The following is a 57,671-nucleotide window of genomic DNA, read 5'->3' as shown; positions in this document are numbered from 1 at the left end:
GGTCTGGCGATGTACGTACTTTATTTAATCCTGCCGTGAAATTAACGCCTTGTCCAAAAGATAAGGTTTTAAAAGGAATTAAACCTTGATCGTGATACGACGCAATAATCGCATCAAAATTCTTATAGTTATTTGAACCGAAAAAACTATCGGCAGCATAAGGTCCGTAAACCAATTTACCGCTTTCTTTAATTTTTTGAAGTGTTGGCCTTAAAACGGTATCGTCCTCACTTCCAATAACCCCATTATCGCCAGTATGCGGGTTAATACCTAAGATTGCTATTTTGGGTTTTTGAATTTTAAAATCCTTTTGAAGCGATTCGTAAACCGTTGCAATTTTCTTTTCAATTAACTCTGGTGTAATACGCGTGGCAACATCTTTTACCGGCACATGATCGGTAAATAATCCCACCCTCAAGGTATCGTTAACCATAAACATTAAACTATCTCCTTTTAGTTCCTGAGCTAGATAATCGGTGTGACCTGGGAATTTAAAATCCTCCGATTGAATATTAGACTTATTAATAGGTGCTGTAACTAAAACATCAATGGTTTCTTCCTTTAATGCGGTCGTTGCTGCTTCCAAAGATTTTATTGCGAATGCCCCAATTTTAGTATCTTCTTTACCAAACTCAATTTTAACAGGCTCGTTCCAACAGTTCAATACATTTACTTTTCCAGGAACCACTTGCCCCATATCCTTTATACTATGGAAATTAATTTCAGATTTAAAATGGGTCTTAAAAAAAGACATCACTTTAATTGAAGCAAAGATTACAGGGGTACAAAAATCTAAAATTCTTGCATCTTCAAATGTTTTTAAAACAATTTCTCCACCGATGCCATTTAAATCACCTATTGAAATTCCTACTACTATATTTTCTGTCTGCTTCATTAAAAAATGCTAACTATTGTTCGTAATTTTGATGTTGCAAATTTAACTAAATAAACGCATAATAATATGTTTACGGGAATTATTGAAACGATTGGTACGGTTTCTAATTTAAAAAATGAATTAGACAATCTACATATTACTATAAAAAGCCAAATTACTTCAGAATTAAAAATAGACCAAAGTGTTGCCCATAACGGCGTATGCTTGACGGTAGTTAATATTAATAACGATGAATACACCGTCACAGCTATAAAAGAAACCTTAGAAAAGACCAGTTTAGGCACTTTAAAAATTAATGATCATGTCAATTTAGAGCGTGCCATGAAACTTGGCGACCGATTAGACGGGCATATTGTACAAGGTCATGTAGACCAAACAGGGGTTTGTACAGAAGTTAAAGAACAAAATGGCAGTTGGGTTTTTACATTTGAATACGATTCCTCTTTAAATAATATCACCATTGAAAAAGGTTCAATTACTGTAAATGGCACCAGCTTAACCGTTGTAAACTCTAAAAAAGATTGTTTTAGCGTGGCTATTATACCGTATACTTACGAGCATACAAACTTTAATACCTTTAAAAAAGGGACAGTTATAAACTTAGAATTTGATGTTTTAGGGAAATATGTAGCACGTCTTACTACTTTAAACCAATAAGGCTACTCATTGTCTTTGCTAAATAGTGTTTTTTTAGCACCATAAGCTAATGCTACACAAACACCTGCTAATATACCGCCATCAATAGGAAGACCTGGTGGTGGTGGTGGTGGATCCGGTTCACCTGGAGCCACAGGTGAAGGCAACTGAGTTACCCCATCAACGATTGCCATAGCAGAAAAGCTTATTAAAACAAATAAGCTTAAGAAAATGAATTTTTTCATTTGGTTCGTCATACGCAACAAATTTATAAAAAAAACTGATTAATCAATATTAACATAAAATTATTTTTACTAAAACAGAAATTCTTAGAAAAGAGCTCAATAAAAATTATCTTATTCTTTTCCAGCTAATTTCACTATAAATATAACAATTAAAGAATCATTTTCACAAAAAAAGCCTCACATCTCTGTAAGGCTTTGCAATTTCTAAAAGTGGTCCCACATGGGCTCGAACCATGGACTTTCTGATTATGAGGCACTGTCATATATGTAACACTTCTTACCCTTTTTCACTATTTATTTGATTTTAACATAGTTACATATTTTGAACTTTGCAGATTTTAATAGATTCTAACATTTACTAAGTAAATTGTTTTACCTATGTTTTACCTGAATTAAAATTGAACTTATATTTTGAACCTGCAATCACCAAACAGAAACCTTCATTGTAATTAGAAATCAGTCTAATCTCTCCTTTTTTTGATGGTAACTTGACTCCATTGGTTAATGTTCCTAAATCAATTTTAAAATAATAATCTACTCTAGCTAAAATATCAGCGTTGTAGTACAAATTAATATCTACTAAACCATCAAGTTCAAAAACATCTAATAATTTCGTACTACACTTATATACATCATAAGCATACTCTTCAATTAAAACTACGTCTAATTCTTCTAAATCAAATTCATGGAGTTCATATTGTTCACCTATAGCAAAAAAGAATTTAAATTGCTTCATGGTTTCAGGTATAAAAAAGCCACCTATAATTTAGGTGGCTTGCATTATTATACTATAAATATTATTAAAAATCTTCAAGGTAGTATGTTCCTGAATAGTACCAATCAATTGCAGTAAAACTCATTTTTTCCCCATTAACTTCTACATACCCCGTTATTCTTTCTTGGCTTCCATGCACTATTACTTCAAAATGATTGGTGTAATCAGGTAAATCAATTGAAACTTGATTAACATCTTCGTATTCTCTTACCTCATTAGCTTCAAAAAAGGCTTCATCATCAAGAGGAGTTATTTTCAGTTTAGATGCTTCCCCCTCTGTAAATACAATTTTAACTGATTTAATATCTTCACTGTTATCATCAGTTGAGCAACTAGAGACTATACTTACTAATAGTAATAAAATGTAAATAGGTTTTTTCATAAATAAATAAATTAGGTTTAAAAAGTTAATTGAGTTTTTCTAAGTTTAATACTTCCAATAAATCCCAATAAACCTTATTGAAAGTATGTGCAAATTCTATTGTGAATTGGAAATCCTTTCTGTCAATAAAGAGGCGCCTTTCCTCATCTTCTAAAAAAGTAATGTTTAAATGAGTTTCATTGTCCATTTCATCTTCTTCTCCAAAATAATCAATTAGAAAGATAAAGTATGTATTTACTCCTAAATGCTCATTTTTAACAAGCCAATTCCTTAATTTTTGATTATCTTCTTTAACACTCTTATAAATAGCCATTTCATTCCTAAAATACTCTTCATATTCATGCTTGACTGTAACATCGTTTAGGGTATTATAGATATGCAAAAATTTTTCATTTGGTGTTCTTGCTCCTATATAATCTGGTAATCTAATTGACTTACCATCTACGAAGTACATAAATCGTTTTGACTCCTCCTTCTGTATCTTGTTATAGTCATCTTGATGTTTTAACAGCCACCATTTAATTTTAGCCAGAGTACAAACACCATCAGCAGAAAGAGACTCAAGTTCTTGTATTATCTTTTGAATGTAGTACAATAAATTATAATTTGTTCAATAAATAAACTGCTAAAGCAACTACTGCTATTCCTGATAACTGAGAAATTAAGGCAATCCAAAATTCATCTGAACTCATAAGAGGTACTAAAATTGCAAGTATAATTAATACAAGCCCAATAGTTCCATATCCTATATAATCCTCTCTTTTCATATTAATTTAATTGTATAAATAAGAAAAACCAAAAACACCAATATTATTAATATACAATTGAATGTCATTATTGGGTATTGAATTTCTGTTGATGGTGCTAAGTTCTTATTTTTAGCTAATAAAGTAGCTATAAAAACACTTAAAGCAATAGTGATTATTGGTTTCAAATAACTCCCATTAACAAAACTAATTATTAAGAAAGCTATTGTTAAATATATACCCAACTGATATATTAATTTACCTAAAACAAAAGCAATATTAAATTCTGAATTTAACCTACTAAAAGACATGTTCCTTAATGAGTATAATCTTGAAGTTAAAAACACTAATAGAGTGTTACAGATAAGTGGAAGTAAAAAGTCAACCGATGTTATAAATTCTCTCATGATTAATTAAAATGGATTCAAATATATTGATTTATCATTTATGATAACCAAACAGTTATCATAAAGCACAATTTTGTTTGTCAAGTTTTCATTTAAATGACAGACAAAAAAAAGGTTCAAATTGCTATAGGTAAACGCATTAAGATGTTGAGGGAAAACAAAAATATTTCTCAACAAGATATTGCTGGTCTATGTAATATTGAAAAGTCAAACTTTAGTCGTTTAGAAGCTGGTAATACTAACCCAACAATTTACACATTAAGCATTATCGCTAAACACTTAAACATTCCTTTAAGTGAATTAGTTGATATCAAAAATTAAAAAAAGCTATTAATTAATATCTTAACTATTTTAAAGCATAAAATTTAGCAAGTTTAAGGCAGATATTTAGCTCACTCACATTAACAATTCATCTGAAAAACTAAAATAGCCCCCCTTAGCAATTATCAAATGGTCAATTACCACAATATCTAAATAGCTACCTGCTTCCTTTAATTTTGATGTTAACCTTTTATCTGCTTCACTAGGTTTTAAGTTTCCACTTGGGTGGTTATGTGCCATGATAATACTAGAAGCATTACATTTTAAAGCTACGCTAAATAGCAATTTAGCATCTACAACTGTTCCAGAAACTCCTCCCTTAGATAAAGGGTAAACACCTAATACTTGATGATTTCTATTTAATAAAAGAACTTTAAATTCCTCTTGTAACTCTATAATTTTCTTAGACCAACAGGATAAGAGCAATTTGTATGAATCTTTACTATTTTTAATTTTAATCTTTTCTGTATTTCCAGACGAATAGGAAACTCTAATTTCTTTTATTGTATTCATAATTAAAAAAGTTAAATGCCCAAAACTTTAAATTCTGGGCATTGTTAGTTTAACTGGCTAATAAAGGGTGATTCTTTTCCTGAGCAGACTCAGTTAATACAAAGTCATCAATAGTTGAATCACTCATATCCTCTCTTTCTGATGGTGCTTCAGAAATGTATTCATACCTATGAGATAGCTCTATAATTTCACCTGTCTCTTTGATAGTAAATGTGTAAGGTTCACATTCTCTTTTCACAATTTTTCCAGGAATTTGAGACCCTATAAGAGCCTTACAAGTTTCTTCATCAAAAGTTGATGTAATTGAGGTCTTCCTAGCAGTAGCGTAGAAATTTCCAGTTGCATTACTTTTCACTAATTCTACTCCACCTTGAATGGTTAGAGCAAAGAAAGTAGAACCATCATCAGATTCTCTTTCCTTAAAGTTTACAATTCGTAACATGATTTTAAATTTTGAGTTGAACAATAAATTATAAAATGAATTACCTTGAACCATCAAAGGAAGAATACAGCTATCAACTTGATTCATTTCTTGGTGGCGCAAAAAATTTCATTCTATATACAAAAGGGAGGGGCTTACCCATTGCTTAGAGCTAGTGGGGGGATTGTACAAGTTCAGCTAGACTTATTCTATTGATTAGCTTGAAAAAATTTTAAAAACTTTTTTATGGTTTATTATATCTTTAGATTTAGCACCCCAATTTATGTAAATACCACATTTATGGTAAACCATTAAAACAAAAAACATTCTATTTATATATTACAAGGAGAATCCTTCATAAAATATAAATAAAGTATTCTAACGGATTAAAAAATTACAACTACTTGAAAAAGATTAGAAACAACGAAAAAAATTTAAATTTTAACAGGGCAAAAAAACACCATAAAAGAAAGCTTACTTTTAAGAAAAAGAAAAAAAAGAAAAGGAAAAGACAACAAGGTCTTAATAAAGCTCAAAGAAAACAGCAAGACCTTTATGAAACAAAATATAAAGACTATGTAAAAATTAAATCTCCAGATATTTTATCTTTTGTAAAAAATCCTGAAGGAACTAACACTTTAATTCATTTAATCAAAAAACAATATTTAAAGAGAAAAAAAGTATTTGTAATATTAAAACATGTAGAGATTTTAGGATACGATGCATTAGTCGTTTTATTATCCATTTTGATACGGTTCAAAGCTAAAGGTATTCCATTTAATGGAGATATGCCTGACAACTTTGTAGCAAGAAAAATATTAGTTAATTCTGGCTTTTTGGATTATTTATACCGCAATATAAAAAGTGAGGATAGATATGAGTTACTTAAGGGCGGAACAATATCTACACATGCCTGGAAAAAAGTAGATGCTGAACTAACCCACCAAATTATTTCTGATGCATCACTTTCAATTTGGGGAGAAAAAAGAAGGTTCCAAGGAGTTCAAAGATCCTTAATAGAACTTATGCACAATACTAACAATCATGCTGTTTATGGAAAAGAAGGAGATAAGCATTGGTTCTTATCAGTACAACATTTACCCAAGGAAAACAAGGTGTGCTTTTCTTTTATTGACTTCGGAGTTGGAATTTTTGACAGTTTAAATAACAAAGGAGAGGAAAGTAAATGGTATGGTTGGAGAAGTCCCCTCTCTAAAATATTTACCTTTAACAATAATAAAGAGCTTCTTAAATTAATTTTAAATGGAGATTTACATAAAACAGTGACTGGCAAGTATTATAGAGGGAAAGGGTTACCAGGTATTTACGACGCATTCAAAAGAAATGACTTTAGCAAATTACACATTATTTCTAATGACGTTTTTGCTGATGTAAAGAACAATGATTTTAGAACTTTAACTAATAAATTTAGTGGGACATTTGTATATTGGGAATTAAATAAAAGCAACACTTGTAAAGATGGAATTGATTAAAATAAATTTAGCAAAAGACTTCTCCAAAACCCCTGGTTCAAGATATGAAAAAGAAGGTAAATTCTCTGGAGAATTATTTCGTAAAACTATTCTTGCTCCAGCAATAAAAGAAGCAATTAAAAATAATAATAAAGTAGAAATAAATCTAGATGGGACCGCAGGTTATGGCACGTCTTTTTTAGAAGAAATATTTGGAGGACTGATACGAGAGGATAAAATATCCTATGTCGAATTAAAAAAAAGATTATCAATAATTTCTGAAGAAGAAGATTATTTACTAGAAGACATTGAAGCCGATATGTTAGATGCAAAAAATGACATAAATGACTAATAAACATACACCTACTATAATTCTTTTAGTCTGTTCATCCGCTATAGGGTTTATTCTTTCAAAATATTTCCAAATTCCTCATGTAACTCTTGCTAAAGAGGTGGATGGCGTTAACTTGCTAGCAATTTTGGTTTCTATAGTTATAGCCTATGTTTTCTATAAATATTTTGATAAAGCCAAAGAAAACAGAGTAAGAGAGAAAGAATTAATTATAGCTAGAGTAGAAGAAATCTATCAATATGTAAAGGAGACTTCAAATAAAATAAACGATAAAAAAATAGAATACACACAAGCTACTTCTTCATTAAAGAGATTAGTCATACAAATAAAAAGTATTGAAAAACTCCTTAATATTGCTGATATTCAAATTAATAACGAATGCAGAAAAGAGATTATTGAAATTACAAGAAGTTTAAGAGAGCTTCAAACAGACAGCCCTTCTAAATCAATATATGCTGATGATTTAGAATCAATTGATTTACCGATAAAGGTAAAAGAAGGTATTATATTTTATTCTGAATCTCGATTTAATGAGATAAATAGTGAATATGATAAACTTAAAAATAAAATTTTAGAGTACCAACTAGTTATTAATAGAGCTTAAAAAGCCCTGATTTAAAAAACCAGGGCGCCACTCAACTCAAAAACCAATGGTATTTAGAATCACCATTGAGAGCCTTAGTCAATCCTCTTGAAAAATCAAAAGCATTAACATTTCTATCTAGAAAAGAATCTATATAAGAACTTTTATTTGCAGAAGTGAACAAATTGTATACATTATACAGATTAATATCACCATTAACATCTCTGCAAAAACTCCTATCTTTATAATAGTCTTTTGCAATTATATTCATTTGCCTATCAGCAAAATCCATTTGTGGCAATTCTAATCTTTCTTCTTTACTCAAGAAGTTGTACAACCTTGCTTTTCCAATAAGTTGAGCAAACTGATGCTCAGATAAACTATAACTTGAAAGTTCTTTCATCATTTTTAAATGCTTTTCAGCTTCATAGCCTTCTATAACCTCAATTATCTTACTTTTTAACTCGTCAAAGCTAGTAGCTCTTAACTCAGAAGTAAACCCATCAGTTGAAATACATAAATTACAGCAAACCATATTTTGAAAACCTATGAAGAACTTAAATTTCTCATACGTTTTCTTATTATACAAGTTCTCTTGATTATAAGCTCTAACCCCACCCACCATCAAAGAAAGACTGTTTCCATTTATAGTTTCTCTTATAGAGGGAATTCTAATTACAAAAGCCATCCTTTCAAAATACTGAGTTTTTTCATGTTCTAACAGTTGTTTTACTGGCTTATAAATAGCATCAGCAGTTCTTCCTTTTATTTGGTGCGAAACTCTTATTTCAGGAACTCCTTCTTTTTGATGGTGAAACACGCTTCCAAGACATTCTTGGGTAACTTCAATAAATTCTTGATGAGCTATTGTCCTCTCATTGTCTTTTGAAAAAACAGGAACTATACAACTTTCCTTTAATTCAGATAGACTGATATTTTTTGTGTTTGCCTCTATAAAAGGCTTTTGAATGAACCCCTCTTCTTTTGATGGTAAACTCAAACCTTGAAAAGATTGTACTGCACCATCAAAAGAAGGGGTATTGTTTTTCCTCTCTTTGTTATTACTTACTGATATGAGTTCCATTTTGACTAAAATTTTCTGTTTTAACTAAATTCTCTAATTGTTTTTTCTTACTCTGAAATTGAGCATTCAATGACTGTTGAAATTGAGGAAACTCTTTATAAAGTTTCATCAAATCACTTATGGACAAACACTCATTAATGCGTTTTAAGACATCTTCTTGAGAATTTGGCACACTACACCATTCTAAGACTCTTTTACCTGTAGAGGCGCTTATCATGAACTCTGGTTTGCCATTAAATAGATTTGTTCTGTCTTTACTTGCAGTTGCAAAATGTTTTGAATCAATATCAAATACTAAAGTAAATTCATATTCCACGCCATCTCTTTGCACAGCCTTCAATCCAACCTTCTCTGGAACATACTTTCCATTTTTTTGGTTTAACACATAATCTTGTTTTGTTCTCATTGTTGCAATGAAATGAGCTGGAGATTGAAGAATCTTATCTACGAAAGCTTTTTGTCTTGGAGTAACCTTGTTCCAATTTGTAAAACTATTACCTGGCAACTTACTATGGAAGTCTAACAATTCATCCCAACAATGAGAAATACTATCAACAACAATACACTCCATTCCTGCTTCAAGACAGATATCAATAGCTTGAATATATTTCTCTGGCGTATATGGGGGTTGCATATTAAGAACACAATATTCTCCTAAATGTGCATAGAGGTCTGAACTGCCATTCTCTGTATCTATAACAGCTACTTTTGAAAGCTGATTATTTGTTAGCCCTTTAGCTAATAAAAGTGCTGACATTGTTTTTCCTGCACCAGCACTTCCTTGTAAAGCCATTTTAATTTTGGCTTGTTTTCTTTCTGATTTTCTTAATTTCATAATAAATGAGTTTAAATTGTTTAAATATTGGGTATAAAAAAAGCCTCAATTAAGAGGCTTTTTTTAGGCTGCTGCTAAATATTCTTCAGGTTCATGAAGTAACTTATCAACTGCATTATCTATTATATCATCTTCAAAGTCTTTCAGGTAAGACCTAGTAATCTTGACATCTGCATGCCCCAAAAGTTCACTAATTATATCTGTTGATATCCCTGCATATTTTAAATTGGTGGCAAAACTGTGTCTTGCTGTATACGAAGTAACTTTTATTGGTATTTCAAGTAAATCTCCAATCTCTGACAGCCTTTTATTGTACCTCCTTAAAACTTTATTTTTTCTATTCTCTATTTGTTGTGGTGTCATTTCATTTTGTAACAGAATTGGAAATACAAAATCAGTAGGTCTGTTTTGATTTCTGTAAAACTGTAAAATCTTACTAACTGGTTCAATTATTTTTATAGTAAAATTTCCTTTAGTTTTTGACCTCTTATAATAGATTTTATCATTACTAATATCACTCCATTTCAAGAACATCATATCATAGAAGTTCATCCCCCTTGTATAATAACTGAACATAAAATAGTTTTTAGCATCAACAAAAAGAGGCGAAGATGACACCTCTAATTCTTCTATTTTTTTCACCTCTTTCCTTGTTAATGCTTTTTTTACATTCCCACTTTTAAACTTAGATACTTTATACTTCTTAAAAGGATAGTATTTTTCATCAACAATTCCATTTTCAATAGCTTTGTTAAATAAAGCTCTTAACTCTCTCATTCTAACCCCTAGCCCTCCATCTGTATACCCCCTTTTTCTTAAATAGATTTCAAACTTATTCAAGAAGTAAGGTGTAATTTCCTTGAATTCTAAATCTGATTTTTTATAATACTGTGAAAGTGTTCTTAAGGTATCTTTTCCAACTCTTGCACTACCAGTTCTGCCAGTAAGCATCTTGTCTTCAATTTGTTCTTTCCAGAAATCAAATACCGTTATATTACTTGATGATATTCCTCTAAATTTTTGCTCAAATTCCTTTAAGTTATAATCAACATTATCCATTCTATAATCGTCAATTATTTTTAAAGCTCTATCTTTAAGTTTTAATAACAATCTATTTCTTTGAATATAGTTTTTATGATTCTTTTTAAAACAAATATTTTCATTATCCCATTCATTTAACCCACATTCCAGACCAAGTGAAATAATCTTTACTTTTCTATTATTTATAACTTGAAGAATTACAGGATAAAGTCCCTGTTTGTTTGCTTTTTTTCTTAATAATATTTTGATACTTGACATAGCTTTTGATTTTTAAGTGTTATAAAATCCACACGTATTATAAGTGGATTTTATAACAATTTAATTGTTAATTAGATAGTTGAATTTTTCTACTAATAATCTTCTTATTTCAGCTTTAGTAGAGTTTAGTTTATACTTTTCAATAAGGGCATTAAATTCCTTTCTACGCCTCATTCTATAAGTACCAGATTTATCTTTAATATCCACTTCCCAATAGAAAGGGTTTTTAAATTTTGATAATTTTTGATAGTCTTCTAATTCAATAGACTCCTCTGGAACACTATCTATAATTAGCATTTCATCAAATCTCATCAAGTAAACCCTAAATAATTCTTTAAGTTTTTCCTTGTTTTTTAAATCATCAAGATTGTAAATACCCACCTTGTTAAAACCCCTTCGTCTTGTAAATTTGACTTCAAACCTTAATACATGATATGGTAGTCTATATTGCTTTGCTTTATCATAAACCTTAATTACATAGTTAGTATGATCATATTGCTTTAACACTCCTTTACCACGAAATTTTGGATTATGATTGTAATTATTATAGTTGTGCATCAGAATATTTTTTTCAAGAATTTCTTCTGCTGGTCTGTCAACCTTAATATTTAAACCAAACTCAAGATTGGTCAAACTTGTTTGGGTTAATCTTGGTACTTGTGATAAATACTGAATAGTTTCACATAATTTTTCATACTCAAAATCATTGTGATTTTTATTTTCTTTATTATAAACGAAGTTATATAATTTGTGTAATGAATTTTTTACATAGCCACCTCTTAATGTAACAACAATATCCATTATTCCTATTCTTGTCCTAAATGGGTATCTTATTTCTCCAGAATTACTCTCTAAAACTTTTAATATTTCATTAAAGTTCTCTCCGCAGTCAACATAAGGCTCAAGCTCAGATTTGTCCCTATAAAATACTCTGACAAAATCTATCATAGCTTACGCTTTTTGAGATAGATAATTATCTATACTTGATTCCAGTTCATCAACAGTTTCAACCTTACTGTTAATAATCCATTCTTCAAGTTCACTCCTTCTGAAGTAAATCATTTTGCCTCCAGGCACATAAAAAGGAATATCCTTTTTACTTGTAAGTTTGTAAAGACTGCTCCGTGATTGATTTAAAAATTGAGCAGCTTCTTCAAGTGTAAAAAATTCTTTTTCTAATAAGTTTTGCTTTGTTAATAAAGCTATTATTTCCTTTAATTCATTTTGGATTTTTTCCATAATTATAAAAATTATGGATATGCGCATATCCTTGTTATTGTTGATACAAAGAAATGAGCATTAAAGCCTTATATACATTTACTATACCTTGACTGTAGGGTAATGGTATTTTTAAAGTGAAGAAATTATGGTGTCTATTCTATCCTTTTGGGTAGGAATATTTGAGATTGTTGTCTTAGATTGTTTCAGGTTCTTTAATTCTTGGCCATGGTTATCCCTAAAAGTATATAAGACGTATTTATTTAGATCATGAATAATGCTATTACTTAAATGATTATTTTTTTGAAGTTCCTCTATAAAATAAAATAATGAAATCTTAGAAACAATCTTGTTTTTACCAATAACTAACCAATTAACTCCAATTGTAACTTCTTTCCCAGAAAACGCATTAATAAACTCCTCTTTTGAAGTATCAATTAAAGATGGTGACTCAGTTAATAAATTAAACAATCTTTCTATTTTTGCCTGCTGGTCTTTTTCATTTTCAGCTAACAAAACAAAAGAAGGTGTGAAGTTATAGTGTTTAACTTCTGTAGAATATCTATCTACAGTATCTTTTATTTTAGTTAAATAATCACTTATAAAATAAAACTTTTTAACAGCACTTAATGATTCTATATACCTAATCTTAATTCTTATCAATTCAGCATAAGCCTTAACTTCCTTTTTAACTGAAAATATTTTTTGAAACCCACTCTCCACAAAAAACAATGACTGTTCTACTTCAGGGTCAAGAGTTCTTTTTAGAATATTTTTAAAATTATTCTGAAAATTATCTTCCAAACCATCTACTCCTGCAATATTTTTGAAATAAATAATATGATTTTCAATGTCATTTTTTTCAATTTTAATAAGACCATCTTGAACTAAAAAATTTGTTTTTTGACTATGAAAATCATCAAGGTCTACATATATCTGTTTCGTTAAATACCACTCAATAAATGCTAATGGATTTTCTGTTGTACTTTTCATACCCCAAACTTAATAAATTCTGAAATTGTTTGACCTGTGTTCAACCTTAAAGCACAAAAAAAGCCCTAGCATCTGCTAAGGCTTGATTTTAAAAGTGGTCCCACATGGGCTCGAACCATGGACTTTCTGATTATGAGTCAGATACTCTAACCAACTGAGTTATAGGACCGAAATTGGAGTGCAATATTACTACTTATTTTAATATCTAGCAAGAAAATTATTCCTTTATCTCTTGGCATAACTCAATTAAAACGCCATTGGAGGATTTCGGATGCAAAAAGGTCACCAGTTTATTATCCGCACCATTTTTAGGTGATTCATCAAGCACTGTGAAGCCTTCCTTTTTAAGTCGCTCAATTTCAGATAAAATGTCGTCCACTGCGAATGCTATGTGGTGAACCCCTTCGCCTTTTTTAGCTATAAATTTAGCAATAGTACTTTCGTTAGAAGTGGCTTCAAGCAGTTCTATTTTATTTTCACCAACTTGAAAAAAAGATGTATTTACACCTTCACTGGCGACTGTTTCAATTTTATAATGCAATTTTCCAAAGAGTTTTGCAAACAGGTTATTGGAATCTTCAAGGTTTTTAACCGCAATACCTATATGCTCAATTTTCTTCATAACGTTTAATTTTTTTATTTCCGCGAAAGCGAAAACCTTGTTTTTCATGTTTCAAAATACGAAAATAGCATTCTAAACACAGCATAATCTCGAATTATACGTATTTTTGCAAACTAAACCTCTAATGGGTTATAATTTTTATACTGTGGAAGAAGAAAGTCAAAGACAAAAAAAAATAGGAACGGTTTTACAAAACGATTTAGTAGATGTTTTACAACGTGCCGCTACCGAAGGCGGTATGCGCGGCGTTTTAATATCGGTTTCCAAGGTAAAAGTAACGGTAGATTTATCGGTGGCTAAAGTGTATTTAAGCATTTTTCCTAACGATAAAGCTAAAGAGCTTCTTGAAGGTATAAAATCGAACACCCCATTAATTCGTCATGAATTAGCACAACGTACTAGAAATCAATTGAGGCGCATGCCCCATTTAGAATTCTTTATAGACGATTCATTAGAATACATCGATAAAATTGAAAAATCTTTAAAAGGTGAAGAAAACCCTATTAAAGATCCCACTATCTTAGATCAAAGAAAAAAATCATAATTATTTTATCGCCATTGCAACATTCATTTAGTCATTATTTTTTCATAATATTAACCTCATGAATGTTTCATTATACATTGCAAAACGTTATTTACGTTCAAAAAGCTCCAATAACGCCATAAATTTCATCACTTACATCGCCATTGCTGGTGTTATTGTAGGTGCTGGATCGTTGTTTATTGTACTTTCTGGGTTTGCTGGTTTAAAGGATTTCACACTCGAGTTTACAAGTGTAGTCGATCCGGATCTAAAAGCAGAATCGGCCGTTGGAAAATCCTTCATGCTTTACCCGTTCGATATTGAAAATTTAAACAAAATCGAAGGCATTGCCACATTTTCTAAGACTATAGAAGAGCGCATTATTATTGAATCTCAAGATAAAAATGCACTGGCGGTTATAAAAGGTGTTGATGAAAATTACCAAAATGTAGTAAGCATCGATTCGGTGATCGATCATGGCGACTGGCTGGACCAAAAAAGCAATCAAATTGTTGTAGGTTGGGGCATATCAAACGACCTATCTTTAGGTGTTTTAAATTTCACAAAAAATATAAATCTGTACGTTCCAAAACCTGGAACCGGACAAATAACATCCTCTAAAAACGCTTTTAACACGGTAAAAGTGATAAATGTTGGCGTGTTTTTTATAAACGAAAGTTTAAACGAAACCTATGTATTTTCGTCTATCGACCTCGCAAAAACACTTTTAAACTACGAAACAAACCAAGTTTCGGGCATCGAATTTAAATTAAAAGACGGCGCAAATGTTGAAAAAGCACGCGCAGAAATACAAGCAGCGCTTGGTAATAAAGTGATCTTAAAAAACCGAGCACAACTAAACGATGCGCTTTACAAAATGTTAAACACCGAAAACTTAGTGGTTTATCTTATTTTTACACTCGTTTTAATAATCGCTTTTTTCAATGTAATCGGCTCTCTAATCATGATGATGTTAGACAAAAAGCAAAGTTTATCAACACTATTCAATATAGGGGTAACCCAAAAAGACATTCGTCAAATATTCTTTCTTCAAGGCAGTTTAATGAGTATTATTGGTGGTATTATTGGTATCATCATTGCGTTTATCGTCACCTTATTACAGCAACATTTTAGTTTACTAATGATTACGCCAACCCTGGCCTACCCGATTGCCATTGAACTTGAAAACTTTTTCATTGTATTTTTCACCATATCCATTTTAGGCATTATCGCTTCTAAAATAGCGTCTGTACGCATTACCGAATCGCTTATTAGTAATAAATAATAGGGCAAGTTGCCAAGAAAAATGGCAACCAGGCTTTCGCAACTCGCTCTCTGCGAGGAGCTCAAACAAATTGCTCAATCCTTCTTGCGGACTTCAGTACTTCTTTTGGAACTTTTAGTTTTGACTTGCCGAAACCCCTACCTAAAAACTAAAAAAATGTGTAAGTTTGCTTCATGTTATTCTCCAATATTTTAGGCCAAGAACACATTAAAAAACACCTTACCCAAAGTGTTGATAACGGGCGCATACCGCATGCACAACTCTTTGTTGGTAATGAAGGTTGTGGCACTTTACCCATAGCCCTAGCCTATGCCCAATACATTTTATGTTCAAATACTGGTGGAGAAAATAACAGCGGAAACGAAAGTTGCAACTTAAAATTTAATAACTTTTCTCACCCAGATTTACACTTTGCTTTTCCTGTAACCACTAGCGACAAAGTAAAGAGCAAACCGGTATCTAGTTTTTACCTTGAAGAATGGCGCCAATTGCTTAATGAACAACCTTACGGAAACCTTTTCGATTGGTACAAACTTCTTGGCGTAGACAATAAACAAGGTCAAATAGGCGTCGACGAAGCCGTTGAAATCGTAAAAGCGCTTACGTTAAAATCTTACGAAGGCGGACATAAAGTGATGCTTATCTGGATGGCCGAAAAAATGAATTCTGCCTGTGCCAATAAGCTTTTAAAACTGATTGAAGAGCCCCCAAAAGACACCGTGTTTTTATTAATCGCCGAAGACGAAGAGCAAATTATAAATACGATTCGTTCACGCTGCCAAATATTACATTTTCCGCCGCTATCCGAAAATGTTATTAAAGACGCATTAATAGCCCAATACCAGGTAGAACCCGCTAAGGCCACCAAAATAGCGCATCAATCTAACGGAAACTACAATAAAGCCTGTGACTTGGCTTTTAAAGACTCTGAAGACATTCAATTTGAAACCTGGTTTATTTTCTGGATTCGAAGTGCCTTTAAGGCTAAAGGAAATAAAGCCGCTATTCACGATTTAATCTCTTGGAGTGAAGACATCGCCAAAACAGGACGCGAAACACAAAAGCAGTTTTTAAACTTCTGTTTAGATTTTTTCCGTCAAGCATTACTACTCAATTATAACGCGACAGATTTAGTTTTCTTCGAACCTAAAACAAATAAATTTAAACTAGAAAACTTCGCGCCTTTTGTTCATGGCAACAATATTATGGACATTAGTAACGAACTTCAAGATGCCATTTACCACATAGAACGCAACGGAAATTCCAAAATAATTCTAACCGATTTATCCATTAAGTTAACCCGGTTACTACATGCTAAAAAGGCTTAACACCGTACCATGAAAACCATTTTAAGTTATAGCGCTGAATTACTGATTTTAAGCTTTTTAGTTATCACTTTTTTAATGAGTTTTTACGATAAAGTAAGTGATTTTAAAGGCCAGATTTTATTTTTAAACGAATATTTTTCCAAAACATTTATAGCAAAATATATCCCCGTTATTTTGGTGTTAATTATCATTCTGGAAGCTTTGGCAACCGCCTTTTGCAGCTTTGGCATATACCAAATAATCGCCTATCAAGTTTCCTTTTATGCTTTAATAGGTAGTATCATTTCCTGTTTTATTCTTTTAATATTTTTATTGGGTCAACGTATTGCGAAAGATTTTGACGGCGCAAGAAACATCACCATTTATTTCATCGTTGCTGTTTTTGCAGTGTATTTGTTTCAATAAAGACACAGGCACTATTACGAAATTTAAGAAGCGTATAAGGCTTAATTCTCTTCGGTTATAGTATATACACGTTCATCGGTTTCAGTAACCCTAAAATAGCCGTATGGATAGTTATCAGCATTGGTGGCATTAATACAATTACCACGTAACTCAACTGGCGTCGGTGAAAACGGATTTCCAGAACCTAATTGGCTATTTAGTAACTGCATGTATTTATAATAACGCTCGGAAACATTAAACAAATTAATATCCACTACATCTCCAGGCTTTAACTCATTATCTTTATCATTTTCATCATCCCCACGTTTCTCATAAAAAACACGTATTTCATTACCGTTTAACAATTCATCGGATAGATCTCGAAACTCAGGAAATAAGTCACCCTGGTTTTGAAACCTTATAATATAAAAATTAGTTTCATTATCAGGATCATCAAAAAATACATTTACCTCTATGGCATCGGGCAGAATACCACCATCTTTAGATTGCGTAATTTTTGTAATTTCTGTTGTAGGCAAGAGCATTTCAGTAGCTGTATAGACTTCATTTTCATATAAAACATCCAATTGATACGTTTCATTAAAAACAGCCTCAAAACTGGTTGTTGTATAGGTACCATCATTGTTATTAGCAAAATTAAAAACACGATTATCACTTAACCTAGTCACAGAAACCATAGCGTTTGTAACGGGGTTTGAACTATTCGTATCAAAATACGGCGAAGTCTTGCTTAATTTTATAGTTTGATTATTCCCTAAAGTGCCTTTTTCCCAATCTAAGGAAGCCTCGATAACCAATCTAGGATCGGCTGTAGGTACTTCAACATCTATAACATCTGTACAAGACACCAGTAGGTTTACAACGCAGATAAAACTTAGGTATATATATTTTTTCATGAGGTTTTAAAATTTAAAATTATAAGTTACCGAAGGTACAATCCCGAAAATAGCAGTTCGTGTAGCTTCATTAGCGCCCGTATCAGGATTTTGTCCGAATGAAATAGAGGCCGCATTTTTACGATTATAAGCGTTATAAATACTAAACACCCACTCCCCTTTCCAACGGGCTTCAGGTTTACGATTTGGTTTAAATGTCGCAGCAAAATCTAAGCGGTTATAAGCCGGTAATCTATTAGCATTTCTACTATCGTAAACCGCAATAGAAAGCCCTTCATATTCATACTGACCAACAGGGTAAGTTACTGGACGTCCTGTTTGATAAATAAAATTGGAACTCAAACTCCATTTATTCGTTAACTTATAACTGCCTGTTAACGAAATATCATGTGTTCTATCGAAAGGGGTATTATACCAATCCCCTTTATTAATTCCTGGACCACCGGCGTTTCCACCTGGTGTTTTTTGTTCAGATTTAGAAAGGGTATAAGCTAACCACCCCGTAAATTTTCCTTTGTTTTTTCTGAATAAAAACTCCAAACCATAGGCTCTGGATTCGCCTTGAAGAATCTGAGTTTCAATATTATTATTAGCAATTAAACTGGAACCATCTATATAATCAATACGATTATCAACCGTTTTATAATACGCTTCTGTTTCTATAGAGAATTTTCCATTTTGTAATTCTTTAAAATAGCCTGCAGAATATTGATTAGCCATTTGCGGATCTATAAACGAACCACTAGGGGTCCAAACATCTAGAGGCGTAGCGTTTGCAGTATTTGATAATAAATGCAAATATTGCGAAACCCTGGAATAGCCTAACTTTATTGAGGACGTTTGATTCAACTGATACGCCAGTCCTAACCGCGGTTCAAAATTTGAAAACTTCGCAATACTTTCGCTTTTTTTATAGTCAGACTCTCCGGTTTTTGTGCCTTCTTCATAGATCCCTAAGGTTTCATTATAAACTACTGGTTGGTCGTTCAAATACGTGGCTATAGGTTGCCCGCCTAATCGGTTGAATATACTAAAACGCAACCCTGCTTGGACGTTTAATTTATCTGATAATTTATGCTCTACATTAGCATACAACCCGCCTTCTAAGGCACGCTTTTTATCCAAACTATCTTCATTAATAGCCGAATCACTATCCAGTGGCTTAATGTCACCTGGATTAAAATTATAATTAATCACACTAGCTCCAAAATCGATCGTTGTTTTATTGCTTAAGTAATATTTAAAATCATACTTAACATTCATGTTTTTAATATTAGAAACCCAATCTAACCCAATAAAACCAAGCTGAAGTCGATAATTATAATCTCCATAAATAAATGACAAATTAGAAAATAGCTTATCATTAAAAACATGATTCCATCTTAAATTGAATGTACTATTTCCGTAGGAATTTGAAAAAGCATCATCAAAATTTAAAACATCTCTTCCAAAATACCCCGATAAATACAAGCGGTCATTCTGGCTAATTTCATAAGTCCCTTTAGCATTAAAATCATAAAAATAAGCGGTATTATCTTCGTTGGCTAGCTTTAAAAACAGATGCGCATACGACGAGCGTCCAGCCAGGATAAAAGACCCTTTACTCTTAAACAATGGTCCTTCAACCGAGAGTCTACTAGAAATTAACCCAATACCACCATTTAACTCAAAATCTTTACTATTGCCATCCTTTTGCCTAATATCCAACACCGATGACACTCTACCGCCGTAATTAGATGGGATATTACCCTTATAAAGCTTAACATCTTTAATCACATCGGCATTAAAAACAGAAAAGAAACCAAATAAATGGGATTCATTAAAAATAATAGCCTCATCTAAAAGCACTAAATTTTGATCCACAGCACCACCACGAACATTAAATCCGTTAGAACCTTCTCCATTATTGGTAACTCCAGGCAATAATTGAATCGATTTTACAACATCAACTTCACCCAAAACAGCAGGAATTTGTTTAATCGTAGCACTTTTAATTAAAGCAACACCCATTTGCGGATCTCGGATATTTACTTTTTCGCTTTCTTCAGCTGTAATAACCACTTCATCTAAAGAGGTGGTATCCTCTTCGAGTTCGAAAACCATATTTTGATTAGCATTTAACACGACTTCTTGCTTTATTGTTACATAGCCCAAGTAAGAGACCACAATGTTGTAGGTGCCTTGAGGAGCAGTTAACGAATAAAAACCATAAGCATTTGTAATACCTCCAGTAGAGGTGTTTTCTAGATATACCGAGGCGCCAAAAACCAATTCGCCATTAGAAAAGTCTTTTACAGTACCACTTATAGTATAGTTTTCTTGCGAAAAAAGCAGTAATGTAAATAGCATAAAACATGCAGTTAATTTGAGTTTCATAAAATAGGTTCGCTTTTAAATTAAGTTTATAAAATTGAAATAATTTCTAAAAAATCACGTCAATTAGATGGTAAATAATGCGCTTATCTTTTTTGTATGGTGAAAGTATAAAACCTTACGAAATTTGATTATTAATTACTGTTAATTATGAATTTCAACACCATACATCTATAAGGGTCGACAAACAGCAAATTTTTAAAGTATAAAAAAAGCCAAATGCATAACATTTGGCTTTTTTAATCACAATTTGTGAATTTATTTTTTATTATAATCTGCATTTAACGCCTCTAATACGATTTGGGTTAAATCATTTTCCTCGGCACCATAAAGCACAGCGGCAGAAGCATCGCTAGTACCTAATACAAAAGTATAGCCGTTATTCTTACCATAATCTTTTACAAATCCTTTCACTTTTACAATTACAGAATCAATTTGAGCTTGAAATTCTTGTGTGATCGCCTGTTGCTCTATTTGCATTTGTTGCTGTAACATTTGCTGTTTTTGCTGCAAACCACCCATAATTTCTTGCGCTTTCTGAGGTGTTTTTTTTGCTACAACCTGAGCTTCTTGAACTTCAGTTTGAAAAGCTTGACCAATACTATCGGCGCGTTTTTTAAAAGCATCATCCTTAATTTGAAAGTTAGCCTCTATATCTTTTTTCTCTTGAAATTCATTTATAACAATTCCATTATCAACATAACCAATTTTTTGTTGCTGACAAGAGGTAAATACTACTGCTAATAAAACGATGTAAACGATGTTCTTCATTATATTTTTATTTGTTTGGTTTAAGATTCAAACAAATGTAGGAAAGTAAAGTAAATTCAAATCACGATTTCAATTGATTTTAACATATAGAACAAACCTATTAATAAATTTAAAGCGATAACTAATATTTATTAGAAACAACTTTAAATAAAGCGTTTTAAGAACGATTCAAAATTCGGACAGGTGTTTGTGTGTTTTGAGGAATAAAACCGTGAAAAAACGCATTAAAATAAGTTTTATTCGTTTTTTATAACAAAAATTAACGAAGAAGACTCATTTGAGAACTTTGCCTTGCGATTTGACTTCCATCCTGTAAGGAAGCCTTTAATCAATTTCATCTTGCCGTTTTTATATTTTTCAGATAGTAAACTCACATAATAAGCATCAAAAGTCATCGGTTTTACATCTACAATTTTCAAAAGATGTTTTGATAATAATTTGGACATAGACGTTTTACTAAAATGCCACAGATGTCTTGGCACATCATATGCTGCCCAAAATTCCTGATAATATTCAGCGTCATAACTTTTATGATTAGGTACCGCCACTATTAAAGTTCCGTTAGGTTTTAAAAGCTTCTTATACGTTTCAATTTGATTTTCTAAATCTGGTAGATGCTCCAAAACATGCCAAAGCGTAATAACATCAAAACGATGTTCTTTAAATTTATAGAGTTCATCGGTATCGAAAACACCATCATTGGTCTTCTTATTAGCCAATTCCCTAGCATGCACATTGGGCTCAATACCATATCCATACCAATCACTGCTCTTAGCTAATTTTAAAAAATCGCCTGTACCACAACCAATATCGAGAAGAATTTTACCTTCAGATCCATAGTTATTTATTAGCTCTAGCTTCCTTTTAAGTGTTATTCGCCTAACTAAATGGTATGCAATTTCGAACAAATTTCTATTCGAATCGGTATGAGAAATATAATCTTTACTCTCATAATAATCCGGCAATTTACTCGGGCCTGGCTTTGGTATGGTCTCTAAAAAACCAAATTCTTGGTTTTCTACTAATGTAAATTCTTCCCCAGAAACGGAATGATCTATAACTTTTAAAGGATTTGGTTGTGTCACGTTGTAAAATTTTAAGCTATTAAATGGTCTATTTTAATCGATCTTTCAAGCTCTAAATGTAATATTATAAACTGAACAGATGAAAATAAACATGAAAAACTAATTATAAAACCACAGGTATTACAATAATTAGGTCTTCATTTTTATCAAGAACATTAAAAACAAACACCTTTTAATATGTATAAACATGCAGTAGAATTCGATATAAAACCATTATTAAGATGATGAAAATTATACAAATTGTGAATTTAGACAACGCCAACCCATCAATTGGAGCCTGTGAAAAACCCCAAAAACAGACATTAAATAAACATATTTTCAGTTTAAAACTATGACGATTTACTTAATAAAAAACTACAAAGACAACTTTAACACAAATGGTTTTATAAAAAATCAAACGAATTTAAAAGAATAAAAGGGCGTTTTAAACTAGCTAGAAGCATCAAAATAGAGATAAGATAACGCGTGTTTTTGTCTCTAAACTGAAAAAATCATATTCAAAAAACAAATACAAAAGCAGTCCAAATAGATTACAATTAGAAAAAAACGGAAGTTTTTAAACAGCATTTATGCCAGAGTAAAACACTTGAGGCCCTCAAAAAACGACAACTATTAGAAGAATTTCAAGCAACAAAACATGAATTAATACTCGAAAATCAATTAAAAACTGACCAAAATTGTAGAAACAAAAACGACAAATCTCATGTTTTTCATAATAAATTGCGAAGTATTTGAACTCGAAACAACAGCAACAAGAACAACCTAAAGCACTATTTTAAATAAAAAACGATTAAGAATCCTACTTAAAAAAAGCAGATTCGAAAGTCGAAAAAACTCTTTTTCATACTAAAACCAATCAAAATTATGGTGTGAATTATTGAGCAAAACTCGAATTACGGCGAAGATTTTCGAAGTTTTTAGTATTCCTTTATTTTGTTTCAGGCATAAAAATTGCGCTCAAAAACGAACGCATAAGACTAAAAATTCACCAAAAAAAAAGCCAATTAACAAGAGTAAATCAACTTAAAACCGATAAAAAATAGGGATGCTAATCCTATTTTATCAATTTAAATCTCCCAAAAAACACTTTGGATTTGGGTTAAAATCTTGGATTTTCATCCGATATCAAACCCGATTTACAACAAAATTTACGCTTTAAAAAGGAAAACAACACACATGTTCCACGTGGAACACTTCAAAAAAACAACCTAAAAAACAGATTATCTACCCATATAAACTAACAACACAGAAATGTCATTTGGAGATACACCACTAATTCGTGATGCTTGAGAAACGGTTGCTGGTTGTATTTTTCTAAGTTTTTCACGAGCTTCAAAACTCATGGATTTAATCTGAGAATAATCAAAATTAGCAGGTATTTTTACGTATTCAAGTCTACTTAACTTATCAGCATTAGATTTTTCTTTTGCAATATATCCAGCGTATTTAACTTGAATTTCGGTTTGTTCAATAACCTCACGATCTAAATTATTATCTTGAATATAACGTTCAATACTCTCAACACCCCTAACATCATCCATCTCAATATTTGGACGTGCAAACACCTTGAATATCTTTCCAGATTGTTTCACAGGAGCAGAGTTTTTACGCTCTAAAATAGGATTAATTTCTTCTGGCTTAACACTAGTAGTCTCGAAAAAATTAACGAATTTTTTAGCTGCTTCATGTTTTTCCTCCATACGCTTTAAACGTTTTTCAGAAGCCAAACCAAGCTCAAAACCTTTAGGAGTTAATCTTAAATCTGCATTATCCTGACGCAACAAGGTTCTATATTCTGCACGAGAAGTAAACATGCGATAAGGCTCTTCTGTACCCTTCGTTATTAAATCATCTATCAAAACTCCAATATAAGCCTCATCTCTTTTTAGAGTAAACGCTTCCTTCTCTTGAACTTTTAAACTCGCATTTATACCAGCCATTAACCCTTGAGAAGCCGCTTCTTCGTAACCTGTAGTGCCATTAATTTGACCAGCAAAATACAAACCACGAACCAACTTAGTTTCTAAAGTATGCTTCAATTGCGTAGGCGGAAAATAATCATATTCAATCGCGTATCCTGGTCTAAAGAATTTCACATTTTCAAAACCAACAACAGAACGCAAAGCCTTAAACTGAACATCCTCAGGAAGCGAAGTTGAAAATCCATTAACATAAACCTCACATGTATTCCAGCCTTCAGGTTCTATAAACAATTGATGACGATCTTTATCTGCAAAACGATTAATCTTATCTTCAATAGACGGACAATAACGCGGTCCCAAACTTTTTATTCTACCATTAAACATTGGTGAACGATCAAAACCTTCACGAAGCAAATCATGAACTTCAAGACTCGTATAAGTCATATGACAAGAACGCTGTTTTTCTAATGGTTTTGTAATATCTAAATACGAGAATTTCTCAGGGTTTTCATCACCCGGTTGCTCACTCATTTTAGAATAATCTAAACTTCTACCATCCACACGCGGCGGTGTTCCTGTTTTCATTCTACCAGATTCAAAACCCAAACCAACAAGCTGTTCTGTAATTCCAGTTACAGCGCGTTCCCCTGCTCTACCACCACCAAAGTTTTTATCTCCAATATGAATTAAGCCATTCAAAAAAGTTCCGTTAGTTAACACCACAGATTTTGCCTTAATAGAAATACCTAGTCCGGTTTTAACACCTACCACTTCATCGTTTTCTACAAGTAACCCAGAAACCATATCTTGATAAAAATCAAGATTAGGCGTTCCTTCTAACAACATGCGCCAATCCTCAGCAAATCGCATACGATCACTTTGAACACGCGGACTCCACATAGCGGGCCCCTTAGACTTGTTTAACATCTTAAACTGGATGGCCGAAGTATCTGAAACAATTCCGCTATAACCACCTAAGGCATCTATTTCTCGCACAATTTGTCCTTTAGCAATACCACCCATGGCTGGATTACAGGACATTTGAGCAATGTTCTGAAGATTCATGGTAACCAATAAGGTTTTACTACCCATATTCGCAGCAGCAGCAGCAGCTTCGCTTCCAGCGTGCCCTGCACCAACAACTATAACATCATAAACTTCGTTAAACATAATCTGTAATTTCAATAAGATGTTCCACGTGGAACACTAATAATTTTAGTTTGCAAATATACACTGAATTATAAAAATCAACTACAACAAGCTTAAGTAGTAATTCTCTTTCTCGCGCATCAATGTAGCCTCTTCATCAGTTTTATCTTTATAACCACAATAATGTAAAACACCATGAATGATAACCCGATTTATTTCTTCTTTGAAAGCCACACTATATTCGTTAGCATTATCAATAACACGTTCCACTGAAATAAAAATATCACCTTGAATCATTTTTCCTATACAATAATCAAAACTAATAATATCAGTTAAGGTATCGTGATTCAAAAATTCGACGTTTAATTTATGAAGATATTCATCGTCGCAAAACACATAATTAATTTCTTCTAATTTATGATGCTCTGAAGCGATCATGTCTGTAATCCATTTGGAGATTTTTTCTTCAGACTCAATTTTGAAATCGGTTTCGTAATTAAAATTAATCATGGCTTTCCTTAAAGTATTCTTTAACACGTTCTTTATAAACTGGCTGCAAAGGTAAAGCTTGTCTGTTTAATATTTCTGTAGTTTTAAAATATTGTTTTGCTCGTGGAATTTGATTATTGTTACGAGCATTAAACAAACGCTTACTACTTTCAGATTCACGTTTCTCCTCTTCCCCTTGTTCTAAAGAGGCGTTTTCCATCTTTAACAATTGATGTTTTAAATGCATCATTTTTTGAAGGGTCTGCTTGGTAAATCCTTTATTCAATAACTCCATTTCAATTTGCTCCATTTCCCTTACTAACGCATCACCCTGTCCGCTTAAACCTTCCTTAGCCAATCGCTCCTGTAAAGCATTCCTTAATTCTTGCTGCTGTTTATAAATTTCAAACAACATGGCATCTTGAAAATCAGAAGCACCTTGTCCTACACCGCCATCCTGTTTTCCGTTTTCACCTTGCTTAGAACCTTTTCCATCTTTTCCAGAACCCTTTTGCTCTCCTTCCTGCGCTCCTCCCTTTTTACCGGCTTCCCCTTCTTTGCCATCCTTACCTTCGCCTTCTTGGTTTCCTTCACCATCTTTAGGTTTACCTTCTTCACCAGATTTCATACCCTCCTCCATCATTTTGTTGAGCTCTTCTTGGCCCATAATAATATCTGGTAATTGCATTTCACCTTGACCGCCTTTACCAGCAGACATACTCATACTTTCCTCCATATTATCCAAAACATCACTAAACATATCAGACAAATTATTAGTGGCAGTAATGGTGAATTGCTGATTTGATATGGCCTGAAAAAGATGATTGTCTGCGAACAGCTCCAAAGCTTTATCAATATTATAATAAACTTCTGAAATCTCTTTATTCACCTGTTCAGATAATTTTGGCTGACGCAGAGATAAAGCAAACAAACTATCATCGACATGTTCAAAATACTCACGCAAATTATTTTGCTTCTTCAGATAACTGGCAAATTTATTGTGATTCCCTTCAATATTTTTAAAACGATTCATTAAGGCTTCTTCTTCAAATGAAAACAAAACCAGATTATCAAGAATCTGACGCAACATATCCATATCCTCTTGCATCTGTTCTTGACCTCCAGCTTGCATCGCTCCTTTCATTTTAGAACTCATCTGCTTCATTTTCTCGGCAGCCTTCTTCTGACTCTTTTGAGCATTTTTTATTTGCTCATCCTTTTTCAGGCCCCCGTCATTCTCCTCAGAATCTGGCGTATTAATTTCTTCTAATTGATCAAGAGTATCTGATGCTTTTTGCTGTTCACTTTCAACTTCCTTTTCATCCAATTTATCACGAGGAATATCAATGGGTTTTTTAAGCGCTTTACTTTCCTTCTCTAAGTTTTCAATTTCTTTTTTATAGTCTTCGAATTTTTTGTTTAAAGCATCCTGTGCCTTTTTATTGTTTTCGTCGTTAGACTTTTCAGATAACACCTCTTGCTCCTTAGCCAACTTTTCCAAATCATCCTGAAGCTTCTCTAACTTTTTTTCTACATAAAAACGCTTAGTTAATTCAAGCATTTGTTCCAAACTACGCTTCTTACTTTTATTTTGTTTGGATAATTCTTCGAGTTTATCAATCAGCTCTTCTTTGTTAATTTTCTCTTGAAGACGCTCCAATTCACGAAGCAACTTTTCATCCTTTTTAAGTTGCTCCTCATTATCTTTTAAACGTTCTTTTAAATCTTCTTTAAACTGATCTTCTTTTTTATTTTCCTTCTGAAATTCTTTTAAATTATCTGTGAGCTTTTTATTGAAATTTTTCATCATTTCATCTTGCTGCTTTTGATATTTTAAAAACGATTCTAATTTCTTCTTATCATTAAAATTTAAGTTCTTTTTTTCGCGTTGGGTTTTGGTTAATTCATCAAGTTTTTGTTCTTGAGTATCGAACTTTTCAAAGGACTTATGCAAATTATCAATAGATTCACGCTGCTCTTTTAAACTTTTTTGTTCTTCTTCGGCTAAAGTACGTTTTCTATAGCTAAATATCTGACTTTTAGCTGTTTTAAACTTATTAACATAGTCATTATCAGTAACTTGAAAGTATAAATCATAAGAAATACCAGATTCAATTTGAAGATTATTAGGAAAAGCTGAAACAAATTCTGCAATATTTCCATTTGAAATAGCCATAGGAATAACCATCTTTTCACTTTCCTTATTTGAAGGATAATAAACCATTTGAAGTTTTGAAAACCCGTAGTCGTCACTTACTTGCCCGTAGAAATACAAACTTTGTAAATCAACAGAATCCTTTTCAACTTTCAATCTAATTTCTGGATATTCATCTTTAACAACACCAATATTAAACGCTAGGTTTTCATAATTCCGTAAGGCTTTATTACTCATGCTAAATGCATAGGCATAATTACTAAAAAGATGTTTTGAAATTTCAAAAACACCTTTACTAGACTCATTAAAACGTATGGAATCTTTGGCAATTAATTGCACTTCTTCAGTCGCCTTTGTCTTTAATTTCCATGTCACTTTTGTCCCTTCAGGAACCACAGCGTTACCCGTACTTTTTAAAATTTCATCTGCTTTTTTTGTATAATCTGGATACTCTAAAACCATATTGAAATTAACCAAGGAAGGCGTTTCGATAACATGGAGTTCGTAATACTTGGAATGCACTTTATTGGAAGACAATTGAAATTCGATATTTTCCTTAGGTTGCGAAAAAACATACTCGAACGTTCCTACCCCCTTTTGCTCTAAAAAATAAGTTTCATTATTATAAGTAATTTGAACATTTTCTGGAACAACATCGCCAGCAGTTTTAACCATTAATTTAAACGCTTTACTTTCAATAGCGTTTAAATTAGCGTTTACCACAAAAAACTGAAACGGTGCTGGTGGCTCATAAGCTGTTTTATAATCGACCACACGTTTATAGCTATCACTAAACCAGTTGATATTTCCAGATAAAAATATAATCGTTAAAATTATTAGAGGCACGGCCGCGTATTTTAAATACCCTACATTATCCTTAAAATTAACGGCAAGTTTAAATGGTACTGGTTGCAACTCTAACGATTTTTGGTCAATACTAGCAAGAAGCAATTCCGATTGTGTTTCATCGCGTTGAAGTTGAAGCACATTTAATAATTTATCATTAACTTCAGGAAAATGCTTACCGATAAGTCTTGAAGCCTCATCATAATCTATTCCCTTTTGAAGTTTTAATAATTTGGACAGCGGTAAAAAAATGAACTTGATTAATAAGCCCAACTCTACAGCAATAAACAGCCAAAATAATCCCGTTCTAAAACTTGGGCGAAGCCATAAAACAGATTCAATAAACAGCGTAAACAAAAAATATAGCAAGCCCATAGCGAAAAATAAAATCGCGCCTTTAAGCAATTCATTAGTATAATACCGTCTAATAAATACTCCTAACTTTTGCTGTATGATTTTGAAATTATTCATGTACTGTATGAAACTACTTCGTATATAAACTTTTAACTTACTAAACTACAATTTTATTTTTTACAAGGTTCAAAATTAGCCGTTAATTGTATCTTTGCAGCGCTTACCAATAACGTATTTAGGAAGGCATTTTCAAAAGAAATTTAAAATATCATGACCAAAAAAGTTCGTGTGCGTTTTGCACCTAGCCCAACAGGACCATTACATATTGGTGGTGTAAGAACCGCTTTATTCAATTATTTATTCGCTAAAAAACATGGCGGCGATTTCATTCTACGTATAGAAGACACCGACCAAAACCGTTATGTGGAAGGTGCCGAACAATACATTATAGATGCCTTAAAATGGTGCGGTATGCCATTCGACGAGGGTGTTGGCAAGGAAGGTGAATATGGTCCTTACAGACAAAGTGAACGTAAAGATTTATACAAACAGTATGCCGACGACTTAATTGCGTCTGGAAATGCTTATTACGCTTTTGATACTGCTGAAACTTTAGATTTCCATCGAAAAGACCATGAAGCAAAAGGAAAAACCTTTATTTATAACTGGCATAACCGCTTAAAATTAGACAATTCATTAGCGCTTAGCGCGGAAGAAACACAAGCGAAATTAGATGCCGGTTCAGATTTTGTGATCCGTTTTAAATCACCTCAAGACGAAACTTTACACCTTAAAGACATTATTCGTGGTGATATTAAAATAGACACTAATATTTTAGATGATAAAGTTTTATACAAAAGTGATGGAATGCCAACCTATCACTTAGCAAATATTGTAGACGACCATTTAATGAAAATCACACATGTTATTCGTGGTGAAGAATGGTTACCTTCTCTAGCTTTACACTACCAATTGTATCAAGCGTTTGGTTGGGAAGCTCCAGAATTTGCACATTTACCACTAATTTTAAAACCTACTGGAAAAGGTAAATTAAGTAAGCGTGATGGTGATAAATTAGGATTTCCTGTTTTTCCTTTAGAATGGAAAGACCCGAAAACAAATGATATTTCAAGAGGTTATAAGGAAGATGGGTATTTCCCAGAAGCTATGGTGAATTTCTTAGCCTTTTTAGGATGGAACCCAGGAACAGAACAAGAAATATTTAGTCTTGAAGCACTTATAAATGCCTTCGATTTAGAACGTGTTAATAAATCTGGTGCCCGATTCGATCCAGACAAAACAAAATGGTTTAACCACCATTACATGCAAGAACAACATAACGATATTCTGGCTGAAGCTTTTAAACCGATTGTTGATGATAAAACGGCCTCGGATATTGATTTACAATACATCAGTATGGCCGTAGGGTTAATTAAAGAACGTGCTACTTTTGTGTCCGATTTTTGGGATCTAAGCCACTATTTCTTTACGGCACCAACAACTTACGATCAAAAAGCCTCTAAAAAAGCATTTAAAGAAGAAACAAAAGATATATTATCTAAGGTGATTTCGATTGTAAATACCATCGAAGATTTTACAGTTGAAAACATGCAAACCGAAATTAAGGGTTGGATTACTAGCAACGAAATTGGCTTCGGAAAAGTTATGATGCCCCTACGTTTAGCTTTAGTTGGCGCTTTACAAGGCCCAGATGTTTTCGATATCATGTACATGATTGGTAAAAACGAAAGTATAAAACGTATTGAAAACGTGATAGCTACGCTATAGTTTAGCTCTAATATTATACACATCCCTGAATTTTTTATTTTCTGAAGTTCATCAGAATTAAAAAAAGTTCAGGGATTTTTGTTTTATAGAAGTTAGGTTAAACTCATAAAAAACTAACACTATTAAAAGTTAACTTCCCGTATAATGGAGCGTTTCTTTTTACTAGTAACCCTTCCAATTACACGATTAAACAAATAAACCAGAATTCATACTTCAGTTTAAATTTCAACATCAGCACAATAATAAATAGCCAATAAAAAATAATAAATTTTAAAAAGTAACAATAGCAGATAACGTGATCATGTGTTGATGCCCTTCAAACTTCGATTTACCTCCAGTATTGTCCACATTTTGCTTATTTAATTTATCAAGTATATTAGTAAAACCGTAGATATACCGTCCTTTTATCATAAAATTTCTAATGCCTACTGAAGCTCCAATAACACCATTAACATGAAACTTAGAAAGGTTCGTAATGGCTTCTGCTGTTAAATTAGAATAGTTATTAATATAATAATCTTCCTGACTTTCATCTCGGAATTCTAAATTTCCATTGTGCTGTAACATCGGTCCCAGATCAAGAGTAAGGTAATTTTTTATCAGCTTTACTTGGAGCAAAAAGTCACATTGCACTAATAATAATTTGTAATCGATAAAATTTTCCTCAAGACTCAATAAGCTCGGTCTTCCTAAAATTTCAATTTTATTTTCAGAAAACTGCATGCCATAACTAAAATTATACCATTTGTGCGGTATATCTACCAACGCGCGTAACCCTCCTAAATAACCATGAGAAGCTTTAGTTGTAAAATTATCAGTAAGCATATCAAATTGCGTAAGGCCTCCTGTAATACCAATACCATTTCTAATGATGAAATGGTTGGACTGAGAAAAACTTTTTGTAACAAAACATAGTATTATGGTTACTAATAATAAAAATGACTTATATTTCATACATGATGCGCTTAACGATCAAATATAGTATATTTTACAAATCTAAAACTTCTAACATTTTAAACTCATTTTTATGAATTTCGTTACCATTCCCATTATCGTCCTCGTAGTATTTATCATTATTTCGGGACTTTTTACCGTGAAACAACAAACAGCAGCTATTATAGAACGCTTCGGTAAATTCCAAAGTATTCGTCATTCGGGATTACAATTAAAAATTCCGTTAGTGGATCGTGTTGCAGGCCGATTGAGTTTAAAAATTCAGCAATTAGATGTGATCATAGAAACCAAAACCTTGGATGATGTATTTGTACGACTAAAAGTTTCAGTACAATACAAAGTCATTAAAGAAAAAGTTTATGATGCTTTTTACAAGTTAGATTATCCGCATGATCAAATTACTTCTTACGTTTTTGATGTGGTACGTGCCGAAGTTCCTAAAATGAAATTAGATGATGTTTTCGTTAAAAAGGATGATATTGCTTTGGCTGTAAAAGCAGAATTAAACGATGCGATGCTAGATTACGGCTTCGATATCATTAAAACTTTAGTAACAGATATCGATCCAGATGCACAAGTGAAAGCAGCGATGAACCGTATTAACGCCTCTGATAGAGAAAAAACAGCTGCACAATATGAAGGGGACGCACAACGTATATTAATTGTTGAAAAAGCAAAAGCTGAAGCCGAGAGCAAACGTTTACAAGGGCAAGGTATTGCCGATCAACGTCGTGAAATAGCGCGCGGATTAGAAGAATCGGTGGAAGTATTAAATCGTGTGGGTATTAACAGCCAAGAAGCCTCTGCTTTAATTGTTGTTACGCAGCACTACGATACGCTTCAATCTTTAGGTGAAGAAACCAACAGTAATTTAATTTTACTACCTAATGCGCCACAAGCAGGAAGTAACATGTTAAACGATATGGTTGCCAGTTTTGCTGCAAGTAACCAAATAGGTGAAGCTATGAAAGCGCAGAAAAAGAAACAAGCAGAAGATAATGAGTAAAATGTTTATTCGTTTATAAAAACGTTGAATTGTTTATTTGTTGAATCGTTGAACCGCATCTCTTGAGAAACGATTAAACAAATAAACAGTTAAACATCCTTAAAAGGGTGTCTCTCCTCCCATTCCTGCTTGGGATTCATTAATTTAAAAACCGGTTTTAAAAGCCAATTCCAGTAAGGGTTGGTATGTTTCATATACATTACCATAGCCAAAGGTTTCGCTCCTACAGAACTTTTTATGGCCATAGCAGTTCGTGCGTATACGATATGGGTAAATTGATATTCAATAGCAAAATTCAACATGGCGTAAAGCATGTTTAAATACACCTGATTAGAATATTGATGTTTAGAATCGTAACCTAAGAAGTACGTTTCTAGGTGTTTTCCATTTAAAATTAGGGTATAAAAACCTACCAATTCCTGATCCAAAAAATAACCATAGACTTTAAAATCATCTTTCAGATTTTGTTTTAAACTTAAAAAATGATTCTCTGGAAGTCTAAAACTGTTGAATTTAGCATTATTAGAAACATTTAAATACAATTTATGAAGTGTTTTATTATAGCTTTCAACGGCTTTTAAATCTAATTCAACACATGCTATTTTACCTAATTTCTTTCTAGCACGCTTATAACGGTCTCTGTATTTTTTTTTTAATTCGGAAGTGTAATCGTTTATGTTTCCCCAGTGAGAAGGCACTTTAAAAATCATGTTAGGTTGTACCGAAACTTGATGCAATTTATGTTTCTGAAAAACTGAAGTTTGATTATACAAAATATCATCAGTAAAAAAGTCTTTGAAAATCATTAAACGCACCGTTTTATTATGATTCGCTTTAATACGTATTTTAAGTGCATTTAAAGCTTCCATAACTAAATCTGAATATGATGCATATGAAATCTTTTTTTCGTTAAAGAACATCCCATGTTGGCCGGTATGTGTTAAATTACCCACTACTAGTACATTTCCTTTTAAAACCTTAGATACCATTTTTTGAAAAGCCTCTTTAATACAAGACACTTCCGATTTTCTAAACATATCTTCCAAATACAATTTGACATGCTGAACTACGGCAACACCAATAAGTACCTCATCAAAAAAAACACCTACAAAATACAACTGAATATTCTCTGGAGTGCCCTTTTCTAAAGCGATTAAATACTTCTTTTGAAGAAAAATATCATGACTTGTTAGAGCATCCCAAGATTTTGGAAGCGTTTCACTGCTGTTGTAAATTTTATAGGTTTTCAATAGAAATAAAAAAGACTGAAAATTACAATTCTCAGTCTTTATTTTAGTTAAAAAATTACAAAAATAATGTCATCATTAATATTACTTCCAAACACAAATAATACCTCCCATAATAGCTAAAGTTACAATCCAATATCCACTATTAATAAAAATATACTTGGCGCCTTTACGCTCAAATAAAGCATTGGTTCCTAAAATTGGTAAAACAACAAATATACCAGTAAGCACGCCGTGTAAAGCCCCATGTTTAAAGGTTCTAAAAGCATTGGCATAATCGGAAATAAACACATCATAAGACGGTAAAGCCTTGGTTGGGTCTCCTCCTACCAAGCTTAAAGCTCCGGCTTGATGTATAACAATACCTGGGAGTGCAGAAGATAACATGAATGCAAAAAGTAGGGCCAATCCAAATATTTTGACCATGTTTCCGCCTTTTAATTCGGTTTCAGATAAGCCTGCAGACTTTATCCATGCATTTCCAAATACTTTTGGGTTGTACCAAATAAAACCGACTACTAAAGCTGAAAAAGCAGCAACTAGCATCGCAATTGGGTTAAAATAAGCTTCCATTTAAAAAAGTTTAGTGGTTAGTCTATAAATATAGTTAAAATAGGTAGAGTACGCATTAACAAAATTAAATACCTGCGCTGTCGCTAGTCTGTAACTAGTGATATAAATCAAGAATCTTCAAACCTATAAAACCTGCGCTGTCGCTAGTCTGAGACTAGTGGTAATAGTAAACTTTATATAAAATAATACTCTTGTGGCCACTAGTCTCAGACTAGCGGGAACAAAGAAATACTTTGAACAATTTATGCGCTATCGCTAGTCTGTGACTAGTGATATAAATCAAAAAAATCAAGAATCTTCTAACCTATAAAACCAGGATTATCAAGCTCTAAAACGGTATGATCATCTTGAAAATTTCTTGCACTTGAATATTTCCATTCTTCTGGTTATGCCACAAATCCACTAACAACAGGATTATTATGAATGTAATCTATTTTTTGCTTTATAACTTTGTCACTCCATAGTTCTATTGGATGATTATGATGTTGCCAAAACTGATATTTGCTAACATTAACATTCTTTTTCCCAGCATACTCAAACATCAATAATAACCATTTTTTTCGGCTCTCTTGGGGATTATTAACAATAGCTTCTATAATTTTTTTAGAAGTGAACTTTTTAAAATCTCTTAGTAATTCCATAGGTTCATCCTTCGAAGACCGGAATATAAAGTGAATATGATTAGGCATAAAACAATAGCAATATAATTGGAGACCTTTATATTCTCTACAGTAATTTATACTGTCTACCAATACATTAAAATACGACTGCCTAGTAAAAACATTAATCCAATTTACGGTGGCAAAACTGACAAAATATAAACCTGATTTATTGTGGAATTTATAGTTTCTACTCATGTTTTAAATGTAAGCAAAAACTTTATACTTTATTGCAGTAATACATTATTCCTGCGCTGTCGCTAGTCTGTGACTAGTGATATTAGTAAATTTCATATAAAATAAAACACTTCTTGCGGTCACTAGTCACAGACTACCGTAAACGTGCGTATGAAAACCTGAATCAAATTCAGCTTATATGCGCTCCCGCTATTCTTTGACTAGTGGTATTAAAACTTCATTTAAAATAACACTTATTGCAGCCACTAGTCACAGACTAGCGGAAACGTGCGTATGAAAACCTCAATCAAGTTCAGGCTATATGCGCTCTCGCTAGTCTTTGACTGATGGTATTAAAACTTCATTTAAAATAACACTTATTGCGGCCGCTAGTTACAGACTACCGGAAACGTGCGTATGAAAACCTCAATCAAGTTCAGACTATATGCGCTGTTGCTAGTCTTTGACTGATGGTATTAAAACTTCATTTAAAATAACTCTTATTGCGGCCACTTGTCACAGACTACCAGAAACGTGCGTATGAAAACCTGAATCAAGTTCAGGCTATATGCGCTGTCGCTAGTCTGTGACTAGTGATATTAATAAACTTCATTTAAAATAACACTTCTTACGGCCACTAGTCACAGACTAGCGGAAACGTGTAAACTATAAACCTTCTGCTTCAGTAACTAAAAGTGCATTTTTATCTTCTAAAGCTTTCGATATAAAAGCGTTTACTTCTTCGTTTTTTTCTTGTCCGTTTTCTAATAAAACGCTTAAAACTAGAGCTACAGCAATACGTGTTCCTACTTTTTTAACAGCCGTATTAAATAAAGGCGCCAATTCTTCATAAGACACTTGTTTTGCTAATTCTAAAATTTCAGCTTTCACCTTTTCTTGTTTGGCTTCTGGTAAATTCGTGTATTTTTTTCCTAATTGCTGAATCACATCAATAGCCTTACGTTGCGGCATATTCTGTTTTTTAGGTGCATTATTTTGCTGTGGTTTTGGTTGTGCTTTAGCCCAAGAATCACGTAAACCAACTGTTTTGTTAAACACTAAGTTTTCAGTCGTTGAATCGTCATCCACATTAAAATAACCCAAACGTTGAAATTGAAAACGGTCACCGATTTGAGCGTCTTTTAAACTTGGTTCTACAAAAGCAGTGATAAGCTTTAGGGAATTCGGATTAATAAATGCCATAAAGTCTTTGTCTTGATGACTATCTGGCGCTTCATCATTAAACAAACGATCGTATTCACGCACTTCAGCTTTTACTGCATGATCTATTGAAACCCAGTGCAAGGTCCCTTTAACACGTTTTGCAGTGTCTTCAGAATAGGTACAATGGATTTCGGTCACTTCACCGTCAGCATCTTTAACCACACTTTCAGCTTTAATGATATATGCATTTTTAAGACGCACTTCGCCACCTAATTTTAAACGGAAAAACTTATTACCAGCTTCCTCTTTAAAATCGGCTTTTTCAATATATAGTTCACGAGAAAAAGGTACTTTTCTAAAACCAGCACGGTCGTCTTCTTGATTATTTTCAGCGTCTAACCATTCTACTTTACCTTCAGGATAGTTAGTAATCACCACTTTTATAGGGTCTAAAACCGCCATAACACGTGGCGCTGTTTTATTTAAATCCTCACGAATACAAAACTCTAAAAGCGAAACATCAATCACATTTTCACGTTTGGCAACACCCACGGTTTCCACAAATTTTCTAATAGATCCAGGGGTATACCCTCTTCGGCGTAAGCCAGAAATTGTGGGCATTCTAGGATCATCCCAACCATTAACCACGCCATCTTCTACCAATTTAAGCAACTTACGTTTACTCATAATGGTATAACTGAGGTTTAAACGCGCAAATTCGCGTTGTTTTGGCCTTAATTTAGATTCTACTACAACTTGGTCTAAAAACCAATCGTAAAGCTCTCTATGGGGCTTAAATTCTAAAGAACATAAGGAATGTGAAATTTGCTCTAAATAGTCACTTTCACCATGGGTCCAATCGTACATAGGGTAAACACACCAATCATCACCGGTTCTATGGTGATCTTTCTTTAATACGCGGTAGATAATAGGATCACGCATCAACATATTAGGATGTTGCATGTCTATTTTTGCACGCAAAATATGTTCACCTTCATCGAATTCCCCTTCTTTCATACGTTCGAATAAGTCAAGGTTTTCTTGAACCGTTCTATTTCTAAAAGGCCCATCAATACCAACTTGTGTAGGGGTTCCTTTTTGTTCTGCCATGGCTTCACTAGATTGTGAATCGACATAAGCTTTTCCTTCTTTTATTAAAAGAATAGCCCAATCATAAAGTTGTTGAAAATAGTCTGATGAAAATAATTCTTTATCCCAGGTATAGCCTAACCAAGCCACATCTTTCTTTATGGCATCAACATACTCCTGCTCCTCTTTAGCCGGATTGGTATCATCGAATCTTAAGTTAACCGGTGCATTATATTTTTCACCTAAACCGAAACTAATACCAATAGCTTTGGTATGACCGATATGTAAATAGCCATTTGGTTCTGGTGGAAATCTAAAACGCAAGGCATCCTTAGGCATTCCGTTTGATAAATCTTCCTCTATAATTTGCTCAATAAAATTGAGTGATTTTCTTTCTTCAGACATTTCCTGATCTTTTTCAACTAAATAAGGGTCAAAATTACGGAAATTCAAGTTATTTTTGCCCAATATCTCTAAGCAAGCGTAATAAAATTTTATAAATTAACAATAGTTCATTAGATACTATAAAATTGAACTTTAGTAGCGTGTCAAATCGAGCGCAGTCGAGATTGTATTTATGTTACTGAAACATTCTCGACTACGCTGAACTGACAATAAAATTAAATTTATTTCAGTATCTTAAGACATCCAACGTATGTCAACGAAACGAAATACTATTATGAAAAACTTAGATTATACCTGTCCGAAATGCGCAAACAAAACCTATAGCATCGGACAAATGAGGGCAACAGGCGGGACATTATCTAAAATTTTTGATGTTCAGAATCAAAAATTCACTTCGGTAACCTGCAAAAAATGCACTTATACAGAATTTTACAAAACGAAAACGAGCACATTAAGTAATGTGTTCGATTTATTTACATAACACATGGGAATTATAACTGTTGAGAATATTAGGATTTTTGCCAACCACGGCTGTCTAAAAGAAGAAACAAAAATAGGTAGCGATTATTCTGTTAATTTAAAGGTTGAAGCGAATTTACAAAAGTCTGCAAAAACCGATAAACTTAGTGATACTGTTGATTACGTATTTCTAAACCGCATTATAAAAGAGGAAATGAAGGTCCCTTCACAACTTTTGGAAACGGTAGCTAAACGCATATTAAACCGCATTTTTAAGGAAAATAAATCGATTAAAAAAGCAACCGTTTGGGTAAGTAAATTAAACCCGCCTATTGGTGGTGATGTTGAAAAAGTGACTATAAAAATGAACAAAAAGCGTAAAAAGTAATTTTATATATAGAAAAGTCACAATTTTTTATACATTTGCAGCAGATTTCAAAAACCATTGAAATTGCACATAGAAATGGCGTCGTGGCCGAGTGGCTAGGCAGAGGTCTGCAAAACCTTGTACAGCGGTTCGAATCCGCTCGACGCCTCAAAAAAAAGCTTTCAGTTTATTCTGGAAGCTTTTTTTGTTTTATGGGAGGTTTTTAAGAGTTCTGTGCGGACACCCCTATGGCCCTCTCGAGGGGATAGGAAATCTGCTGCTCTAGTTTCTCCTTGTTTCGCTCATACGCTTTAGGAAATAACCCTTGAATTAGTAACAAAATTCCGAAAGCAAAAATGACAACAGCAATTACTTTTTTTGTTTTAAAAATAAGGCGTGGTGTTAGTTTGGCTTTTAAACGCTTAGCGATGACAATTTTAATAAGATCACTAATAAAATAGGCGCCCAACATGGAAGCTATAAAAATAGCACCACCATGTTCTGAAGTGGTTAAGGAATCACCCAAAACGATAAAACCCAACCAACCTAAAAGCACACCAATATTTATAAAATTGAGTAAAAAACCTTTAATAAATAACTTTCCGTAGTCTTTTTGAATTTCAACTTTGTAATATTCTTTAACAATGGTTCTAAAAGATTTTGATGTTTTTATAAAGGAAATAATACCGTAAACGATGAGTAAAACACCACCAAAAATTAAAAAACTGGGATCGTTTCCTATTTTTCCTCTTAAATTATTAGTACTATAAAAAGCGATTAAAATAAAGATAATATCGGCAAGAATCACTCCTAAATCAAATATTATAGCTGCTCTAAAGCCTTTTGTAGCACTAGTTTCTAGTAACACAAAAAAAACGGGACCAATGGTAAAGGCAAGTATAATCCCAAAAGGAATGGCTGTTAAAATATCATCAAACATAAAACGGTGTCGCTTTATACAAAGTAAAGAAATATTTAAAGCAATAGGAAAATGAAAACACCATAAAAGCAAAAAACCATCCAATTCGGACGGTTTTTGTTTCAAAATATATGTAATCCTTATTGATCCATACGCTTTACACTACCACCTAAAGCCGTATTTTCATTAATAACTTCAGGTTTTCCGTAGATATAAACATTTCCTCCAGCTCTAATTTTAGCATTCACTTCTTGGGTAGCATTAACATGAGCTTCACCAGCTGCTTTTATAGAAACATCGGTGTCTTCAGTAATTAATGCTTCTCCTTTAAAAATACCTCCAGTATAAATATCTACTTTTTGATCCTTAGAAGTGCCTGTAACCGTAATTATACCGCCTGTAACGGCTTTAACTAATGTGTGTTTTACATTAACTGGTACACTAATCGTACCGCCTTCTTGGGCTCTTAAATCAATTTCAAATTGTTCGATAACATCATCAGAGGTAATTTGAGCACCTTCATTAACATCAATCACATCAATATGTTTATAATATAAGATCACCTTAGTATCTATTCCATTGAATAGTTTTTCAATGTTCATTTTTACTTTTAGCTTTCCGTTTTTATTGTTAACAGTAACCTGTCCAGTATTTTTACCTTTGATAACTATTTTATTTTCTTCCGATTTTACAAGTTCTAATTGAATTAAATCGTAAACTTTTAGTTCTGTAAATTCTCCAACGGTTTTTTCTACAGTTTCTTGTGCAAAAATACTTCCAGAAATTATTAATGTTAAAATGAAAAATAGGCGTTTCATATGTTTGTTTGTTTTAGTTATAGGCACAAAATTATCAATAATTATACCACCCTAAATTTACTTTGTGATAATTTTAATTTTCTTGTTCTGGCTTTCCTAACAAGTTAAAATCAAGGTGTTTCTTAACTAAATCGGTATTTTTAACTTTAACAACAACTTCATCACCAAGCTGATAGGTCATACCTGTATTTCTTCCAACCATAGCAAATTGATCTTGATCGAAAGCATAATGATCGTCGGTCATATCACGCACACTTACCATACCTTCACATTTATTTGAAATGATTTCAACATAAATACCCCAGTCGGTTACTCCTGAAATCACCCCAACAAAATTTTCGTTTTTATGGTCTTCCATAAATCGGATTTGCATGTACTTTATAGAATCTCTTTCAGCACGTGTAGCCAAACCTTCCATGTTACTGGAATGGTTACATTTTTCTTCGTAAACGTCTTCATTAGCCGATTTTCCGCCATCTAAATAATGTTGTAATAAACGATGCGCCATCACATCTGGATAACGACGAATGGGTGAAGTAAAGTGACTGTAATAATCAAAAGCCAAACCGTAGTGCCCAATATTATGGGTGGTATATTCGGCTTTACTCATACTTCTTATCGTTAAAGTATCGACTAAATTTTGCTCCTTTTTACCGTTTACTTCCTGCAATAAATGATTCAAAGAAGTGGCGGTTGTTTTACGATCTTTAAAATTAAGTTTATAACCAAATTTTGAAACAATGCCTTGTAAATTAGCAAGTTTACTATCGTCTGGCTCATCGTGAACACGATAAACAAAAGTCTTTTTAGGGTCTTGTTTTCCAACAAATTCCGACACTTTACGGTTTGCTAAAAGCATAAACTCTTCAATCAATTTATTCGCATCCTTACTTGTTTTAAAAAACACACCAACGGGGTTTGCTTCTTCATCTAAATTGAATTTTACTTCTACTTTATCAAAAGAAAGCGCTCCAGATTGCATTCGTTTACCACGCATGATTTTAGCTAATTCATCCATTTTAAGAATGGCATCGGCTAATTTCTGATCGGTTTTATAAGCTTCTCCTGTTAAAGAGACTTCAGCAGGAATGTTGTTGGTTTTCGATTCTAAAACGGCTTGTGCTTCTTCGTAAGCATAACGGGCATCACTGTAAGTTACCGTTCTACCAAACCATTGATTTTTAATTTCAGCTTTATCATTCATTTGAAACACCGCCGAAAAGGTATATTTCTCTTCATGCGGACGTAAAGAACAGGCCTTATTAGAGAGTACTTCTGGTAGCATAGGCACCACACGATCTACAAGATACACCGAAGTGGCACGCTCGTAAGCTTCATCGTCTAAAACCGTACCTTCTTGTAAATAATGCGAAACATCTGCAATGTGAATACCAATTTCGTATAAGCCATTATCTAAAACTTCAAAAGATAAAGCATCATCAAAATCTTTAGCATCTTTAGGATCAATGGTAAAGGTTAAATCCTTTCGCATGTCGCGACGTTTGGTTATTTCTTCTTCAGTAATGGAAGTATCTAACTGATTTGCAAACTGTTCTACTTCATAAGGAAATTCATGAGGTAAACCATATTCAGCTAAAATCGCGTGAATTTCGGTGTTATGCTCGCCTGGTTTCCCTAGTACTTGCACCACTTTTCCGTAAGGTGAATCGGCTTTTTCAGGCCAATCTTCTAATTTTACTAAAACTTTATCACCGTCTTCAGCTTTAAAGGTTTTATTGATAGGAATAAAAATATCTTTGTACATTTTATTACTATCTGCAATTACAAAAGCATATTTTTCATGCAATTGAATCACCCCAACATACTCCAATTTTGAGCGTTTAATAATATTTGTAATTTCACCTTCTAACTTGCCGCGTCTTCTACGTTTGTACACATAGAATTCTACTTCGTCATCATGTAAAGCTTTATTAATATTATTTGAAGCAATAAACACATCATCTTCAAAATCGTCACAAATAATATAACCATTGCCTTTAGCGGCTAAATCGAGCCTACCGGTATGGTATTCTGAGTTAATAACGGCTTTAAATTTACCACGTTCTACTTCTTCAATTTCTTGTTTGCCTTGTAAATCGCGTAATTTTTTTATGATTTGATTTCTACTACTGGCATCGTTTACGCCAAGTTTAGCGGCGATTTGCTTGTAGTTGAAAGACTGGTTTCTTTCTTTTTTTAAAATACTTAAGATCGTATTTGATAGGTTGGAAATCCCTTTATTCTTGGATTTTCCTTTTCTTTTTCTAGTCATTTAATATTGTAATTTATTCCTTTGAGATCTCGATAGTCATCGGGACAAGAGGAATCTATTATTTCAGTTATAAATTCATTCCGATGTAACAGAAAGAATTTATGTTGTTAAAATAGCACTAATTAGGAGAAGAATTGCTATATATTTCCAACAAAGCTACGTTTTTAAAATTAAACGAATATTTCCTTAAGTTTAATTTATATCAAAGTCAATTTTTTAAATCGTAATTCAAAAACTAACGACAACTTCCTTTCTCTTAACAATACTCAAAATTTAGAGTTATCCACACTTATATATATATTATTATTTTTCTTTTAAAATTTAAAAAAACAATGGTGGTTATTATAGGGTGTTAATAACTGGTATAACTTTTTTAAGTTTTATTTTGATGGTATTAAGTTTACGGTTTGTTAATAGGTTCTTAACAATGATATTTCGATTAATTGTCTAATTTTAAGTCTTTTTCATTTTTATATTCACAGTTGTTAACAACCAAAACCCAGACGAGTTTATTCATAAGTTTTTTTAATTTTGTGTTCATAGTGAACAATTTTTAGGCTGATAACATCGCTAAAAAAAATGAATTAAAAATTTGCTTTTTAAGTTCCGGTTTTTGATTGGAAAAATAAATGGATATTCAATATTTTTCTTTTAGAAAGTAATAAACAGTTATTAACAACTCATCCACATTTTAATACACATGGTTTATAATTACTACCTTTGTACAACAATACAATATAAGATATAAACATGACAATCTCAATAGGTAACGACCACGCAGGAACAGAGTATAAATTTGCAATAAAGGAACTCCTTGAATCTAAAGGATATACCGTAAATAACCATGGTACCGATGCTCATGATAGTGTAGATTATGCCGATTTTGTACACCCCGTAGCTAGCGATGTTGAAAATAACACCTCTACTTTTGGTATTTTAATTTGTGGAAGCGCCAATGGTGTAGCCATGGCCGCGAACAAGCATCAAAAAATTCGTGCGGGTTTATGTTGGACTAAAGAAATTGTTCACCTTATAAGAAGTCATAACAACGCAAACATATTATGTATTCCGGCAAGGTTTACAGCTATTCCGCAAGCTTTAGAAATGGTAGATGTCTTTTTAAATACCGAATTTGAAGGCGGAAGACACCAAACAAGAATTGATAAAATTCCGGTGTCTTGCTAAATGAGTCATTCTCATGGGCATCATCACACTCATGATCATCCCGATTTAAAAGGTCGGAACCTCGTTATATCCATACTTTTAAATATTGTTATTACGGTAGCACAAGTTATTGGCGGACTCCTATCTGGTAGTTTGGCCTTACTTAGTGATGCTTTACATAATTTTAGCGATGTTATTTCGCTTATTGTTAGTTATATAGCTACTAAACTGGTTAGAAAAAGAGCCTCTTACCAGCGTACTTTTGGTTATAAACGTGCCGAAATATTAGCTGCTTTTATTAACGCAGCCACATTAATTGTTGTGGCTATTTTGTTGATAATTGAAGCGGTTAAACGTTTTCAACAACCTGAAGAAATAGCATCTGAATTAGTCATCTGGTTATCTTTAGTGGCTATTTTAGGTAATGGTTTTAGTGTGCTTTTACTTAAGAAGGATTCTAAAAGCAATATGAATATGAAAAGCGCCTACATTCACTTACTTACCGATATGATGGCTAGTGTGGCGGTATTGGTTGGCGGACTTCTCATGAAGTATTTTCAATTGTTTTGGGTAGATAGCGTCCTTACTTTAGCTATTGCCGTTTATTTAATTTGGATGGGTTTTGATTTACTTATTAACTCTACCAAAGTGCTCATGCTTTTTACACCAGATTCGGTGCCTATAGAAAAAATTGTAGCTGAAATTAATACTTTTGAAAGTGTTAAAAATGTGCATCATGTGCACGTTTGGCAATTAAACGAAGATGAAGTACATCTAGAAGCCCATATCGATTTTAGTCATGATATTACCTTATCTGAATTTGATACCATTTTACAGAATATCGAGCAACACGTCTTTAAAAAATACCATATCAATCACGTGAATATTCAGCCAGAATATAGTTACGATGATGCTAAAGACGTTATCGTTCAAGATTAAATTCCTGCGAAGGCAGGAATCTCACGATTTAAATACGATAATTTCAAACTTATACATTTTTAGAGAAAGTAAATAACTATTTTCCGTATCAAAATCTCAACCTCGACACCGTTCTGTCTGACATACTACGTACATTTTAACTCAAATAAACCTCCCCATGCTTAAATATAAAATCAAAACTTTTGAAGATTTAACCACTACAGAACTCTATAAACTGCTTAAATTAAGAAGTGAAGTTTTTGTGGTAGAACAAGACTGTGTGTATCAAGATATTGATGGTAAAGACGATAAAGCCCTTCATGTTTTAGGGTATAAAGGGAAAAAACTTGTGGCTTATACGCGAATTTTTGAACCCGGATATTATTTTGAAGCTTCTAGTATTGGGCGCGTTGTGGTGGCTAAAAATGAACGTGAACACAAATACGGTTATGAACTTATGGAAACGTCTATTGAAGCTATTAGAATTCATTTTAAGGAAACGAAGATTAAAATTTCAGCCCAATATCATTTAAAAAAATTCTATAATAATTTAGGTTTTAAAGAAGTAGGCGATACTTATTTGGAAGATGATATTCCACATATTGCGATGTTTAGATCATAAGATATTCAGTATTTATTTTTTAAGTTTATCTTTTAATATAAAAAATAACCAATGCATCATTTATTTAAAATCAGTTTTTTAATAGTATTCTTAAATTTTAGTTATTCAAATGGCCAGTCTAAAAAACAGATTGAAATTAATGATATTTTCCCATGGTGTGTGGTTTCTTTTGATGCTTTAGAGCGTCAACCACAAGACCGTATTAGCATGCTTAAAGCCATGGGGTTTTCTAAATATGGTTATAATTGGCGTGAAGAACATCTGGATTATATTCAAGAGGAATTTGCATTAGCTAAAGAAAATGATATGGATATTGAATCTATATTTCTATGGTTAAATGCAAAAAGAGATAGCATAGGAAAGTTAAGTCCGTTAAACAAAGCCTTGTTAGCAAAACTTAAAGCTGTTGAAAATAAACCAGATATTTGGTTGAGTTTTAGTGATAATTATTTTAAAAATTTGAGTCAAGAAGATGCCTTAAATCGTGCTATAAACTATATTACATTTATAAAAGAAAAAACTGATGCTTTAGGTGTTGATTTGGCTTTGTACAATCACAGTGGTTGGTTTGGCAATACCGATAATCAAGTTGAAATTATAAAAAGATTACCAGATTTTAATTTGAAAATTGTGTATAATTTCCACCATGCTCAGGAAGATTTAGACGACTATAAACACGTATTTAAAAATATAAAACCTTATTTAACTTGTGTGAATTTAAATGGTTTACGTAAAGATGGTCCTAAAATTTTAACCCTTGGTGAAGGTAATTATGAGTACCCTATGATTAAAAACTTGTTAGATTTGGGATATGACGGACCCTGGGGTGTATTAGGACATATAAAAACCGAAGATGTCGAACAGGTTTTAAAAAGAAATATGGCTGGTATACAAATGATAAATGAAAAGTTAATGCAGGAGGAAGATTAAAGGTCGTTAAGATTATTTCACATTATCGTCAACATAAGTAATGACAATTTCCACACGACGGTCAAATTTAGGGTCACCACCTAAAGGAAATTTTCTACGCATACCTAAATGTCTCATGCGTCTTTTACTTACGCCTTTTTTAGCAAAATAGTTATAGACATATTCTGCTCTAGCTTCAGATAAATTACGTTTTTTAGTTTTTCTATTTACCGCATCACGTGAGTTTTGTGTGCAACAAACATGGCCTTGAATGGTAAAATAGATTTCTTTTCTATTAACTAAAGCATTGGCTATTTCTTCAAGTGTTTGTTTAGATCCTGGGTTCATTGCTACCTCACCAGTTTTAAATAAAATGGTATTGAATACTATTTTATCTCCTTTTTTACCTTCATTTATTAATTCAACGGTTGTTTTTTCTTTTTCGATTATTGGTGGTTCAATTTCGGCTATTGGTTCAGGAATTGGTTCAGGGCGTTTAGGTTCTACTATAATTTCAACTTTTCGGTTTAAACCTCGAATTTTTAAAATATCCTCTTCTTTAACAATTCTAAGCAAAATTTTGCCTTTACCATCTACATTTGTAATTAGACTTTCGCTAATTTCATTGTTAGAAAAAATGCTTTTTATCGCATTGGCACGTTGTTGTGAAAGGATTAAATTATACGTATCGGCACCACGGTCATCACAAAACCCGTAGATGGAAATCGATGCTATTTCAGTATCATTTAAATTGGAAATAAAAAGTAGTAAACGGTTCTCTTCGGTACTAGGAACGTCGTATTTATCGGTTTCAAAATAAACCTCATGTGTAAGGGCGCTTTGTGAAAAAGCAGACACAGATTGAAGTATTATTAATATAAACACTAATAATTTAGACATAGTAGGGAGTTCTATCGATATAAATATAATATTTTTAATCGAAAATTAAACTAGAAGTCTGTGTATCTGAATATTTTATAGATGAAGTGAAATTTTAGCAATAAAATATTCATATTGAAATAAATAAGTTGAAGATTTTCTACCTTAAATAACTTTGGTAAGAGGTTGAATTGCTTAATATTTCTGAAGCTTTTTTAATTTCAGTATCATGTATTTTGTAATAATTATATAAGCCTTCACGGTATACGTAGCATTTCACAATATCTTCCGTTAATAATTCTAATAAATAGGCTTTATTTTCATCTATTACGGTGTTTTTAGAGCTTTTTAAATGATTTATAAGCGCATTATACTCTTTTTCAATATTATCATTTAAAGCTTCCTTTTTAGAGGTTTCAAAAGCTTTCTTTAGTGCTTTTTCAGTTTCAGTTTCAAAGGAGAAATCATGCGTTTCTAAATAACTTTTGAAGTTTGAAAAATCTTTATCTGTCAAGGTGAAATTGTTAATATCTTCAATTTTATGATTATAATAATAATCTACAGCATAATTAAAAATTAAATCACTATCCTGAATAGCCTTTGTAATGGTAGGGTTTTTTGTAGCACCAATCGCTACATCTGGAAGTACACCACCTCCATCAAAAACTTTACGACCATTCTTGGTTTTAAACTCATGATAATTTTCTTGTTTTACACGAACGGCTTCGCCCTTTTCATTTCGATTCCAATAATCTAAAGATTGTATACAACGTCCTGAAGGGGTATAATAACGTGAAATCGTGATTTTAACTTGAGTCCCGTAAGTGAGTTGTTTAGGACGTTGTACGAGGCCTTTTCCAAAGCTTCGCGCACCTACAATTACAGCACGATCTAAATCCTGTAAGGCACCCGATACAATTTCACTTGCCGAAGCACTAGCGCCATCTATTAAAACTACTAGAGGTATTTCTGTATCTATAGGCTGATTTTGAGTAATGTATGTACGGTTGTATTTTTTTACCTTCGATTTTGTAGTCACCACAAGCTGTCCTTTTGGTACAAAAAGATTTACAATTTTAATGGCTTCATTAAGTAATCCACCAGGGTTTCCTCTTAAATCTAATATGATTTTTTTGGCCCCTTGCGCTTTTAAATCACGCAAGGCATAATTTGTTTCAAAATATGCTTTATTACTAAAACGACTTAAAACAATGTAACCTGTTTTATCATTAACCATCGAAAAATGTGGTACAGCTTTAATATCTACTTCGGCCCGTTTTATGGTCGCGGTATGTGTTTTTCCTTGGCGTAAATATGTGACTTCCACAGAAGAATCTGAGGTGCCTTTTAATAAATCGCCAGCATGATCTTTATATCCAGCAACTAGCGTATTGCCAATTTTTATGATTTCATCACCTGGTTTTAAACCCGCCTTATCTGCAGGGTAATCCTTGTAAGGTTCAATGATTAATAATTTATCTTTTAAAGTTTTTATACGGGCACCAATACCGGTATAATCGCCAGTATTATTAATTCGAGCAGCTTCAACATCTTGCTCGTTCATAAAGTTTGTGTAAGGATCTAGATCGGCTAACATACTCTTAATAGCCGTATCCATGAGGTCTCCAGGATTGGTTTCATCCACATAGTTCATGTTAAGTTCTTTAAACAATGTGGTGAAAATTTCAATCTGTTTTGCTATTTCAAAAAAATCATTTTTAAACGCCGATGTGGTTAAAAACACAACACCAACTATAACTGGAATTACAATTTTTTTATTGAAGATTTTTTTCATGTAATAGATTATTTTTCTGAAACCTGACTTCTAAATTTTTCAAATAAAAGTGTCATACGTTTTTCCAATTTAACATATTCTGGTTTGTCTTTACCAATGTACAAAATCATAAACGCATAGGGCTGACTTAAATTGTTAAAATATGAGGCTTTGTTTAGTCGGTATACTTCACGCATTAAACGTTTTATGCGGTTTCTATCTACAGCCAATTTAAAATGACGTTTACTAACAGAAACACCTGTTTGTGCAGGAATGTTAGTTTCAAAAGTAGTAGGCAAAAATACGAGTCGCAGCGGATATGCCGAAACCGATTTTCCTTCAGCAAACAATTGCTCAATAAGTTTTTTGCTTTTAAGTTTTTCTTTTTTATTAAAGGTAAAGCTCAATTGGTGTGTTTTAAAGCTCAAAGGTAATGAAATATAAAAGCTGGTTTTTAATTATCTTATTTAAGCACTGTAAATTTTTTGAAGGTTCTTATTCAGTCATAAGTCTTATATACGTCACCCTGAACTCGTTTCAGGGTCGCATAAAAGTACTCACATTGAGCTTTATGTGATACAGAATTTCAGCTTCCTATTCTAAATTTGAATTCACATAACTGCGATCCCAATCTTTCCAAACGACTTCATAACCTTGAGATTGAATCATTTTTTTGATACTTTCTGTAGACCGCTCATCTGAAATTTCAAATTGTTCTAACGATTGTGGTTCTACGGCATATCCCCCTGGGTTGGTTTTAGATTCTGCGCTAATAGAGGTGATACCCAATTTAATAATGTTGTTTCTAAAGGTTTCACTTTCGCGCGTAGACATCGATAATTCTACATCTTCATCCAATAAACGGTAAGCACAGATAAGTTGTACTAAATCAATATCTGTCATTTCTACCTTAGGTTCTACATCGCCTTGGTGCGGACGTAATCGTGGAAATGAAATGGAGTATTTTGTTCGCCAATAGGTTTTTTGAAGGTATTTTAAATGTAAAGCGGTGTAAAAACTATCTACACGCCAATCTTCTAATCCGAATAAAGCACCTAATCCAATTTTATGAATACCAGCCTTTCCTAAGCGGTCTGGGGTGTCTAATCGGTAACTGAAATTCGATTTTTTTCCTTTCGGATGATGCACTTTATAGGTCGCTTCATGATACGTTTCTTGATACACTAAAACAGCGTACAAACCTTCCGCGATAAGCGTTTCATATTCATCTTGATCTAAAGGTTGAACTTCAATACTTATGTTTGAAAAATGTTTTTTAACCAGTTGAATGGCATGTTTTAAATAAGATACACCAACGGTTCTATTGGCTTCTCCAGTTACTAACAAAATATGATCGTAGCCTAAACTTTTAATATGTGCCACTTCTTTTAAAATTTCGGCATCACTTAAGGTTTTCCTCGGAATTTTGTTCGTCATACTAAATCCGCAATAGGTACATATATTTTGACATTCATTAGACAAATACATGGGTATATACATCTGAATGGTATTCCCAAAACGCTTTTTAGTAAGCTGATTACTACGTTGTGCCATTTCTTCTAAAAAAGGTGTCGCGGCTGGCGAAATAAGGACTTTAAAGTCGTCTAAAGTTATTTTTTCCTTAGCTAATACGGTTTGAACATCTGCTTTGGTAAACGCATAGATTTCTCGCTCTAGAGTGTCCCAATCGTATGTATTGTATGTGTTTTTGAATGTGTTCATTTATTATGAGTAGTTAAGTAGTTAAGTAGGTAGAGAAGTTAACTCCTTCAACTCCTTAACTACTGATATTAAGAAACGAAGTCAACGGGCTACTGGCTTCTGCGTGTTGTTTTACGGGTGCTAATTTTGCGTTATATGCCATTCTTCCTGACTCTACGGCCATTTTGAAGGCTTTCCCCATTTCTATTGGATTTTGAGACACGGCTATGGCGGTATTAACCAGAACGGCATCGGCTCCTAATTCCATGGCAAATGCAGCGTGTGAGGGGGCTCCTATTCCCGCATCAACAATAACTGGTACATTGCTTTGTTCGATTATAATTTCTAAAAAGTCGTTTGTTTTAAGGCCTTTATTACTACCTATTGGTGCGCCTAGAGGCATCACGCATTGTACGCCAACTTCTTCTAAACGCTTACACAGTACAGGGTCGGCGTGAATGTATGGCATCACTACAAAACCTAATTTCACCAATTCTTCGGCAGCTTTTAAGGTTTCAATAGGGTCGGGTAATAAATATTTTGGATCGGGATGAATTTCTAACTTCACCCAATTGGTTTTTAAAGCTTCACGTGCTAATTCTGCAGCAAAAACAGCTTCTTTTGCCGTTCGAACCCCTGAAGTATTTGGTAATAAATTAATATGATTTTCTTTTAAATGAACTAGCATATCATCCGATTCATTGTCTATTTCAACACGTTTTAAGGCTACAGTAACAAGCTCACTTTCTGAAGCTAAAATACTGTCACGCATTAAACTTGAATTACTGAATTTTCCTGTACCTGTGAATAATCGTGATGTAAATGCTTTATCGGCTATTTTGAGAGTATCTGTCATTTTTTTTTTGAGGAGTTAAGAGGAGTTAAAATAGGAGTTAAGTAGTTATAGTAGTTAAGTAGTTAAAATAGGAGTTAAGGAGTTATAGTAGTTAAGGAGTTTTTGGTTTCCATACTTGTTCTTCTAAATCGTCTGAACTTTTTAAGAGTTGTTTAAAGACATTGATATTATTAAAATTTTTAGTGATTGCTCCTGAAACTGCTATGCCGTAAATACCTGCTGTTAGTAATTCTGGAATATCATCTGTTGTTAGTCCGCCTATGGCTATTATTGGTGTTTCTGTTTTAAGTGATTCTATAATGGCTTCGTAGCCTTTTAAACCTAAAACAGGACTTAAATTATCTTTGGTTTCAGTAAACCTAAATGGACCTAAACCGATATAATCTACTTTTTTGTTAATGAGGTTTTCACAGTCCTTTAGCGTATTGGCGGTACCACCTACAATTTGCCATGAGTACAATGCTTTTCGTGCTATTGAAGGACAGGTGTCCGATTTTCCTAAATGAACCCCATCAGCTTTAACTTCTTTTGCAATTTTATAATGGTCGTTTATAATTAATCGGGTTTGATAATGTGCGGTAATTTCTCTGGCTTCTTGTGCTGCTTTTAAAATCTTTTTTTCTGAATAATTCTTCAAACGCAATTGCACCAATTCGGCTCCAGACTGACACGCTTTTTGAATGTTCTCGATGTGCGCCTTTGGCGTTTCGCCTTGTGATATGTAGTGTAATTTTGGAATCATTTTTTTTTAGGAGTTATTAGGAGTTAAGGAGTTATAGTAGTTAAGGAGTTATTAGTAGTTCGAGTAGTCTAGGAGTTAAGTAGAATTCTTTTAATTATTTATTTTTCTTAAGATGCCTTGACAATAGGCGTTTAGCATTTTACTAACTTCTTGGATTAAATCTGTTTGTTTTTTATTGTTTTCTACATAACCTAAATCTTTTGATAGTATTAAAAAATATCGACATTCTTCCAATGATGCTTGTGAAAAATTATAAAAACGTAGTTTTTCTTTCGGACTTCTACGTTTGTAGCCTTCCGCGATATTAGCTGTTATTGAAACTGCGGCCCTCCTAAATTGAGACGTTAAACCGTAAATTTCTTCTTTTGGAAATGCCTTACTCATTTTGTAAACCTCTAAAACAAATTGATGGCCTTTTTGCCAAACTTTTAAATCTTCAAAACTTTTAGTCATTTCCATAAGATAACTTTATTCTCCTTAACTCCTAGACTACTTAACTCCTAAACTACTTAATTACTTAACTCCTAATAACTCCTAAATTCAGACTCCCGCAACCACCATTTGGTGTGTTCCTAGTAGGCCTTTGCTGCTCCGTAAATAGGTTTCTATGTAAATTTTAGTGTTAATTGCTGCATCTTTTATTGGGTAATTTAAAGCGATATTACATGCCAAACTAGAGGATAAAACACAACCGCTACCGTGTTTTTGATAGACTGTTTTATAGATAGGAAAAATTTCAATGGCACTTGTTTTATCGTAATACAATTCATCCCAGCCTTTTAAGTCTGAACGATGCCCACCTTTAAGATAGATTTTTGTAAATTTTGAAATATGTTCTATCGTTTTGCTAATGTTTAAATCAGGATATAAACTCTGAATTTCATCATAATTTGGTGTTATAATAAAACACTGTTTCCAAATTTTATCTAAGATTTCTTGATTTTCGTTATAATGGAAATCGAATCCAGAACTGGTTTTAAAAACAGGATCTAAAACCACTTTTATTTTTGGGTTTAGTTCATGTAACTTATCTAAAATTTGAGATAAGGTAATCCAGTTTTCTACAATACCTATTTTAACTACTGGAATATGAAAACGTTCAAAAAGCGTTTCAATTTGTGACAAAATAATGTCTAGGTTTGTCCAAATAGATTGTTTAAAATTCGTATCATTTTGAACCGTAATTGTGGTACAAACTGATAGTCCATAAAATCCGTGGGCTTCAAAGGTTTTCAAATCGGAAGTAATTCCGGCGCCTCCAGTGGGGTCGTGACCTGCAATACTTAATACATAATTATCAACTAACGATGTATAATTTGCAGTAGATGTGGTGTAATTTTTTTTCATACTATAAATTAGTTTAGTTAAATTGATAATAGCGTAGGTCGGACATCAATAGGGATTTTTATAATTCCAAGGTGATAAAATTGTAGGCCCTCTGGGGAGAGAGATATCCTGTAACAATAAAGATTTCTAGTTCATATTTTAATATTTGTTGTTTTTTTAAATTAACAAGGCTGCGAAAATACATATTTTAACGTTATAATATTCTTACAATTATGATTTTATGTGTATTGAGAAATACGTCTTACTTATTTATTCTTTTTTGTTGAAAATTTATCATAGTTTTTAAAGTTCCAACGGGATTTTCACTATGCCATATACCTCCTAAAACGCCAACACCTTTATAGCCTAGTTTAGTGAATTCAGTGAGGTTTTCTGTTGAAACACCACCCATACCAATTATGGTTTTATCAATATGGTTAACATCAAAGCCTCGGCCTTTATAACCTGCTTTTGAAATGGATGAAAACACCGGACTCAGTAAATGATAATCGAATTCGAAATAACAGTTTTCTATAGCTTCAGGCTCGTGAAAGGATGAACTTATCGTTTTACCAAACATGTTGAGATGTTTAAAATACTGCCCTGGATTATCGATATGATCGATTCGTTTTTGCTCTTGAAAATGGATGCCTTTTAAGTTGAAATCGTTTATTAATTCATGAAAATAATGGACTACTACTCTATTGTGATATTGTTCATCAATTTGATTTAAATAATCACGATATGCTTCTATAGTTTTATTTGGTTTCCTTAAATGATAGTACTGCAAACCTTCTTGAAATAGCTGATGTAGTATTTCAATTTCGTTTGGAATATCATTTTCTGGAGCTATTAGAATGATCATATTTTTTAATGAATAATTAATAATTAAAAATGAAGAATGAAAAGGTATCTAATTTTTCATTCTTCATTTTTAATTTTTCATTACAAATAAACCTCTGATCCTTTTTCTATAAATTCTTGAGATTTCTCCTCCATACCTTTTTGAATGACTTCGTTATCTACAATATCATTTTCGGCGGCGAAATCGCGAACTTCTTGTGAAATTTTCATTGAACAGAATTTCGGTCCGCACATCGAACAGAAATGCGCCACTTTTGCGCCATCGGCAGGAAGCGTTTCATCGTGATATTCAAGAGCACGTTCTGGATCAAGACCTAAGTTAAATTGATCTTCCCAACGGAACTCGAAACGCGCCATACTCAAAGCATTATCACGGTGTTGAGCGCCTGGGTGTCCTTTGGCTAAATCGGCAGCATGAGCGGCTAATTTATAAGTGACCACACCTACTCGTACATCTTCTTTATTTGGTAAACCTAAGTGTTCTTTAGGCGTTACATAACACAACATGGCGCAACCAAACCAACCAATCATGGCGGCTCCAATACCTGAAGTAATGTGGTCGTAACCTGGTGCAATATCTGTTGTTAAAGGACCTAAAGTGTAAAATGGCGCTTCGTCACAAACGTCAATTTGTTTCTCCATATTTTCTTTAATCATGTGCATTGGCACGTGACCTGGACCTTCAATAAAGCACTGTACTTCGTGTTTACGAGCAATTTGTGTTAACTCACCTAAGGTTTCTAATTCGGCAAACTGCGCTTCGTCATTGGCATCGGCAACCGATCCTGGACGTAAACCATCACCTAAAGAAAAAGCAACATCGTATTGTTTTAAAATTTCGCAAATGTCTTCGAAATGCGTGTATAAGAAACTTTCTTTATGATGTGCTAAACACCATTTTGCCATGATGGAACCACCACGAGACACTATACCCGTTACACGGTTGGCCGTCATTGGCACGTATCGTAATAAAACACCGGCGTGAATGGTGAAATAATCAACCCCTTGTTCAGCTTGTTCGATTAAAGTATCGCGGAAAATTTCCCAAGTTAAATCTTCGGCCACACCGTTTACTTTTTCTAAAGCTTGGTAAATAGGCACTGTACCAATTGGCACTGGTGAGTTACGAACAATCCACTCGCGGGTTTCATGAATGTTTTCACCTGTGGATAAATCCATGATATTATCGGCACCCCAACGGCAGGCCCAAACGGCTTTTTCTACTTCTTCCTCGATAGATGAAGTTACGGCGGAATTACCAATATTAGCGTTTATTTTTACTAAGAAGTTTCGACCTAAAATCATAGGTTCAGCTTCTGGGTGATTGATATTTGAAGGAATGACTGCGCGCCCTCTAGCCACTTCCGAACGTACAAACTCAGGGGTGATTTTTTCTGGAATAGACGCTCCAAAATGTTCACCTTTATGTTGCTTTCTAATCTCGGTCATCTCGTCGATTCGTTGGTTTTCACGAATGGCGATGTATTCCATTTCAGGAGTGATGATTCCTTGTTTTGCGTAATGTAACTGGGTAACATTTTTGCCCTTTTTGGCGCGTAAAGGCTTTTTTAATAATGAAAAACGCATGTGGTCTAAACTGGTATCGTTTAATCGCTCGTTTGAGTATTCAGATGAAAAACCATCCAATTGCTCCACATCACCTCGATCTTGAATCCAAGGTTCACGAATTCTTTCAATACCCGCGTGGATATTGATCTCCTTATTAGGATCGGTGTACGGTCCAGAAGTATCGTAAACGGTTACAGGTTCGTTAGGCGTTTTCTTTTTCGTCATCGAATCGGTTGTGTCGCTTAACGAAATCTCACGCATGGCCACTTTAATTTGTGGGTGAATTTTTCCTGGAACGTAGATTTTTTCGGAATTAGGAAACGGTTGTCTCGTAATACCATCTTGTTTTGGTGCGGTGTCTTTGTTTTTCATTGTTGTGGTGTTCCCTCTAATTCCCAAAAGGGGGGAATAAGAGTGTTAATATTTTTGAGTTTTTTAATACGTTTAGGTTCCCCCATTTGGGGTTAGGGCGCTTTACCCACCCTGAGTCGCTTGTATAATTAAAATATTGTCGTTTTCTGAAAAATGTTGGGAAGCCCAAACCTCTTTTGAAATGATCGCGCTGTTAATAGCCACCGCAATACCATTTTGTGGGGTGTTTAGTTGTTCAAGTAATTGAAGAATATTGAAGTCTTTAGCGACTTCCAAGATGTTCTCGTTAACCCGTATTTTTATCATTTCACAGTCATTTTTTAATTATGCTGTAAATTTTAAAGGCTTGAGAAATATGGCTTTGAAAAGAAAAAGTACGCGTCGTACTTTCACGAAAAGGTGTGTAAACACATATTGCAATGTGCTTTTCAACTTTTCCCTTCGACGGTACTAACCGCATCAGGTTCAAAGGGTTTTTCTCAGTTCTACAATTAGAACACCCCTAAAGTTTACGCGGCGAAGATATTAAAAAATAAATCGGGTTTTCAAGGATTGTCTTATCTTTTTTGTGATTGAGGGGTTAAGTATTTTATTATCTAGTTAAGGGTTAAAACCCTGCAATTTCATTGCAGCTACTTTAGTTTCTATAAATGTTTTAGTTTTGTTATATGTGAAATTATTATCTAGTTAAGGGTTAA

The 57,671-nt window shown here is 33.0% G+C and carries 57 protein-coding genes, 2 tRNA genes, 1 pseudogene and 1 riboswitch (1 of these 61 only partly in view); of the genes and pseudogenes, 18 read left to right on the top strand and 42 right to left on the bottom strand.

What is annotated here, in order from left to right; genetic code table 11:
• On the bottom strand, nucleotides 1–895 hold the 5' portion of the coding sequence (gene pdxA, locus KO493_RS03300) for a 4-hydroxythreonine-4-phosphate dehydrogenase PdxA (protein WP_216066522.1). It extends 158 nt beyond the left edge of the window; the window shows 895 of its 1,053 coding nt (coding positions 1–895); the start codon lies at nucleotides 893–895; the stop codon falls past the left edge of the window.
• 66 nt (nucleotides 896–961) lie between these two features.
• Here pdxA and KO493_RS03295 point away from each other — a divergent pair, with 66 nt between their 5' ends.
• Nucleotides 962–1,552, top strand: coding sequence for a riboflavin synthase (locus KO493_RS03295; protein ID WP_216066521.1), 591 nt, complete (start codon nucleotides 962–964; stop codon nucleotides 1,550–1,552).
• Between the two features lie 2 nt (nucleotides 1,553–1,554).
• On the opposite strand, the gene KO493_RS03290 is transcribed toward KO493_RS03295, so the two are convergent.
• From KO493_RS03290 to KO493_RS03270, 5 genes are all read right to left on the bottom strand, one after another.
• The gene (locus KO493_RS03290) at nucleotides 1,555–1,776 is read right to left on the bottom strand and encodes a hypothetical protein (protein WP_252723146.1); all 222 of its coding nucleotides are present in this window, start codon (nucleotides 1,774–1,776) and stop codon (nucleotides 1,555–1,557) included.
• Nucleotides 1,777–2,152: 376 nt separating this feature from the next.
• Nucleotides 2,153–2,512 (bottom strand): hypothetical protein, encoded by a 360-nt coding sequence (locus KO493_RS03285; RefSeq protein WP_216066519.1) that lies wholly within the window; start codon nucleotides 2,510–2,512, stop codon nucleotides 2,153–2,155.
• 64 nt (nucleotides 2,513–2,576) lie between these two features.
• Nucleotides 2,577–2,933 carry a hypothetical protein gene (locus KO493_RS03280; protein WP_216066518.1) on the bottom strand — a complete coding sequence of 119 codons (357 nt, stop codon included), beginning with the start codon at nucleotides 2,931–2,933 and terminating at the stop codon, nucleotides 2,577–2,579.
• Nucleotides 2,934–2,958: 25 nt separating this feature from the next.
• Nucleotides 2,959–3,528 (bottom strand): hypothetical protein, encoded by a 570-nt coding sequence (locus KO493_RS03275; RefSeq protein WP_216066517.1) that lies wholly within the window; start codon nucleotides 3,526–3,528, stop codon nucleotides 2,959–2,961.
• Between the two features lie 4 nt (nucleotides 3,529–3,532).
• Nucleotides 3,533–3,700 (bottom strand): hypothetical protein, encoded by a 168-nt coding sequence (locus tag KO493_RS03270; protein WP_216066516.1) that lies wholly within the window; start codon nucleotides 3,698–3,700, stop codon nucleotides 3,533–3,535.
• A 482-nt stretch (nucleotides 3,701–4,182) separates the two neighbouring features.
• Between KO493_RS03270 and KO493_RS03265 the strand changes: the two genes are divergently transcribed.
• On the top strand, nucleotides 4,183–4,407 hold the full coding sequence (locus tag KO493_RS03265) for a helix-turn-helix domain-containing protein (RefSeq protein WP_216066515.1): 225 nt from the start codon (nucleotides 4,183–4,185) through the stop codon (nucleotides 4,405–4,407).
• Between the two features lie 75 nt (nucleotides 4,408–4,482).
• On the opposite strand, the gene KO493_RS03260 is transcribed toward KO493_RS03265, so the two are convergent.
• Together KO493_RS03260 and KO493_RS03255 are read right to left on the bottom strand one after the other, a co-directional pair.
• Entirely contained in the window at nucleotides 4,483–4,920 is a 438-nt protein-coding gene (locus KO493_RS03260) for a JAB domain-containing protein (protein WP_216066514.1), read from the bottom strand.
• A 49-nt stretch (nucleotides 4,921–4,969) separates the two neighbouring features.
• Nucleotides 4,970–5,362 carry a hypothetical protein gene (locus KO493_RS03255; protein ID WP_216066513.1) on the bottom strand — a complete coding sequence of 131 codons (393 nt, stop codon included), beginning with the start codon at nucleotides 5,360–5,362 and terminating at the stop codon, nucleotides 4,970–4,972.
• 383 nt (nucleotides 5,363–5,745) lie between these two features.
• On the opposite strand from KO493_RS03255, the gene KO493_RS03250 reads away from it, so the two are divergent.
• Genes KO493_RS03250 through KO493_RS03240 form a run of 3 tightly spaced genes read left to right on the top strand, consistent with a single transcriptional unit; the run spans nucleotide 5,746 to nucleotide 7,769 of the window.
• Nucleotides 5,746–6,834, top strand: coding sequence for a hypothetical protein (locus tag KO493_RS03250; protein WP_216066512.1), 1,089 nt, complete (start codon nucleotides 5,746–5,748; stop codon nucleotides 6,832–6,834).
• Nucleotides 6,821–7,165 carry an STAS-like domain-containing protein gene (locus tag KO493_RS03245; RefSeq protein ID WP_216066511.1) on the top strand — a complete coding sequence of 115 codons (345 nt, stop codon included), beginning with the start codon at nucleotides 6,821–6,823 and terminating at the stop codon, nucleotides 7,163–7,165. The genes KO493_RS03250 and KO493_RS03245 overlap by 14 nt, the downstream gene beginning before the upstream one ends.
• Nucleotides 7,158–7,769, top strand: a complete 612-nt coding sequence (locus tag KO493_RS03240; RefSeq protein WP_216066510.1) for a hypothetical protein — start codon at nucleotides 7,158–7,160, stop codon at nucleotides 7,767–7,769. The genes KO493_RS03245 and KO493_RS03240 overlap by 8 nt, the downstream gene beginning before the upstream one ends.
• Before the next feature lie 31 nt (nucleotides 7,770–7,800).
• Here the strand turns inward: KO493_RS03240 and KO493_RS03235 are convergent, their stop codons facing one another.
• The 8 genes from KO493_RS03235 to mce form a co-directional block, all read right to left on the bottom strand.
• Nucleotides 7,801–8,832 (bottom strand): DUF3871 family protein, encoded by a 1,032-nt coding sequence (locus KO493_RS03235; RefSeq protein ID WP_216066509.1) that lies wholly within the window; start codon nucleotides 8,830–8,832, stop codon nucleotides 7,801–7,803.
• Entirely contained in the window at nucleotides 8,810–9,667 is an 858-nt protein-coding gene (locus KO493_RS03230) for an AAA family ATPase (protein WP_216066508.1), read from the bottom strand. Before KO493_RS03230 ends, KO493_RS03235 begins: the two co-directional genes overlap by 23 nt.
• A gap of 63 nt (nucleotides 9,668–9,730) precedes the next feature.
• Nucleotides 9,731–10,966, bottom strand: coding sequence for a site-specific integrase (locus KO493_RS03225; protein ID WP_216066507.1), 1,236 nt, complete (start codon nucleotides 10,964–10,966; stop codon nucleotides 9,731–9,733).
• A 60-nt stretch (nucleotides 10,967–11,026) separates the two neighbouring features.
• Nucleotides 11,027–11,914: a hypothetical protein gene (locus KO493_RS03220; protein ID WP_216066506.1), complete on the bottom strand. Its 888-nt coding sequence runs from the start codon at nucleotides 11,912–11,914 to the stop codon at nucleotides 11,027–11,029.
• Between the two features lie 3 nt (nucleotides 11,915–11,917).
• Complete coding sequence (locus KO493_RS03215) at nucleotides 11,918–12,205, bottom strand: helix-turn-helix transcriptional regulator (RefSeq protein WP_216066505.1); 288 nt, start codon at nucleotides 12,203–12,205, stop codon at nucleotides 11,918–11,920.
• Nucleotides 12,206–12,316: 111 nt separating this feature from the next.
• Nucleotides 12,317–13,177, bottom strand: coding sequence for a hypothetical protein (locus tag KO493_RS03210; protein ID WP_216066504.1), 861 nt, complete (start codon nucleotides 13,175–13,177; stop codon nucleotides 12,317–12,319).
• Between the two features lie 95 nt (nucleotides 13,178–13,272).
• Nucleotides 13,273–13,346: transfer RNA gene (locus tag KO493_RS03205), tRNA-Ile, on the bottom strand.
• 48 nt (nucleotides 13,347–13,394) lie between these two features.
• Complete coding sequence (mce, locus tag KO493_RS03200) at nucleotides 13,395–13,799, bottom strand: methylmalonyl-CoA epimerase (protein ID WP_216066803.1); 405 nt, start codon at nucleotides 13,797–13,799, stop codon at nucleotides 13,395–13,397.
• A 124-nt stretch (nucleotides 13,800–13,923) separates the two neighbouring features.
• On the opposite strand from mce, the gene rbfA reads away from it, so the two are divergent.
• From rbfA to KO493_RS03180, 4 genes are all read left to right on the top strand, one after another.
• Nucleotides 13,924–14,343 (top strand): 30S ribosome-binding factor RbfA, encoded by a 420-nt coding sequence (rbfA, locus tag KO493_RS03195; protein ID WP_216066503.1) that lies wholly within the window; start codon nucleotides 13,924–13,926, stop codon nucleotides 14,341–14,343.
• Nucleotides 14,344–14,401: 58 nt separating this feature from the next.
• A complete protein-coding gene (locus tag KO493_RS03190) occupies nucleotides 14,402–15,607 on the top strand; it encodes an ABC transporter permease (RefSeq protein ID WP_216066502.1) in 1,206 nt (401 codons plus the stop codon).
• A 173-nt stretch (nucleotides 15,608–15,780) separates the two neighbouring features.
• Nucleotides 15,781–16,935, top strand: a complete 1,155-nt coding sequence (locus KO493_RS03185; RefSeq protein ID WP_216066501.1) for an ATP-binding protein — start codon at nucleotides 15,781–15,783, stop codon at nucleotides 16,933–16,935.
• A 9-nt stretch (nucleotides 16,936–16,944) separates the two neighbouring features.
• Nucleotides 16,945–17,340, top strand: coding sequence for a DoxX family protein (locus KO493_RS03180; RefSeq protein WP_216066500.1), 396 nt, complete (start codon nucleotides 16,945–16,947; stop codon nucleotides 17,338–17,340).
• A gap of 41 nt (nucleotides 17,341–17,381) precedes the next feature.
• On the opposite strand, the gene KO493_RS03175 is transcribed toward KO493_RS03180, so the two are convergent.
• The 7 genes from KO493_RS03175 to KO493_RS03145 form a co-directional block, all read right to left on the bottom strand.
• Entirely contained in the window at nucleotides 17,382–18,236 is an 855-nt protein-coding gene (locus KO493_RS03175) for a DUF4249 domain-containing protein (RefSeq protein ID WP_216066499.1), read from the bottom strand.
• A 6-nt stretch (nucleotides 18,237–18,242) separates the two neighbouring features.
• On the bottom strand, nucleotides 18,243–20,612 hold the full coding sequence (locus KO493_RS03170) for a TonB-dependent receptor (protein ID WP_216066498.1): 2,370 nt from the start codon (nucleotides 20,610–20,612) through the stop codon (nucleotides 18,243–18,245).
• Nucleotides 20,613–20,867: 255 nt separating this feature from the next.
• On the bottom strand, nucleotides 20,868–21,380 hold the full coding sequence (locus tag KO493_RS03165) for an OmpH family outer membrane protein (RefSeq protein WP_216066497.1): 513 nt from the start codon (nucleotides 21,378–21,380) through the stop codon (nucleotides 20,868–20,870).
• Nucleotides 21,381–21,616: 236 nt separating this feature from the next.
• Nucleotides 21,617–22,465: a class I SAM-dependent methyltransferase gene (locus tag KO493_RS03160; protein WP_216066496.1), complete on the bottom strand. Its 849-nt coding sequence runs from the start codon at nucleotides 22,463–22,465 to the stop codon at nucleotides 21,617–21,619.
• 1,220 nt (nucleotides 22,466–23,685) lie between these two features.
• Nucleotides 23,686–25,557: a tRNA uridine-5-carboxymethylaminomethyl(34) synthesis enzyme MnmG gene (mnmG, locus tag KO493_RS03155; protein WP_216066495.1), complete on the bottom strand. Its 1,872-nt coding sequence runs from the start codon at nucleotides 25,555–25,557 to the stop codon at nucleotides 23,686–23,688.
• A gap of 81 nt (nucleotides 25,558–25,638) precedes the next feature.
• A complete protein-coding gene (ybeY, locus tag KO493_RS03150; RefSeq protein ID WP_216066494.1) occupies nucleotides 25,639–26,046 on the bottom strand; it encodes an rRNA maturation RNase YbeY in 408 nt (135 codons plus the stop codon).
• Nucleotides 26,039–29,497, bottom strand: a complete 3,459-nt coding sequence (locus KO493_RS03145) for a DUF4175 family protein (protein WP_216066493.1) — start codon at nucleotides 29,495–29,497, stop codon at nucleotides 26,039–26,041. Before KO493_RS03145 ends, ybeY begins: the two co-directional genes overlap by 8 nt.
• 153 nt (nucleotides 29,498–29,650) lie before the next feature.
• Here KO493_RS03145 and gltX point away from each other — a divergent pair, with 153 nt between their 5' ends.
• The gene (gene gltX, locus KO493_RS03140) at nucleotides 29,651–31,168 is read left to right on the top strand and encodes a glutamate--tRNA ligase (RefSeq protein ID WP_216066492.1); all 1,518 of its coding nucleotides are present in this window, start codon (nucleotides 29,651–29,653) and stop codon (nucleotides 31,166–31,168) included.
• A gap of 270 nt (nucleotides 31,169–31,438) precedes the next feature.
• On the opposite strand, the gene KO493_RS03135 is transcribed toward gltX, so the two are convergent.
• Nucleotides 31,439–32,122: a PorT family protein gene (locus tag KO493_RS03135; RefSeq protein WP_216066491.1), complete on the bottom strand. Its 684-nt coding sequence runs from the start codon at nucleotides 32,120–32,122 to the stop codon at nucleotides 31,439–31,441.
• Between the two features lie 73 nt (nucleotides 32,123–32,195).
• On the opposite strand from KO493_RS03135, the gene KO493_RS03130 reads away from it, so the two are divergent.
• Nucleotides 32,196–33,128: an SPFH domain-containing protein gene (locus tag KO493_RS03130; RefSeq protein WP_216066490.1), complete on the top strand. Its 933-nt coding sequence runs from the start codon at nucleotides 32,196–32,198 to the stop codon at nucleotides 33,126–33,128.
• Nucleotides 33,129–33,217: 89 nt separating this feature from the next.
• Here the strand turns inward: KO493_RS03130 and KO493_RS03125 are convergent, their stop codons facing one another.
• The 4 genes and pseudogenes from KO493_RS03125 to KO493_RS03110 all read right to left on the bottom strand — a co-directional run bounded on the left by KO493_RS03125 (nucleotide 33,218) and on the right by KO493_RS03110 (nucleotide 38,442).
• Nucleotides 33,218–34,378 carry a GNAT family N-acetyltransferase gene (locus KO493_RS03125; protein WP_252723145.1) on the bottom strand — a complete coding sequence of 387 codons (1,161 nt, stop codon included), beginning with the start codon at nucleotides 34,376–34,378 and terminating at the stop codon, nucleotides 33,218–33,220.
• Between the two features lie 81 nt (nucleotides 34,379–34,459).
• Complete coding sequence (locus tag KO493_RS03120) at nucleotides 34,460–34,948, bottom strand: DUF1761 domain-containing protein (protein ID WP_216066489.1); 489 nt, start codon at nucleotides 34,946–34,948, stop codon at nucleotides 34,460–34,462.
• Between the two features lie 299 nt (nucleotides 34,949–35,247).
• Nucleotides 35,248–35,805: pseudogene (locus KO493_RS03115) on the bottom strand (REP-associated tyrosine transposase).
• Nucleotides 35,806–36,450: 645 nt separating this feature from the next.
• Nucleotides 36,451–38,442 carry a glutamine--tRNA ligase/YqeY domain fusion protein gene (locus tag KO493_RS03110; protein ID WP_216066488.1) on the bottom strand — a complete coding sequence of 664 codons (1,992 nt, stop codon included), beginning with the start codon at nucleotides 38,440–38,442 and terminating at the stop codon, nucleotides 36,451–36,453.
• A gap of 274 nt (nucleotides 38,443–38,716) precedes the next feature.
• Between KO493_RS03110 and KO493_RS03105 the strand changes: the two genes are divergently transcribed.
• From KO493_RS03105 to KO493_RS03095, 3 genes are all read left to right on the top strand, one after another.
• Nucleotides 38,717–38,923: a zinc ribbon domain-containing protein gene (locus KO493_RS03105; RefSeq protein WP_216066487.1), complete on the top strand. Its 207-nt coding sequence runs from the start codon at nucleotides 38,717–38,719 to the stop codon at nucleotides 38,921–38,923.
• Nucleotides 38,924–38,926: 3 nt separating this feature from the next.
• Nucleotides 38,927–39,289 (top strand): dihydroneopterin aldolase, encoded by a 363-nt coding sequence (folB, locus tag KO493_RS03100; protein ID WP_216066486.1) that lies wholly within the window; start codon nucleotides 38,927–38,929, stop codon nucleotides 39,287–39,289.
• 77 nt (nucleotides 39,290–39,366) lie between these two features.
• A tRNA-Cys gene (locus KO493_RS03095) sits at nucleotides 39,367–39,437 on the top strand.
• Between the two features lie 54 nt (nucleotides 39,438–39,491).
• Here the strand turns inward: KO493_RS03095 and KO493_RS03090 are convergent.
• The 3 genes from KO493_RS03090 to rnr form a co-directional block, all read right to left on the bottom strand.
• A complete protein-coding gene (locus tag KO493_RS03090; protein WP_216066485.1) occupies nucleotides 39,492–40,208 on the bottom strand; it encodes a LysE family translocator in 717 nt (238 codons plus the stop codon).
• Between the two features lie 119 nt (nucleotides 40,209–40,327).
• Nucleotides 40,328–41,005, bottom strand: coding sequence for a head GIN domain-containing protein (locus KO493_RS03085; protein WP_216066484.1), 678 nt, complete (start codon nucleotides 41,003–41,005; stop codon nucleotides 40,328–40,330).
• Between the two features lie 73 nt (nucleotides 41,006–41,078).
• Entirely contained in the window at nucleotides 41,079–43,277 is a 2,199-nt protein-coding gene (gene rnr / locus KO493_RS03080) for a ribonuclease R (protein ID WP_216066483.1), read from the bottom strand.
• Nucleotides 43,278–44,027: 750 nt separating this feature from the next.
• Between rnr and KO493_RS03075 the strand changes: the two genes are divergently transcribed.
• The 4 genes from KO493_RS03075 (at nucleotide 44,028) to KO493_RS03060 (ending at nucleotide 46,911) form a co-directional block, all read left to right on the top strand.
• Nucleotides 44,028–44,462, top strand: a complete 435-nt coding sequence (locus tag KO493_RS03075; protein WP_216066482.1) for an RpiB/LacA/LacB family sugar-phosphate isomerase — start codon at nucleotides 44,028–44,030, stop codon at nucleotides 44,460–44,462.
• Entirely contained in the window at nucleotides 44,463–45,380 is a 918-nt protein-coding gene (locus KO493_RS03070) for a cation diffusion facilitator family transporter (RefSeq protein ID WP_216066481.1), read from the top strand.
• Between the two features lie 157 nt (nucleotides 45,381–45,537).
• Nucleotides 45,538–45,981 carry a GNAT family N-acetyltransferase gene (locus tag KO493_RS03065; RefSeq protein WP_216066480.1) on the top strand — a complete coding sequence of 148 codons (444 nt, stop codon included), beginning with the start codon at nucleotides 45,538–45,540 and terminating at the stop codon, nucleotides 45,979–45,981.
• 51 nt (nucleotides 45,982–46,032) lie between these two features.
• Nucleotides 46,033–46,911, top strand: a complete 879-nt coding sequence (locus KO493_RS03060; protein WP_216066479.1) for a sugar phosphate isomerase/epimerase family protein — start codon at nucleotides 46,033–46,035, stop codon at nucleotides 46,909–46,911.
• Between the two features lie 12 nt (nucleotides 46,912–46,923).
• Here KO493_RS03060 and KO493_RS03055 read toward each other — a convergent pair whose 3' ends face one another.
• The 11 genes from KO493_RS03055 to thiS all read right to left on the bottom strand — a co-directional run bounded on the left by KO493_RS03055 (nucleotide 46,924) and on the right by thiS (nucleotide 57,279).
• Nucleotides 46,924–47,790, bottom strand: a complete 867-nt coding sequence (locus tag KO493_RS03055; RefSeq protein ID WP_216066478.1) for an OmpA family protein — start codon at nucleotides 47,788–47,790, stop codon at nucleotides 46,924–46,926.
• 139 nt (nucleotides 47,791–47,929) lie between these two features.
• Nucleotides 47,930–49,564, bottom strand: a complete 1,635-nt coding sequence (locus KO493_RS03050) for a S41 family peptidase (protein ID WP_216066477.1) — start codon at nucleotides 49,562–49,564, stop codon at nucleotides 47,930–47,932.
• Between the two features lie 8 nt (nucleotides 49,565–49,572).
• Nucleotides 49,573–49,950 carry a ribonuclease P protein component gene (rnpA, locus tag KO493_RS03045; protein WP_216066476.1) on the bottom strand — a complete coding sequence of 126 codons (378 nt, stop codon included), beginning with the start codon at nucleotides 49,948–49,950 and terminating at the stop codon, nucleotides 49,573–49,575.
• A 187-nt stretch (nucleotides 49,951–50,137) separates the two neighbouring features.
• Nucleotides 50,138–51,265, bottom strand: coding sequence for a 2-iminoacetate synthase ThiH (gene thiH / locus KO493_RS03040; protein WP_216066475.1), 1,128 nt, complete (start codon nucleotides 51,263–51,265; stop codon nucleotides 50,138–50,140).
• 55 nt (nucleotides 51,266–51,320) lie between these two features.
• A complete protein-coding gene (locus KO493_RS03035) occupies nucleotides 51,321–52,100 on the bottom strand; it encodes a thiazole synthase (RefSeq protein ID WP_216066474.1) in 780 nt (259 codons plus the stop codon).
• A gap of 91 nt (nucleotides 52,101–52,191) precedes the next feature.
• Nucleotides 52,192–52,842 (bottom strand): thiamine phosphate synthase, encoded by a 651-nt coding sequence (thiE, locus tag KO493_RS03030; protein ID WP_216066473.1) that lies wholly within the window; start codon nucleotides 52,840–52,842, stop codon nucleotides 52,192–52,194.
• A gap of 90 nt (nucleotides 52,843–52,932) precedes the next feature.
• Nucleotides 52,933–53,301: a four helix bundle protein gene (locus KO493_RS03025; RefSeq protein ID WP_216066472.1), complete on the bottom strand. Its 369-nt coding sequence runs from the start codon at nucleotides 53,299–53,301 to the stop codon at nucleotides 52,933–52,935.
• A gap of 81 nt (nucleotides 53,302–53,382) precedes the next feature.
• Nucleotides 53,383–54,189: a hydroxymethylpyrimidine/phosphomethylpyrimidine kinase gene (locus KO493_RS03020; RefSeq protein ID WP_216066471.1), complete on the bottom strand. Its 807-nt coding sequence runs from the start codon at nucleotides 54,187–54,189 to the stop codon at nucleotides 53,383–53,385.
• A 241-nt stretch (nucleotides 54,190–54,430) separates the two neighbouring features.
• The gene (locus tag KO493_RS03015) at nucleotides 54,431–55,033 is read right to left on the bottom strand and encodes a thiamine phosphate synthase (protein ID WP_216066470.1); all 603 of its coding nucleotides are present in this window, start codon (nucleotides 55,031–55,033) and stop codon (nucleotides 54,431–54,433) included.
• An 80-nt stretch (nucleotides 55,034–55,113) separates the two neighbouring features.
• Nucleotides 55,114–56,973, bottom strand: a complete 1,860-nt coding sequence (gene thiC, locus KO493_RS03010) for a phosphomethylpyrimidine synthase ThiC (protein ID WP_216066469.1) — start codon at nucleotides 56,971–56,973, stop codon at nucleotides 55,114–55,116.
• Between the two features lie 102 nt (nucleotides 56,974–57,075).
• Nucleotides 57,076–57,279 (bottom strand): sulfur carrier protein ThiS, encoded by a 204-nt coding sequence (gene thiS, locus KO493_RS03005; protein WP_216066468.1) that lies wholly within the window; start codon nucleotides 57,277–57,279, stop codon nucleotides 57,076–57,078.
• 113 nt (nucleotides 57,280–57,392) lie between these two features.
• Nucleotides 57,393–57,487, bottom strand: a riboswitch (TPP riboswitch).
• Nucleotides 57,488–57,671 lie beyond the last annotated feature (184 nt).

The organism is Pseudotamlana agarivorans (assembly GCF_018860245.1).
GTDB classification, from domain to species: Bacteria; Bacteroidota; Bacteroidia; order Flavobacteriales; family Flavobacteriaceae; genus Pseudotamlana; species Pseudotamlana agarivorans_A.
Note: the sequence above shows the minus strand (reverse complement) of the source record. Positions and strands in the feature narration are given on the sequence as shown.

Bases quoted from the DNA above. Each gene is read 5' to 3' on its own strand.
- KO493_RS03295 (WP_216066521.1), top strand. From the start codon at position 962: ATGTTTACGGGAATTATTGAAACGATTGGTACGGTTTCTAATTTAAAA.
- KO493_RS03290 (WP_252723146.1), bottom strand. From the start codon at position 1,776: ATGAAAAAATTCATTTTCTTAAGCTTATTTGTTTTAATAAGCTTTTCT.
- KO493_RS03285 (WP_216066519.1), bottom strand. From the start codon at position 2,512: ATGAAGCAATTTAAATTCTTTTTTGCTATAGGTGAACAATATGAACTC.
- KO493_RS03280 (WP_216066518.1), bottom strand. From the start codon at position 2,933: ATGAAAAAACCTATTTACATTTTATTACTATTAGTAAGTATAGTCTCT.
- KO493_RS03270 (WP_216066516.1), bottom strand. From the start codon at position 3,700: ATGAAAAGAGAGGATTATATAGGATATGGAACTATTGGGCTTGTATTA.
- KO493_RS03265 (WP_216066515.1), top strand. From the start codon at position 4,183: ATGACAGACAAAAAAAAGGTTCAAATTGCTATAGGTAAACGCATTAAG.
- KO493_RS03260 (WP_216066514.1), bottom strand. From the start codon at position 4,920: ATGAATACAATAAAAGAAATTAGAGTTTCCTATTCGTCTGGAAATACA.
- KO493_RS03255 (WP_216066513.1), bottom strand. From the start codon at position 5,362: ATGTTACGAATTGTAAACTTTAAGGAAAGAGAATCTGATGATGGTTCT.
- KO493_RS03245 (WP_216066511.1), top strand. From the start codon at position 6,821: ATGGAATTGATTAAAATAAATTTAGCAAAAGACTTCTCCAAAACCCCT.
- KO493_RS03240 (WP_216066510.1), top strand. From the start codon at position 7,158: ATGACTAATAAACATACACCTACTATAATTCTTTTAGTCTGTTCATCC.
- KO493_RS03235 (WP_216066509.1), bottom strand. From the start codon at position 8,832: ATGGAACTCATATCAGTAAGTAATAACAAAGAGAGGAAAAACAATACC.
- KO493_RS03230 (WP_216066508.1), bottom strand. From the start codon at position 9,667: ATGAAATTAAGAAAATCAGAAAGAAAACAAGCCAAAATTAAAATGGCT.
- KO493_RS03225 (WP_216066507.1), bottom strand. From the start codon at position 10,966: ATGTCAAGTATCAAAATATTATTAAGAAAAAAAGCAAACAAACAGGGA.
- KO493_RS03220 (WP_216066506.1), bottom strand. From the start codon at position 11,914: ATGATAGATTTTGTCAGAGTATTTTATAGGGACAAATCTGAGCTTGAG.
- KO493_RS03215 (WP_216066505.1), bottom strand. From the start codon at position 12,205: ATGGAAAAAATCCAAAATGAATTAAAGGAAATAATAGCTTTATTAACA.
- KO493_RS03210 (WP_216066504.1), bottom strand. From the start codon at position 13,177: ATGAAAAGTACAACAGAAAATCCATTAGCATTTATTGAGTGGTATTTA.
- mce (WP_216066803.1), bottom strand. From the start codon at position 13,799: ATGAAGAAAATTGAGCATATAGGTATTGCGGTTAAAAACCTTGAAGAT.
- rbfA (WP_216066503.1), top strand. From the start codon at position 13,924: ATGGGTTATAATTTTTATACTGTGGAAGAAGAAAGTCAAAGACAAAAA.
- KO493_RS03190 (WP_216066502.1), top strand. From the start codon at position 14,402: ATGAATGTTTCATTATACATTGCAAAACGTTATTTACGTTCAAAAAGC.
- KO493_RS03185 (WP_216066501.1), top strand. From the start codon at position 15,781: ATGTTATTCTCCAATATTTTAGGCCAAGAACACATTAAAAAACACCTT.
- KO493_RS03180 (WP_216066500.1), top strand. From the start codon at position 16,945: ATGAAAACCATTTTAAGTTATAGCGCTGAATTACTGATTTTAAGCTTT.
- KO493_RS03175 (WP_216066499.1), bottom strand. From the start codon at position 18,236: ATGAAAAAATATATATACCTAAGTTTTATCTGCGTTGTAAACCTACTG.
- KO493_RS03170 (WP_216066498.1), bottom strand. From the start codon at position 20,612: ATGAAACTCAAATTAACTGCATGTTTTATGCTATTTACATTACTGCTT.
- KO493_RS03165 (WP_216066497.1), bottom strand. From the start codon at position 21,380: ATGAAGAACATCGTTTACATCGTTTTATTAGCAGTAGTATTTACCTCT.
- mnmG (WP_216066495.1), bottom strand. From the start codon at position 25,557: ATGTTTAACGAAGTTTATGATGTTATAGTTGTTGGTGCAGGGCACGCT.
- ybeY (WP_216066494.1), bottom strand. From the start codon at position 26,046: ATGATTAATTTTAATTACGAAACCGATTTCAAAATTGAGTCTGAAGAA.
- KO493_RS03145 (WP_216066493.1), bottom strand. From the start codon at position 29,497: ATGAATAATTTCAAAATCATACAGCAAAAGTTAGGAGTATTTATTAGA.
- gltX (WP_216066492.1), top strand. From the start codon at position 29,651: ATGACCAAAAAAGTTCGTGTGCGTTTTGCACCTAGCCCAACAGGACCA.
- KO493_RS03135 (WP_216066491.1), bottom strand. From the start codon at position 32,122: ATGAAATATAAGTCATTTTTATTATTAGTAACCATAATACTATGTTTT.
- KO493_RS03130 (WP_216066490.1), top strand. From the start codon at position 32,196: ATGAATTTCGTTACCATTCCCATTATCGTCCTCGTAGTATTTATCATT.
- KO493_RS03120 (WP_216066489.1), bottom strand. From the start codon at position 34,948: ATGGAAGCTTATTTTAACCCAATTGCGATGCTAGTTGCTGCTTTTTCA.
- KO493_RS03110 (WP_216066488.1), bottom strand. From the start codon at position 38,442: ATGTCTGAAGAAAGAAAATCACTCAATTTTATTGAGCAAATTATAGAG.
- KO493_RS03105 (WP_216066487.1), top strand. From the start codon at position 38,717: ATGAAAAACTTAGATTATACCTGTCCGAAATGCGCAAACAAAACCTAT.
- folB (WP_216066486.1), top strand. From the start codon at position 38,927: ATGGGAATTATAACTGTTGAGAATATTAGGATTTTTGCCAACCACGGC.
- KO493_RS03090 (WP_216066485.1), bottom strand. From the start codon at position 40,208: ATGTTTGATGATATTTTAACAGCCATTCCTTTTGGGATTATACTTGCC.
- KO493_RS03085 (WP_216066484.1), bottom strand. From the start codon at position 41,005: ATGAAACGCCTATTTTTCATTTTAACATTAATAATTTCTGGAAGTATT.
- rnr (WP_216066483.1), bottom strand. From the start codon at position 43,277: ATGACTAGAAAAAGAAAAGGAAAATCCAAGAATAAAGGGATTTCCAAC.
- KO493_RS03075 (WP_216066482.1), top strand. From the start codon at position 44,028: ATGACAATCTCAATAGGTAACGACCACGCAGGAACAGAGTATAAATTT.
- KO493_RS03070 (WP_216066481.1), top strand. From the start codon at position 44,463: ATGAGTCATTCTCATGGGCATCATCACACTCATGATCATCCCGATTTA.
- KO493_RS03065 (WP_216066480.1), top strand. From the start codon at position 45,538: ATGCTTAAATATAAAATCAAAACTTTTGAAGATTTAACCACTACAGAA.
- KO493_RS03060 (WP_216066479.1), top strand. From the start codon at position 46,033: ATGCATCATTTATTTAAAATCAGTTTTTTAATAGTATTCTTAAATTTT.
- KO493_RS03055 (WP_216066478.1), bottom strand. From the start codon at position 47,790: ATGTCTAAATTATTAGTGTTTATATTAATAATACTTCAATCTGTGTCT.
- KO493_RS03050 (WP_216066477.1), bottom strand. From the start codon at position 49,564: ATGAAAAAAATCTTCAATAAAAAAATTGTAATTCCAGTTATAGTTGGT.
- thiH (WP_216066475.1), bottom strand. From the start codon at position 51,265: ATGAACACATTCAAAAACACATACAATACATACGATTGGGACACTCTA.
- KO493_RS03035 (WP_216066474.1), bottom strand. From the start codon at position 52,100: ATGACAGATACTCTCAAAATAGCCGATAAAGCATTTACATCACGATTA.
- thiE (WP_216066473.1), bottom strand. From the start codon at position 52,842: ATGATTCCAAAATTACACTACATATCACAAGGCGAAACGCCAAAGGCG.
- KO493_RS03025 (WP_216066472.1), bottom strand. From the start codon at position 53,301: ATGGAAATGACTAAAAGTTTTGAAGATTTAAAAGTTTGGCAAAAAGGC.
- KO493_RS03020 (WP_216066471.1), bottom strand. From the start codon at position 54,189: ATGAAAAAAAATTACACCACATCTACTGCAAATTATACATCGTTAGTT.
- KO493_RS03015 (WP_216066470.1), bottom strand. From the start codon at position 55,033: ATGATCATTCTAATAGCTCCAGAAAATGATATTCCAAACGAAATTGAA.
- thiC (WP_216066469.1), bottom strand. From the start codon at position 56,973: ATGAAAAACAAAGACACCGCACCAAAACAAGATGGTATTACGAGACAA.
- thiS (WP_216066468.1), bottom strand. From the start codon at position 57,279: ATGATAAAAATACGGGTTAACGAGAACATCTTGGAAGTCGCTAAAGAC.